Source organism: Methylorubrum sp. B1-46 (assembly GCF_021117295.1).
Taxonomy (GTDB): domain Bacteria; phylum Pseudomonadota; class Alphaproteobacteria; order Rhizobiales; family Beijerinckiaceae; genus Methylobacterium.
This window is the reverse complement of sequence record NZ_CP088247.1, coordinates 4,152,672-4,206,169: the sequence shown is the minus strand read 5'-3', so window position 1 is coordinate 4,206,169 and position 53,498 is coordinate 4,152,672. Positions and strand designations below refer to the sequence as shown.

The window sequence follows — 53,498 nt, the reverse complement described above, 5'->3', positions numbered from 1 at the left end:
GCTTCCTCGAGAGCCATCCCCTGGAGCGCCTGATGCGCGACCTCGCGACCTATCTGCGCCAGCCGGCCCCGGATTTCGCCCTGGCCGGCATGGCCGCCCATGCGCTCGCCGCTGGCGAGCCGCTCCACGCGCTTTGGCCCGATCCGGGGCTCGACGAGGGCGCCGCCCTCCCGCGCGTCGCGGAGGCTGTGGGATGAGCGGCCGGCGCACGGAGACGCTGCCGGAACGCTACTTCGCGGAGATCTACGCCTCCGATCCCGATCCCTGGCGCTTCACCTCCAGCGCCTACGAGGCCGAGAAGTACGACGCCACGCTTCGCGCCCTGCCGCGGGCGCGCTACGCGAACGCCCTGGAGGTCGGCTGCTCCATCGGCGTCTTCACCCGGGCGCTCGCCCCCCGCTGCGGGGCGCTGACCGCCCTCGACATCGCGGAGGCCGCGCTCGATGCCGCGCGGGTGCGCTGCGCCAAATATCCGCATGTCGGCTTCCTCCGCGGCGCGGTGCCGGAGGTCTGGCCGGAGGGCCGGTTCGACCTCATCGTCTTCGGCGAGATGCTCTACTTCCTGAGCCCGGCGGATCTGGCCCGCCTCGTCGCGCGGGTGGAGGCGAGCCTGGAGCCGGGAGGCGAGTGTGTCCTCGTGCACTGGCTCGGCGAGACGGATTATCCGCTCTCCGGCGACGCGGCGGCGGAGGGCTTCATCGCGGGCGCGGCCCGGTTCTGCCGGGTGCTGCCCGGCTTGCGCACGGAGGCCTACCGCCTCGACGTGCTGCGTCGGGCGGACAGGCCATGACGACGGCGATGACGGCGCGTGCGGAAGAAAAAGCCGTCCGGCGCCACCCGCTCTGGGTGCGCCTGACCCACTGGATCAATGCCGGTGCCTTCGGGGCGCTTCTCGTCAGCGGGTTTGCCATCCTGCTCGCCCTGCCTCGGCTGTTCTGGGGCGAGACCGGCGCCAATGGCGCCCCGGCCTGGATCGTCCTGCCGTTGCCGGTGAACCTCGAACAGACCGGCTGGGGCCGCAACCTCCACTTCCTGGCCGCCTGGATCTTCGTGCTCAACGGCGCGCTCTATCTCCTTCTCGCGCTGGCGAGCGGGCACCTCCTGCGCCGCCTGGCGCCCGACCGCGACCAGCTCCACCCCCGGCACGTCGCCGCCGACATCCGCGCGCACCTGCATCTCAAGGGGCCGGGCGTGGCGCGCCGCTACAACGTGCTCCAGAAACTCGCCTATCTCGCCGTCATCCTCGTGCTGGCGCCGGTGATGCTGCTCTCGGGGCTGACCATGTCGCCCGGCGTCACGGCGGCCTATCCGGAGCTGTTCACCCTGTTCGGCGGCCGGCAATCGGCGCGCACGATCCACTTCCTGTCGGCGGCCCTGTTCGTCGGCTTCCTCCTCATCCACGTCTGGCAGGTGCTCGCCAACGGGCCGCTCGACCTGATGCGGGGCATGATCACCGGGCGCGCCGCCCGGCCGGAATCCGGACCGGCGATGCCGGAGGAGCACCCGCGATGAGCGATCTCACCCGCCGCAGGCTGATGCTCGGTTCCTCGGCACTCGGGCTCGGCGGCCTGCTCGGCGGCTGCGAACTGATCGAGAACGGCCCGCGCCGCTCGGGCCTTTACGGCCTGAGCGACACCCTGACGCTCGCCACCCAGCGCTTCCTGCTGCGTGACCAGCCGCTGGTGCGGGAATTCGGGCCGGAGGCGATCTCGGCGGTGTTTCCCACCATCAACACCACCGATCCCGACAACCTGGACTACCGGCGCTCGAAGGCGATCGGATTCTCCGACTGGCGCCTGCCGGTGAGCGGCCTCGTGGAGCGGCCCGCCGCCTTCACACTGGCCGAACTGAGGGCGATGCCGGCCCGCACGCAGGTGACGCTGCACGCGTGCGAGCAGGGCTGGTCGGCGATCGGCGGCTGGACCGGGGTGATGCTCTCGCATGTGCTGGCGAGCGTCGGGTTGAAGCGCGAGGCGCGCTTCATCGTGATCCGCACGGTGGACGGCTGGTGGGACACCTACGACCTGTTCGACGCCCTGCACCCGCAGACGATTCTGGCCTACGGCATGAACGGCGGCGATCTGCCCGTGGCCCACGGCGCGCCGGTCCGCCTGCGGGTGGAGCGCCAGCTCGGCTACAAGTCGCTGAAATACCTCGCCAGCATCGAGGCCACCGATCGGGTCAACGGGCTCGGCCAGGGCCGGGGCAGCATGGTCTCGGAACTGGGGTTTTCCTGGTACGCGGGGATTTGACGCGGCTTCCGTCTGATCGGTTCGGTTCAACCCCCACAACCATCATTCCGGGGCGCCGAAGGCGAACCCGGAATCCATGACTGGGCACGGTGCGATTGCTCAGCGCGCATCACGGGTGGATCCCGGGTTCCGCTCCGCGGCCCCGGGATGACGGCAGGAGGCGGCACCGAAGAGATCGGACGGAAACGATGCGCCGGCCTCCGAGCAATCCGCTTGGCCCCAGCCTCACCCGATCAGCGGCGTGCAGACCGTCCGCCCCTGCCCCGGCAGCGGCACCACCGCAACCTCGACCCCGTAGAGCAGTCGGAGATGCTCCGGCGTCACCGTCCCTGTGGGCGGCCCCAGCGCGACGAGGCGCCCGCCATGCAGCAGCGCGACCCGGTCGGCGCAGAGGAAGGCGTGGCCGGGATCGTGGGTCGAGAGCACCACGGCGATCCCGGCTTCCGACAGGCGCCGCACCTGGGCCAGCACCCGCGCCTGATTGCCGAAATCGAGGCTCGCGGTCGGCTCGTCCATCACCAGGAGCCGCGGCTCGCCGGCGAGTGCCCGGGCGATCAGCGCGAGCTGGCGCTCGCCGCCGCTGATCTCGGTGTAGATCCGCTCCGCCAGATGGCCGATGCCCAACGTCGCCAGCGTCCGCTCGGCCGCGGCGCGGTCGGCCGGGCCGGGGCTGGCGAAGGCGGGAAGCCGGCTCGCGCGGCCCATCAGCACCACCTCGCGCACGGTGAAGGGGAAGAAGGCGGCGTGCGCCTGCGGCACGTAGGCGATTTTTTTTGCCACTTCGCGACGTGGCAACTCCGATAGGTCGGTGCCGTCCAGCTGGACGCTCCCGGCGAGCGGACGCAGCAGGCCGAGCATCGTCTTGAACAGCGTGGTCTTGCCGCCGCCATTGGGCCCGAGCAGGCAGAGCGCCTCCCCCTCTCCCACGGTCAGACTGACCCCGGAGCCGACCGCGCGGGCGCCGTAGCCGAAGACGAGATCCCGAACCTCCAGGATCATGCCCAGCCCCGCTTTCCCGCGGCCAGCAGCCAGAGGAAGAACGGCGCACCGACGAGCGCCGTGAGGATGCCGAGCGGCACCTCGATCGTGGCCAGGGTGCGAGCCATCAGGTCGACCGCGGTGAGGTAGCCCGCGCCGAGCAGCATCGAGGCCGGCAGCAGGCGGCGGAAATCCGGCCCCACCAGAAGCCGGGCGACGTGCGGTACGATCAGCCCGATCCAGCCGATCACCCCCGTCACCGAGACCGCGGCGGCGGTCACCAGCGTCGCGCCCGCCACCAGGAGCGGGCGCAGCCGGCGCGTCTCGAGCCCCAGCGCGCGGGCCTCCTCGTCACCGAGGCTCATCAGGTTCACGCGCCAGCGCAGCAGCACCAGGGGCGTGAGCCCGAGCACCATTGCCGGCAGGATCGCGGCGATGTCGCCCACCGTGACGGAGGCGAGGCTGCCGAGCAACCAGAAGGTGATGGCGGGCAGTTGGTTGTAGGGGTCGGCGAGCACCTTGAGCAGCGAGATCCCGGCGCCGAGCAAGGCCCCCACGGCAACGCCCGCCAGCACCAGCGTCAGCACCGGATCGTGCCGCCGCACCGCCAGCCCGACGCCGTAGACGGCGCCGACCGCAGCGAGCCCGCCGGCGAAGGCGAGCCCCTGGATTGCCGCCACCGGCAGGGCGAGCACGATGCCGAGCACCGCGCCGAGGCTCGCGCCGGCCGAGACTCCGAGAATGTCGGGCGAGACGAGGGGATTGCGAAACAGCCCCTGATAGGTCGCCCCCGCCGCCGCGAGCCCGGCTCCGACCACGAGCGCTCCGAACACCCGTGGCAGGCGCACGTTCAGCACCACGGTCTGCGCGGCGGGGTCGAGCGAGGCGGTTTGGCCGAAGAGCTTGGCGACGAGCACCCAAGAAACGTCGGCGAGCGGCACGGGGTAGCGGCCGATCCCGAGCGAAACCAGCACGAGGAGGATCAGCGCGGCCGGCGCCAGGATCGCCAGTGGCAGGAGGCGCCGCCGTGCGGAGGGGGGCGATACGACGGGGCTCGCGGCCTCGCTCACCGGGTCGGCCCCGGCCCGGCGGCGTCGCGCAGGAGACGGTCGAGCTGCGCGGGCGTGAGATCGACCCGGTAGAACTGCCGGTAGAAGTCGCGCACGGCATCGCCCAGCGTCTGCGAAAACTGCTCGGGGAAGAACAGCCCGGCGAGCCAGCGCAGGCCGATCAGGCGGTTGACCCCCGGCGGCGCATCGACCCAGCCGAAGGGCAGCGTCGGGATGGCGTGGACGCGGCCCTCGCGCACCGCCTTCAGCCCGTTCCAGAGCGGATCGGCGGCGGCGAGCTTCGGGAAATCGGGATCGAGGGCGATGATGATGTCCGGGTTCCAGACCAGCACCTGCTCGGGCGACACCGCGGCGAGCCCGCCCGCGCCGGGGCCGGCGACGTTGCGTCCGCCCGCCGCCTCGATGATCTCGGTGTTGATCGAGCCGGACAGGCCCGTCTCCAGCCCGCGGGGGCCGCGGCCGTAATAGACGCGCGGGCGCTTCTCCTCCGGCACCGCGGCCACCGCCTCGGCCACGGTCTTCAGGATCTTCTCCGCCTCCGCGGCCAGCGCCTCGCCGGCCTCGGGCGTGCCGATGAGCCGGCCCAACGTCCGGTAGGTCTCGGGCGTCGCGGTGAAGCTCCCGTCGAGCAGCAGGTAGGGAATGCCGGTCTGCGCCTGAACCCGGTCGGCCAGCGAGGCGTAGGTCGCCGCCGTGCTGCCGACATCGACGATGAGGTCGGGCTTGAGCGCCAGAACCGCCTCGACATTGGCGCTGCCGCCCCGCCCCGTCAGCCGCCCGGTGGCGGGCAGGTCGCGCAGCGCGGGGCTCAGGAATTCGCGCTCCTCCGGGCTCGGCGCACGCGGCCAGCCGATCATCTTGTCGGGCGCCAGGGTGGAGAGCAGCACCGCCGCAGGCGGCCCGGCGGCGAGGACCCGGATCACCCGCTCCGGCACCTCGACCCGGCGCCCGGCGGCGTCGGTGAAGGGCCGGGCCGCCGCGAGGCAAGGCCACAGGAGGACTGGCCATAGACAGGCGAGCGCGAGAAGGCAGCGGAGCAGCGGCATCGGGGCAAGGCGTCTCCCGTGGTCGGACACTAGCTATAGAGCATCGTCCCGAAAGGTGGGGCCGACTTGTCTGAAAAGACGATGCGGGACCATGCTCGATCGCGTTCGCGCCCGAACCGCGCCGGCCCTCTCGGGTTGGCCGAGCACCCCTATCCCCAACGATCCTCCGCGAGCTTGCCCCGAACGATGCCTGATCCGGCCGTCAGCCACCGCCATATCGACCTCCGGGGTCTGCGCCTGCACGTCGCCGAGGCGGGGCCGGCGGACGGGCCGCCGACGATCCTGCTTCACGGCTTTCCCGAATTCTGGTTCGGCTGGCGGCACCAGATCGCTCCGCTCGCAGGAAGCGGCCTTCGCCTCCTGATCCCCGACCAGCGCGGCTACGGCCTGAGCGACCGGCCCAAGGGAATCGCGGCCTACCATCTCGACCGGCTCGCTCAGGACGTGATCGCGCTCGCCGATGCCTGCGGGCTCGCGCGCTTCAACCTCGTCGGGCACGATTGGGGCGGGCTGGTCGCGTTCTGGGTGGCAAGCTTCCACCCTGAGCGGGTCGAGCGGCTCGCCGCGCTGAACGCCTGCCATCCGGGCGTGTTCGGCCCCTATCTCCGGCGCCATCCGGGGCAGGCCCTGCGCAGCGCCTATGCCGGCTTCTTCCAGCTTCCCCTGCTGCCCGAGCGGCTGCTGAGCGCGCGCCGGGGGCATCTCCTGCGGGCGCTGATGCGCGGTTCGAGCCGGGCCGGCACCTTCAGCGAGGCCGATCTCGACCGCTACGCACGGGAATGGCTGCGCCCCGGCGCGGTCACCGCGATGCTGAACTGGTACCGGGCGCTGGCCCGCCTGCCCCGCGAGCGCCACCCGCCGAAGATCGCCGCGCCGACGCTGATCCTGTGGGGTGAGCGCGATCAGGCGCTCCAGACCGGGCTCGCCGAGGCGAGCCTGGCTCTGTGCGAGCAGGGCCGCCTGGAGCGTTTTCCGCAGGCGACCCACTGGGTGCAGCACGACGCGCCGGACGCGGTCAACGCGGCGCTGATCGCGTTTTTGCGGTCGTCTTGAACGGACGAGTGCCGGGGCTCTGCCCCGGCACCCCGCCAAAGGGATGATCCCTTTGGATTTCCGATCCTGCGGAAGAGGCCGTCAGCGACCGCTCATGCCGGCGCCGCCGCGCGAGCCGGACTCCATCCCGCCGCGCTGCTCACCGCCGCGGTTGCCGCCCGTGCTGCCCATGCCGCCGCCCTGCTCGGAGGCGTTGCGGACGCCGCCGCGTTCGTTGCCCTCGCCGCGCATGCCGACATTGCGCATGCCCTCGCCGCCTCGGCCCTGCTCCATCGAACGGCCGCCGCGCTCGGTGCCGCGGGTCTGATCGGAGGCGCGCATCTCATTGCGCATCTCGTTGCGCTCGCTGCCGCGGGTCTCGCTGCTACGGCTGCGCAGGTCGGTCCGGGTCTCGGAGCCACGGACTTCGCTGCGCTCGCGGAAGCCCGCGTTGACCGTTCCGCCGCGCCGCTCGGTGGTCGAGACGGTGGTGGAGAGGCGGCGGTACTCGGGCGAGCCGTAGAGGACGCGCTGGCCGCGGATCGTCACGTAGCGGCGGCTCTCGCCGACGCTGACGAGGCGGCGATATTCCGGCGAGCCGTAGATCACCCGCTGGCCGCGGATGGTGACGTAGCGGCGCGGACCGGTGCTGCGGCGCTCGGTGACGATCAGACGGCGGTATTCGGGCGAGCCGTACACGACGCGCCGACCGCCGATGAACACGTAGCGGCCCTCGCGGTGAAAGCCGCCATCGACGGTGGTGGAGCGCACATCGGTCCGGCTGTTGACACGCGTGCGGTCGTGCGTGCGATCCTGGATCCGGTCGGTCCGCTCGGCGCGGGTGCGGCTGTCGCGGATGGTGTCGCTGCGCTCGGCACTGTCGCGGCCGGCCCGGCCATCCATGTTGCGCTCCGAACCGCGCTCGCCGCGCGCCATGTCGCCGCGCGCCGCCTCGCCCCGGCCGGCTGCGCTGCGATCCTGATCGCCCCGCGCGGCACTGCGCTCGGCACCCATGGCACCTCCGCCGCCGCGCGCCTCGCTCCCTCTGGCGTCCATGCCGCCGCGTGCGCCGCCCGACATTCCGGGTTGTCCGCCGGCCTGCTCGGTGCCGCCCCGCATACCGCCGCGCTCGGCTCCCCCGGTGGCCGCGCTCTGAGCGTAGACTGACGTGCTCATCAGCAGCGCGGCAAGACCCATGGCAATCGTCTTCATGGCGTTCCCTCCGAAACTTGAGACGCCTCAAAACGTCACAAGTGTCGAAAGGGTTCTGAGAAAAATGCGCGAACGGAAACTGCCCGATCCGGCGCACTGTTCTTGATGTATGTGAACGAGCTTGGCTGTAGAGACCGGAAGAGGGCTCGGGCGATGCCTTTTGTTCTTGCCAAAAGGGTGCTGCGCGAGACCGTTTCGCTCTTTGGTTGCCGCAGAACTGACAAGGTATCCCTACGTCGTTCAGCATCGAACGACGCGTTCTGCCGCTGGCCCAACCCGAGACGAGTGTCTGCGAAGGTTCGAGCCTCAACCGCTACGGAGTTGCCCGGCTTGCCAGCAGCAAGCTCTTCTCGCAACCCGAACGCATGCCGCCCGAGGGCCGACTCATGATATGCTGAATGTGCCGAATTTAGGCCGGCTCACCCGCCAACCCTTTGCCACCATAGCGCTTTCCACGTCGGGAAAACTTGGTGGAGCTGAGGGGACCGTTACCCCGGTCGGAGCTAAGCCATTGAACTGGAAAAATACTCTTTCCCCTCCGTGACTTGTCGGGAGATGGCTTGGGAGGGCCATGGGATTTATGGATCCTTGGGCCTCGTCCTACCACCGCCAGGGGTTCCCCGCCTCGGATGGGGATCAGCGGCCTTCGCCGCCAGATCCCGCGGTCATGCTCGACCCGGTCCGTCGTGGTTCCATCCAGCTCGGATGCCGGAGCGGCGACGCTTCGAGAGCCCCACCCCGGAACAACGCATCGACGTGTTCGTGTGTAGGGACAGCCTCGCCCTCGTGCGAAGCGCCGCACGGGTCAAGGGAGCGGCCTTCGCCGGCGTGCCTGTTCTGCCTTGGAGCATGCGCGTTCGCGGTCCGTGATACGGCAGGGGTCCGTTCGACGCGTTTCACCGCCCCGGCCTGATCGGACCGTTCTTGGGTTGCGACAGCGCCGTCGTTCGTCCGCCTGAGGAGGGTGGCAGACCGCGAAGCCTGCCGACCGTCCTCGATCCCGGGCGCGTGCAGGTCATGCCGCCTCCGTCGTCCCCGGCGAGAACCGCAAGCCCATGTGCCGATGGCCCGTGTGACCCCGGGTCGGCAATGCCACGCCGCTCGCCCGCGACTACGGGTGAAGCCGAACGCGAAGGCCGGTTCAGGATGCCTGGCTCATCGCGCCGCGTCCGTCGCCGTAAATGAGCCAAGCTTGCTCGGCCTGGACGCGGTCGAGGAACCGGAGGGCCACGGTTCTGGTGGGAACGCCCTTGGTGCCCTGGCTGATGAGCATGAGCCGGCCTTCGCCCTTGGCCAGCATCTTGCCGACGCCACCGGGAGAGGATGGGTCCGACCAGACCGCGTGCACCACGTCGGCCCGGAGGAAAAGGTCTTCCACGGTCACCTTTCCGTCCCTCACGAGATCGCCGTTTCGGTTCGCCTCATCGACAAGGCGGCGCATCTCGGTCGTGTTCGCACGCAGCAAGGCCGCGACTTCAGGAGAGGGTTGCGCAGTTCCTGGCAAGGTGGTGGACCCGTCGCCGAAGGCATCGTTCAACGCCTCCGCCATGAAGCGGTCGATGCATGGAACCGCGGTCACCTTCCCCTTGAGGCGGCCGGACTTCTCCATACGCCGGCCCACGCGCTTCCCCTTGACGAGGATCACGTGCGGGACGCCCGATCCCTCCCCGTCCGGGAACACGGCCCAGGCACAGTCAGCCGACCCGACGAGCGAGCGCATGTATTCCATGCGTTCCCGAACGGGTAAGGCGTTCAACGCCTGAGCGTGCTTGTTGGCCATTCCGGTTAGCTGTGCCAGGAGCCGCTGGTCCATGTATCCCCCCAAGTTGCGAACAGGGTGCACGGAACAAGACTCGCAGTCGTGAACGCCCAGGCTACCCGCGCCGCAAAAACGATGGCGTGGTTGAGAGCGCGTAACCGGACTCGGACCCTGTGGGCGCTGCTGCATACCCGCGTCGGCACGGTCGCGAGGCTTCCGGAGAAACCCACATCCATATCCCGGTGTATGAGGCGCCCCTCGGCGCGTGATGCGTCCTGCCAAAAGGGAGCAAAGCACCGGCATGACGGTCCGGTCGTGTCATCGGCCCTGCATCTCGCTGGGCATGAAGTGACATGAGCTCGCTCTCGCCGACGCGCATCGGTCCTAGCTGCGCGCCGGGCGGTGGCCATCGTTTCTTATCTACGGTATAATTATTCGCCCACGACTAGCACGGCGACCGGCTTGGGGACCGGGGCGGAGCCGGTTGGCAGCAGCACGACGCGTTAGTGTTGGATCAAGGTACTCGCCCCATCATCGACACTGCAGCGGACCGACGATTGACTGTCTGAGGTGCCCGGCATCCCGCTTGGCAGGAGTGAAGCGTCGCCGCGCTGGGCTCCGCATGGAGTACGTCTTGGCCCGCACGCCCGACCCGAAGAAGGCTTACCTGGAATTGCACGGCGGTACGTGGCGGGTCACGGTCTCGGTTCCGGTACCGGTGCGGCGCGCCCTCGGGGCCACGAAGCTCGTGCACAATCTCGGCACGGACAGCCTCAGGGAGGCGAACGTGCTCAAGAGGAAGCACGTGGAGCGCTTCAAGCGGCGGATCGCGGAGGCCATGGAGGCGGTGGGGCGCCCCGGCGTGGACGACATGAAGATCGCCGTTGAGTTCTCGAAGGTCGCCGAGGAACTCAAGCGGAACGGCAGTGCCGAGGATTGGCAGGAGTTTCAGGAGGCGGTCTACGAGCGCCATGCGGAGATCCGCTGGAAGGACGCGCGTTGGGTCAGGGTCGAAGATCCCGAGGAAGGTCCGAACGAGGTCGAGGAGGCGCTTCCCGAGCAGACCGAGAAGGCCATGCTCTTCTCGGCGATCTCGCACGGTCGGGCGACTCCCGTCGACCTGATGCACGAGGACTACCGCAAGCAGCTCTTCGTCAAGGACCGGACCCGGGCGGACGACGCCCGCGCGCTGCGTTTCCTGCAGGAATGGTGCAAGCGCGAGCGCATCCCGGCCACGCTTCAGGAGATCGACGTGAGGCGCGCGCACGCCTTCGCCGACGCGCTGGTCGAGATGACCGGCCTCCACCACGTGACGCTCAACAAGTACATCGGCCGGCTCTCCGGCTACTGGCAGTGGATGGTGCCGAGGACGGCGGCCGTGTCGGGCAACGTGTTCGCCAACGTCCGCCTCAAGGGCCCGAAGGAGAAGCACGACCAGAAGGAGAGGCCCTTCAAGGACAGTGAACTCGCGGACCTGCTCCGCGGGCCCGCCCCGCCGAAGCTGCGAGACCTGATGCTGATCGGGGCGCTGACCGGGGCGCGGCTCGACGCCATCGTCGACCTGAAGGTCCGCGACACGGCGTACAATTGCTTCCTGTTCAAGCCTCAGAAGCAGGAGGCGTCGGCCCGCTACGTCCCGATCCATGCCGACCTGGCGGAACTCGTCGCCCGGCGAACGGCCGGCAAGCAGCCCGAGGACGACCTTTTTCCGGAATGGCCCCCCGTCAAGAAGGCCGACTCGATGCGCGAGCGCAGCTTCAAGGCCTCGAACCGGTTCACGGAATACCGCCGAAGCGTCGGGGTCGACGAGGTGGTGCCCGGCAAGCGGCGGTCCCTGGTGAATTTCCACTCCTTCCGGCGCTGGTTCAGCAGCCGCATGGAGCAGGCCGGGGTGCCGGGCGAGATGATTTCCGCGATCGTCGGGCACAAGCGCAGCAGCATCACCCTGGACGTATACAGCGAGGGGCCGCACATGCGCGCGGCGCGTCGAGCCATCGCCAAGCTCAAGTTGCCCCCGCTGGACGGCAGCCCGATCCGCGATGAGATGACCCTCAGGCCGCGGGCGCATCCCAGGTAGGGCGCGGTTTCGACGGGCGGTCGGGCGCATCCGGCATCCGCACGGGCAGCCGTCCGCGCGACCGGCTTGCTCCGTCCCCCCCAGGAACCGTTACGGGCAGCGGGTCTCGCCTCGCCCATCGGCGTCGCCCTCGCGTGATGGCCTCGTCCCGGGAGCAAGCGCCTGGGCGTCGCGAGCCACGCGACGTGACCCAAGGTCATTTGTCTGCATCCTGGAGGTTTGCGGTAACCTTCATGACGGCTTCGGGTCGGCTCCGCGCCACCGCCACCTTGTCGCAGGTATTATACTGATGGTATAAATAAGCGTCGCAGGGGGCGAGGTTCGAGCGTGCACTGACGGAGGTGGCAATGGTCGTGGGGTTCTTTTCTGACGATGGTTCCGCTCTTTACGCCGCGCTGTTGGCCAGCTGCGGGCTCGCGTGCGTAGGACGGTTCATGACCGTCATCGACGGACACGAGATCGGGCGGCCGACCTGCGGTCCATCCATGGAGGACGCGGCGGCATCCCGGGCGGACATGTCCGCGATGCTCGCGCGGGCCGCGGCCGGCGGCCAAGCCGACGTCGGCTTCGTCGCCCCGCTCGGCTTCCTGCATGAGGGCGGCGTCTGGACCCACCTCGACGTGGCCGTGGTCTCCGGAGGGGACCCCCTGCAAGCCAGGCGCGCTAGGCGGTCCGCCGGTCACGCTGCCGGCGGAGAGCTCGCGTCCGGCGCGAAGCGTCGGGACGCATCCGATCGCTGCGCGCGGCGCCCGTGGCTCCTGACGTTCGGGGCGGGGCGGCCTCATGGGCCTGCCGCATCGCCCAAGCATGGCCTGCAGGGACGCGGCACCGAAGCCGCCGCGAGGACGCTGCCGGTCCGGGTGCCTTTGCCCGGCCGATCCGTGAAGGCCGCCATGGACCGCGGGCTTCCGACGCTTGAGACCCTACGCATCGGGATCCTGCTGGCGGCGACCTTTGAGGTCGCCGCTGCGGTTCCCGACGCGGCCGCTGTCGAACTCGCGACGATGTCCGACCTGATGTCCCCGGCATCCCATCCGGCTGACCAAGCCCTGGCCGGACGCCTGTCCGATCTGGCGGATCGGCTGGACGACATCGAACGGGCGCTGGGTACGCCGGCATCGCCGGCCGCCTCCAACAGGCGGGATCGGGGCATGCGGAGGATTGCCAGGTCCTGTCGCGACGCCGTCCCGGAACTGCCGGCGGCATCCTGGCCGACGGGCAGCGCATCCGCTGCCGGACCTCGATAGCCGGAATCGCTTCCCGCTACGCGACCGTGCGTCGACACCTGACCCGCCGATCCGGTCTCAAGAAACGCTCCGCCCCTGCCCGATCCGGTTCCGGTAGGGGCGCGAGCCGGCCACGCTGCGTCGGGCGCCCGCTGCGCCCCGCCCAAAGTGGCATCCGAATGGGACAACCAAGTGGGCGCGATGGGCGTCAAGGCCGACGCTCGGATGCCACGCGCGCAGGGTATCGGGTCAGCGCAACCTCATACCCGGCCTCGAAGTCGCGAAACCGCACCCCCGCGGGGCTCGCTCGCAGCGCCCGCTTAGACTCAGTCTCGGTGTTCAAAGGCGGTCCATCTCGACAAGTGCGACATCAAGTGCGCCTGCGTGGGCGGGTCGAGCAAGGTCCCGCTCGGCTTCGTCCCGCTCACCGAGAACGTGATGATGGTCGTTATGGCCTTCTGGATGCTGGCGATGCACCGTTGAGTGTCTTGCGCACCACCCTGGGAACCACCTGCCCCGCGCGAGAACCGGGGCGTAGACCTCAAGCCGGGTCGAGTTCGTTGACCAGCGTCGAGAGGTAGAGGGCGATCCGCCGGCTCGCCGCCGGGTCGGGGGCCGCGACCGAAAAGCCCACGTCGAGGATGTCGTCGCCGTAACGCCTCATCACCGACTCGGCCATCAGCGCGACCTCGCGCTCCGCCTGCGCCGTCAGGACCCGACGTCCGTCGCGGGTCGCCAACCGCACCTCGAAGCGCCGCGTGGACGTCAACGGTTTGCTCCCCTCGGGCGAGGCCGCCCGTCAGCGCGCCCGACGATGAGGTCAAGCAATGAACGGCCTCCGGAAACCTATCCGAAAACGCTCCCGTGACATGGCCGAGACCTCGCCAGGGGACAAGCGGGGCAGGAATCCCCGGTGCCTAAATTCGGGTTCATACCGGAACGAGGGGGAGGCCGTGTTCGTCCCAGCTAGGGCTTCCCGGCTGCCCGAAGGCGTGCGGGACCTCACCCAATGCAGCGTTCCCAAGGTTCCCGATGACCCGTCCGATCCACGCCCTGGCGGCCATGCTCCTCCTGGCCTCGACCGTGCTCACACCAGCCCTGGCACGCGAGGCCGCCCCAGCCTCAACCCCCGCCAAGGCGGTCGCCCCCTCCGCCGCACAGATCCTGGCGCGCATGCAGGTCGCCCAGGAAACCACCGCGACCCAGCCCGCGGGTTCACAGGGCCCTAGCAACAAGACCGAGGGCGTTCGCCAGTCCTCGCAGACCCAGGTGACAAGCCGCCAGCCCCTCGGGGCATTCCCGACGAACGAGGTCAGCCGCCAGCCGGTCATCGACCTCGGTGCCGGCGAGGAGGGCATGAAGAAGGACGTCGCCGCCCTTCAGCAGACCCTGACCGAGTTGCAGCAACTCCAGTTGCAGACCAAGCAGGCGCACTGGAACGCATCGGGCACCCTGTACTACCCGCTGCACCTCCTGCTGCAGGAGCACTACGAGGGCCTGTCGAAGTACGCCGACACCATCGCCGAGCGCCTCCTCGCGGTCGGCGTCTCGGCCGACGGGCGCGCGAACACCATCGTGAAGACTTCCGGCGTGCCGGAGATTCCCGGCGGCTTCCTCGACGATGCGCAGATCCTCGTGTGGTTCACCAACGCCTACAAGCGCGTCGGCGAGGAGGTGCACGCGGCCATCAAGACGACCGAGGACGTCGACCCCACCACGTCGAACCTGCTGCAGGAGGTCGAGCACGGGATCGCCAAGTACCAGTGGCAGATGCGGGCGCAGCTCCAGCGGACGCACACCGACCCGAACACCGGCTGGGACCTCAACGACAACAAGCCGGTCGACCTGCAGGGCCAGCAGGCTCCGGCCCAAACACCCGCCAAGCCCTGACGACAGCCAACCCCGCGCCGTCAGGCGCGGGGTTTCCCCTTGACCCGCGATCAGTTTATATTAATTCCAAACTAGAGATGCGCCCCCGGGATCGAACGACGCCTCAGCCTCCCCTCACGCCCGGCCAGCGAGCCATGTTGCTCCGGCTCGACCGGGAGGGACCGCTCGTCTCGCCCAAGCCCTGGGAGATGCGCACGGTCCGGTCCCTGAGGGAACGCGGGTTGATCCGCCCGCGGCTGTCGAGCCGGGACCCGGAGGGTCTCTGGTTCATCAGCGCCAAGGGCAGGCGAGCCATAGCCCCGGCGGGTCCAGCCGTCGGCGACCGTCATCCCCCGGCAGCATCACCGGCGTAGGCAGGATCTCGACCATGAATGCACCCGACGATACGACACGGCCGACGGCGAGATACGACGGCGGCACCATCGCGCTGCATTGGTTGACCGCGGCGCTCGTGCTCGGCCTATGGCTGGTCGGGACGTTCCTCGAAGACCTTGTCCCAAAGAGTGCCCTGCGCTCCGGCATCTGGTCGGCCCATTTCGACCTGGGCTTCGTCCTCACCGGCCTCGTCGTAGCCTTCCTCATCTGGCGGCGGGCCCGGGGCCGCGACCTGCCGGTCGATGACCCTGGGCCCCTTCATCGCCTGGCGAAGGCGACCCACGCCGCGCTCTACGTCCTGCTGCTGGTCATCGTCGGCCTCGGCATCGCCAACGCCTTCGTGCGCGGTGTCTCCCTCGGCCCGGTCAGCCTGCCGCAGATCGGCGACCCGGAGTGGCGGCGGCCCCTGACTCACTGGCACGGGTTGGCCGCCAACGTGCTGATGGTCCTGGCCCTGTTCCACGCGGTCGCCGCCCTCGTGCACCACTACCTCTGGCACGACGCCGTCCTGCGCCGCATGCTGCCCCGGGGATCCTGACGCCCATGCGACCCGTCCACCAGGAGCGGCACCTGATCGACCGCATCGGCTGGCTGCGAGCCGCCGTCCTCGGCGCAAATGACGGCCTCGTCTCCACCGCGAGCCTGATCGTGGGTGTGGCAGCCTCGTCCGCCAACACGGGTGAAATCCTCGTCGCCGGCAGCGCGGGCCTCGTGGCAGGCGCGATGTCGATGGCGGCCGGCGAGTACGTCTCGGTGAGTTCCCAGGCCGACACCGAGCAGGCCGACCTCGCCCGCGAGCAGCGCGAGCTCGGCGACGACCCGGCCGCCGAGTGGGAGGAACTCGCGCGGATCTACGTCGACCGGGGCCTCGACCATGCGCTCGCCTTGCAGGTCGCGGAACAACTGATGGCCAAGGATGCGCTCGGCGCCCATGCCCGGGACGAGCTCGGCATCTCCGAGGTCACGACGGCTCGGCCGGTCCAGGCGGCGCTGACCTCGGCGGCGACCTTCTCGGCCGGCGCGGCCTTACCCCTGGCGACGGCGGCGCTCTCGCCCGGCAACATCGCGGTCTATACGGTGTCGGGGGCCTCGCTGGTATTCCTGGCGGTGCTTGGGGGACTCGGCGCCAAGGCGGGCGGCGCCCCCATCGCCCGGGCGACGGCGCGGGTGACCTTCTGGGGCGTACTGGCCATGGCCGTCACGGCAGGAATCGGGAGCCTGGTCGGCAAGGCCGTCTGACTACCGCTGCGGATCGTGGCAGTGCATCTTCGGCGGCGCGGTCGCGCAATCGATGGAGCACGTCTGGTCGGGCCGGCAGAACCACTGCAGGGCGCCGGTCTTCAGACACGAGCCGGAACAGTGCCGGTGGGCCGCGTTCGTTGGTTCGACGAAGGACGCCGGCGCGTCCGGTGACGCCGCAGGTTGCTGGGCGAACGCTGCAGGCACGACCGCGAGTTGAACCAGCAGGAACCAACGCAAACGTCTCGCCATCGCAGTCTCCTCGAAAAGCGGCAGGCACACGCCGCATGTCTGCGACGACGATGCAGTGTGTAGTCGAGCTGCATTTAGCAACTGAAGATGTGAATGAAATTGACTAAAATCAATTTCATCGAATGCCGGCACCGACAATAGCGAGTGGCGGCAAGCACTTCAATGCTCATGTTGGAGAAGTGCTTGCCTGGCCTTGGGCAAGCCGGAACTGCTTTACCGCAGGTGGTGTTTCCGGCGGCGCTTCCGTCCGCGCTTTTCCCGGGGCGGGCCGCGCCATTCAAGGGAGGTTCCCGTCGATGGACAAGCCAGTCGCTGCCTGATCGGGGCCGTCAACCTGCTCGCGGCCGCCGACCCAGCACAGGCCGCGATGCCTGCCCAGACCGTGCTAACCGCGGCCATGCGTGCCGAGAGCTACGCCGACCTGCCCAAGCCCATCCCCGACGCTGTGGCGCTCCTAAAGGAGCCGGACGAGGTCGCGGCGAAGGCCAAACCGCTACTTGCCGCCTCTTAGGGCGAGGCCACGGTACAGCAGGCGCAATACTACTATCATCGCCACCATCACCATCACTGCTGCGACATGCCGTACGGGTACAGAGCCTGATGCGGCGGGGTGGATGGTTCCGCACCCCGCCCAGCCTTACCGCTGGCTCTTGGCGGCGCCTAGGATGCGCCGGTAGGTTCCGCCGAACACGGTGTGGGTCGCCGAGGTCCACTGCGAGTCCGCCGCCAGCGTCTCGCGGCTGGGGTAGATGCGTCGCGATTGGAGTTCGCGCTCGGCGCCTCCTCTTCGTTCATCGCCATGAGCTCGAAATCGGCCTCAACCGAGACGACGGACACCTGCATGAACGGCTCGTCCTTCCGGAAGATATGCCTGCGGCCTTCGTCCGGGGCCTTGAACACCATGAAGTACATCGTCGGCCCCCAGTGCCGGATGAGTGCCGGCATTGCGACCGGCACTGTTCCGGTCCAGTCGGTGTAGAAGCGTGGGTGGATCTCGGTCCTGATCACCTAATTCTCCTCGACCCTTAGGTCGATGAGGATCCGATAGGCGTAGTAGGCCTCGCCGAAGCTCCAGAGCGGCGGCCTTTGCGGTCCCGGTCCGCCGGGCTCGGCGAAATTCCCTCAAAGACCAGTCTTGCGGCCCTGGTGCTCACGCCCAATTCGGCGTCGTAGGCGTAGAACAGCTCGATCCCGCCTTTGACCGCTTCCAAGAGCGGGATGCAGTGCCAGGCATAATCCTGCGAGCCTTCTGTGCGGGGCTCCGGATCGCCCGCCCAACCGGGAATTTTCAAGCGCGTCCGCCGGGGCGGCAGCCCCGGCTCGATCAGCCTGACCTTCACCTGTCGCATTCTCGACCGTCCCTTCGATGTCGCCCTGGAAGATAGGAGGTCAGAGGAACGGTTCGGCGCGAAGCAACACCATGTGATCGCCCAGTCAGGTCGCTGCGGGGCGTAGCAGTACGTTGGCGACGCCCTGGGTGTGATCCGCGTCTTACTCGACGGTGACGGATTTTGATCTAGGCCGATCCCGCTCCAAGTGCGAAAGAGCGGCCCCAAAATCTCTGCGCCTGCCGACGTGATTACTGGGACTTGTCGGCGATGACCCTCGGGCCCGCCTCCTAGACTTCAGCAATTGTCTCCTTGGCTTTAGCATCAAAGGCCCCCTTGGGCTTGACGTTTCCGGCCCAGGATACCTTCGATCCGCTCCCGTCCTTCTACACTATGAGCATGGACTTATAGCTCTACACAGGCAGCGGGCGGGAGATTATCGTGCATGTGTAGTCTATCTTCTTGTCGCCGCGGAACTGTTCTTCCTCCATGATGGTGTCACTGCCCTTCATCGACAATGTTCACTCCTGCCTGCCGCCTTTCTAAGACAGCACCCACTTCTCGATGACGAGGTGCCAGTTGCCGATGCCGCAAAACCCGCCAACCATCTTCCAGACCGCTTCGGGCGATGCAGGCACCATCACGCTCTTCGTCACTTCAATCGCAAGGGCAGGCGTGACGACGACCATGGCCAGCGCCACGGCGGGGACGGCGATTCCGAGCATTCATCGGTTCCTGTAAAACCTTGAGCGCGTCGTGTGCGCCGAGGAACCAGCTACTGCGCGACCGAAGGCGGACTACGCCAAACGCGGATGTGTGAACGGTGCACTCGATGTACCCCTGAGGCAGTCTCGCGACCAACCAATGGCTAGCCTTCGGCGACCCGGCGCGATCAAACGCGGAGATAGCTCCAACCTGCCTCCTGAAGTGCCACGAGACGGACTGCACCAGCCGAAACGATGCCGACGTGTGGCAGTAATTCCAGAGGGTGCCCCTCTGCCTTCTCCATGGCTTTGATGGTGTTGCCGCAGGCCGAGAGTACGATTCCCGGCACGCTCTCGGTGATGGAGTGGATCCTCGACGTCACGGGCGATGTGTCGGCCCGCAGCATGTGCAGACCCGGCCCATAGGCAACGATCTCGACCTCAAGCTCCTCGGCCTGATTGCTGTATTCGCGTGCGAGATTGACCGCGTTGTTGAGGGCGAGGTCGAACACGCCGTTCTCGCGAGAACTGACCTGCAGTGCGACCCGATGGGTCTTGGGGTCAGCCGATTGGGTCGCCGAGGCCCTGCTCGCCACGAGCCAAGCCATCAGCGCGGCCAGTCCGGACACGCCCCTACGCGACAGCATCATCGTGTCCACTCCGTTCGCGAACGGTCCTGTTCCGACAGGAATATTCCTGCGAAATCGTGTCGTCAGGTTTGTACGAAGCGATAACTCGCACCAACGCGCTCGACACGTCCGACGCCTGAGCTCGGGAGGTGAAAGCCGACAAGCGTCATCCGCTCATTCGCCAAGCGGTCCAGCAGGGTGAGGCGGGTACGCGCCGCGAGGTCACGGTCGAGATCGCTTCCGAAGGCCCAGGCGGGGCGGCGGAACGACACAACCGCGTGGCTCAAGGCATCCCCGCCGATCAGTACCTGCTCCCGACCGGCTTCGACAAGGACGGAGGCGTGACCGGGCGTATGCCCCGGCGTCGCGACGTAGGTGAGGCCGGGAGCGATGCTTTCGCCGGGCTTACGGCGCTCCACCTTCGCCTCAAGGCGTCGCAGGGTCCGTCGCGAGCCTACGGAGAGGCCCTTAAGCCAATCCGGTACGCGGGTCTCGACATCCTCGCGGGTCCAGAAATCCCATTCCGCGGCCGGCACGACGTAGCGGGCATTGGGAAACCGTTCGCTGTCGTCGAAATCATCGACCGCGCCCCAGAGATGATCGGGATGGGCGTGCGTGAACACCACCTGGGTGATCGCCTCACGTGAGATGTTCCGGCTCTCCAGCGTCTCGCCGAGCTTGCCGGCCGTGGGCTGGAACGAGTTGCCCGAGCCGGCATCGATCAGAATGACTTCCGAGCCGATCCGAACGAGGCTCGGGTTCGTCGGAATCGGGGTGGCCTCCGCGGGCTGACCCTCGGCCTTAAAGACGGCTTCAACTTCCGCGCGCGGCGTGTCGGGCAGCATGAAGGCGAGGGAGGAGGACAGCGTGCCGTCGCTCGCCGTCTCCACGGAGGCGGCGCCGACCCTGAGCGCCGCTGTCTGGTTCGCCGAAGCGCGGCGGACGGGCCACGCGCCCGCGAAGCCCGCTGCGAGGCCACCCAAGAACAACCGCCTGTCGCAGCGCGTTCCCGCGGAGTTGGGACGGCTCGTCATTGGACCGGCGGGGCCTTCTTCGCGGGTTCGGCAGCCTTGTCTGGCGTCACGTCGAGGATGCGAGCGCGGCTCGTGATGGACGCTTCCTTCGGCAGGCAGTTCGTCATGCAGGGCTTGGCCGTCCAGAACTCCTTCTCCGCCGTCTCGCGGTCGTCCATGAAGAAGTTTTTCTCGTTAGGCAGGCGGATGCTGGCGAGGTTCTTCTCGTTCAGCTCGAAGTCCTGATCCTTCAGAATGTCGTTGAGATAGAGGAGATAGGCGGTGACCGAGTATGTCTCGTCCGGCGTGAGGGTCTGTGCCGCGCCGAACGGCATTGCCCGGTGAATGAAATCGAAGACGGTCGAGGCGTAGGGCCAGTAGGACCCGATGGTCTTAACCGGACTGTCGGACTTCAACGTGCCGGACCCACCGGCGAGCTCCGGCCACCGTCCCGCGCCCTCGCCGAACTCGCCATGGCAGCTGGCGCAGCGCTCCTGGAAGACCGTCTCGCCGAGCGCCGCGGTTCCCTTGCCGACAGGAAGCCCCTGGCCGTCCGGCCGCACGTCAATGTCCCAGCCCTTGATCTCCTCCGGCGTCGCGACGCGGCCGATGTTCAGACGCTCCGCCGCCACCGGCGTGGCCGCGAGGAGGACGGTCGCAAGGGCGGCCGAAAGACGGTTACGCGACCTCGACATTCTCGATCTCCCCGCTGGGCAGCACGTGCCAGGTCTGGATGCCGTTGTTGTGGTAGATCGAGTTCAGGCCGCGGTGTTGGCGCAGGGCCGCCTTGGTCGGCTGGACGTAGCCGGTCTCGTCCATGGCGCGGGACTGGATCAGCAGCGGATCGCCGTTCCAGTCGAACTCATAATAGAAACGCGTCAGCGCCTTATCGAGGACCGGCCCGTCGAGCCGCGCGGCCCGCCAGTTGCGGCCGCCATCGAGCGAGACGTCCACGCCCTTGATCGCGCCCCGCCCCGACCACGCCAAGCCCGAAAGCACGGTGAAGCCCTTACCGTGGATGGGCGCCTGCGGACTCGGATTGGTGATGACGGACTTCGCGTCCATGGCCCAGGTGAAGCGCCGCGCCTGACCGTCCGGCATGAGTGCCGTGTACTTCGACGTCTCCTCGCGGGTGTGCCAGGGCTCGTCGCCGACCTTGATCCGGCGCAGCCACTTCACCCACATGTTGCCTTGCCATCCCGGCAGGACGAGGCGGAGCGGATAGCCGTGCTCGGGATAGAGCGCCTCTCCGTTCATGGCGTAGGCGACGATGGCGTCGTCGAACGCTTTCTCGATCGGCACGGAGCGGGTCATCGCCGCGGCGTCGGCGCCCTCCGGCAACAGCCACTTGGCGTTGGTCTTGAGACCGGCTTCTTCGAGCAAGCGCTTGAGCGGGACGCCCGTGTACATGACGCAGTGGATCATGCCGTGGGTGAACTGACAGCCGTTGAGCTGCGCGCCCTTCCACTCCATGCCGGAATTGGCCGCGCATTCGAGGAACGCGATCCGGTTGACGCGGGGGAAGCGCTTGATGTCCTCCAGCGTCAGCATCAGCGGCTTCTCGACGAGGCCGTGGATCATCAACCGATGCTCGGACGGATCGATCTCGGCGATGCCGCCATGGTGGCGCTCGAAGCCCAGGCCGTTCGGGGTGATGATTCCCTCCAGCTGGTGCAGCGGCGTGAAGCTGACCGAACTCTGGCGCGAGGCGGTCAGCCATTCGACGTCGCGGCGGATCACGTCCACCTCGAACTTCGACGGGCGGCCGTAGGGCCGGCTGACGACACCCTCACCGAGCGACTGCGACCATTCCGGTACGCTCGGCGGAAGGTTCTTCGCGTCCGGCGCGGCGGCTGCGCGGCCCGCAAAAGCCCCCGTGCCGACCGCTCCGCCGAGGGCGAGGCCGGTGCGCAGGAAGGATCTTCGAGAGGTTGGCCCGGACGGATCGGGGCGCGGCTTCGGTTCAGACATCGGCCTCTCCGAACTGTTTCAAGTATAGCAATGTGTGAATATATTGGAGACGACTAGGCGCCACGGACGGTGACCTGCGCGGGCGTCGGGTTCACCGTTCCCTTGGCCTTGATGTGCGAGGAGACGACGTCCCAGATCGGCGGGCCGTCGGTGCCCTCGTTGACGCTCGCCCATCCTGCCACGGTGTAGCTGGTGCCAGCCTCGATGGGTTTGCCGGTGCGCAGGAGGGTGAGGTCTGAGATGCGGCTGCCGGCCGGGCGAGCGACGTCGATGGCGTAGGACACGCCGCCCACCCGCACCATGTCGCCACCTTGCTGGTAGTACGGATCGGCGTTGAAGAGGTTGTCGGCCACGTCCTCCAGCACCTCCTTCAGCCGGGCGCCGGTCATCGGCATCCGATAAGCCGCCGGGTAGGTGATGGCGGTGGCGTTGTAGACGTCCTCGCGGGTTATCGACTGGCCGGGCAGGAGGGTCGTGCCCCAGCGGAAGCCGGGCGAGAGGGCAATCTCAGCCTCTCGCTCGGACAGGAGCGCATCGCAGATCATGTCGTCGAGCGTGCCGTTGAAGTTGCCCCGCCGGTAGAGCAGGGCCTCGGTCCGGCCGAGTTCCTCCTTCAGCATCGCCTCGTGGGGCGCACGGATCGACCGGATCTTGGCCGCCATCGTCTTCTCTGGGGCGATGATATCGGAGAAGATCGGGATGAGCTTCGAACGGTAGCCCTTCACGGCCCCGTCCCGCACGTCGAGGTCGACGCGGGTGAGGAACTTGCCGTGGCTGCCCGAGGCGATGAGTAGGGTGTTGCCGACCTTTACCGCCTGAGGCAGCGCGTCGTGCGTGTGTCCGGTGAGTACGACGTCGATTCCCTTCACCCGCGAGGCGAGCTTGCGGTCCACGTCGAAGCCGTTGTGGGAGAGCAGCACGACGAGGTCGGCGCCCTCCTTCCGGGCCTTGTCGACGCTCGCTTGCACGTCCTCCTCGCGGATGCCGAAGGACCAGCCGGGGATCATCCAGCGAGGGTTGGCGATGGGCGTGTAGGGAAAGGCCTGCCCGATCACCGCGACCTTCGCGCCGCCGCGCTCGAACATCTTCGTGGCCTCGAAGGCCGGCTCGTTCCATTCGGCGTCGCGAACGTTCTGGCCCAGGAACGGGCAGCCGAGCCCGTCCACGATCTCCTTAACCCGTTCGGTGCCGAGGGTGAACTCCCAGTGGCCCGTCATGGCGTCGGGCTTCAGCAGCGCCATGCAGTCGACCATGTCCTGGCCCTTGCTCACCATCGAGGTGTAGCTGTTCTGCCAAGTGTCGCCGCCGTCCAGGAACAGCACCTTGTCGCCTCGCTCGGCGCGGATCGCGTCGAGCACCGTGGCGATCCGGTCGAGGCCGCCCATCCGGCCATAGCTGCGGGCCAGCGCGACGTAGTCCTCCGGCGTGAGCGCATAGGCCAGCGGCGAGCCGCCGGGGATGCCGTAGAGGTCGAGGTAGGCGCGTCCGGTGACGTGGGGGACCTGACCGCGCGCCTCGCCCATCCCGAGGTTGGTCGAGGGCTCGCGGAACAGCACGGGCCGCAACTGCGCGTGGATGTCGGTGAGATGGACCAGGGTGACGTTGCCCATCGGCTCGAAGGCCAGGAGGTCGTCCTGGGTCAGGCGCTGCTGGGCGAAGGCGCGGGTCCAGCCCGTCGGCACCAGGGCCGCGGTGGCGGCGGCGATCTGCAGGAAGTCGCGGCGTGAGGTCATGGCAGGATCAGGCCCTCAGTTGCGCACGGCGGGCGTCTCGACCGGAAGGCCGAGGCCGCGCCACGCGACGTAGGTCTCCAGGGCGAGGAACTCGTCGGAGAGCGGCTTGAACGGCGTGGCCCGGACGTCCTGCATGCAACCTTCCATGCGCTCGTGGAGCGGCACCAGCCGCTGGTCGCGCAGGCGGTAGACGGGGAATCCGTTGCTCTGCCCCTGGCTGAGGAAGTCGGCCCGGAGATACTTGCCGTGGTTCTTCTCGTGGCAGCTCGCGCAAGCGAGATCGAGTTGGCCGTTCCGCTGGTAGTAGAGCGATTGTCCTCGCTCGAACCAGGGCGTCATGGGCCCGTCCACCTTCACGGCGACCGGCATCCCGCGGGACTGGTTACGGACGTAGGTGGTCATGGCCGTAAGTTCGGACGAGCCGAAGGCCCAGGGCTCGGCTTTCAGGGCGCCGCTGCGGCAGATGTTGATCCGCTGCTCCAGATTGACCGGCTTGCCGAGCTTCTCGTTCCACTTCGGATAGGCCGCCGCGACGCCCTTCATCGAGGTCGATGCCTCGTTGTGGCAGCTCGCACAGGACTTTCCCGCCGCGCCATCGACCTTCGACCAGAGTTCCTCTCCCTGCTCCACGGCGAGGAAGCCCGGATTGTTGAAGTCGTCGGCCTGCATGTCCTGCGTTTCCTTGGAGCGGAAATACAGGCCGGAGACAACTTCATCAAACGGGGAATTCGGGTTCTGGACCTTGAGGCCGTGCGCCTGCCAGGCCGGACGCTCGGACCCTTCCTTAGCGGCGGGCGCGGAGGGCATGTCCTGCGCATGGGGTGCGACGGCCAGCGCGACGAGCGCGAGCGCGGTGACGGCAAAGGGAATGGGGCGGACCATTGCGAGGGCTCCGGCGCGGCGGGGGAGGCGCTCCGGGGCAATCGGCCCCGGGCGCGCGTCAGGCGACCTTGATCTGCTCGGTGGCCTGGGTCTTCGACCCGTCGTCATCGATCCAAGTGAAGGTCAGCGTGCCGGTTTCCTCGGGTCTGATCTTGAACTGGAAGTAGGGGTTGGCGGAGACCGCGCTCTCTATGTCGGCGCTGAAGATCGTCTTGCCATTCAGGTCGCAGGTGAACTTATTCAGGATCTTGCGCGGGATCGTCTTCCCGTCCTTGTCCTTGCGCTGGCCGGATTCCATCGTGTGTGAGACGAGCGTCTTCACCTCGATGATGTCTCCCTTTGCGACATCCTTCTTGTCCAGTTTGATCCGCGGCTTCACGTCGGCCATGTGGTCCTCCCGTCCTCGTTCGATGCTGTTGCGTGTGGGTTAGCCGCCGCAGCCGCCGATGGTGACCTTCACCTGGCGGACGTCGCTGAAGACCGAGCCGTCGTTCATGCGGGCGACCGCGATGACGTTCTGCGTCTCGGCAAGACGGATGCGCGTGTTCGCCTCGGCGACGCTCGACGGCGTGAAGTGGAAGCTGATGACGCCGGGGTTCGGATTGCCCTCGGCAACGATCATCACCTCCTCGACATAGCTCTCCGGCGTCATCGGCACGTCGACGCTCACCGTCATCGGTACGGTGTTGCCGTTCTCGGCGATCTCGGGGAGTTCGAGCTTGACCTTGCCCCTCACGGGCTCCTTGCCGCGGGTGAAGGCCTTGATGGCCTCATCGGTCGCAGGCTTCGCGGCCAGGGCCGGTCCAGCGCGGAAGGCGAAGGCGGTTGCCACGACGGCTCCGGTGCCGAAGGCCAGGGCTTGGCGGCGGTTCAATGCGGGGATCTTGGCAGAGGTCATGGGAAGCGGCTCCTTCAGCCCGCGAGATCACTTCAGGGTCGTGAGGTAGGCGACGACGTCCTCGACCTGCTGCGCGGTCAGGATCGGCTTGCCCTGGAACTCGGGACGCACGCGATGAAGGCCCTCGATCCGGTAGAAGGCAGGCATCACGGTCGCCTCGGTGAAGACGTGCTTCGGGTTGACGACGATCATGCGCAGATGCGCCGCGTCCCACCGTTCGGCGACGCCGTCGAGGGAGGGTCCGATCTCGCCGTGAAAGGACTCGGTGCTCAGCGAAGAGACCTGATGGCAGCCGAGGCAGTTGCCCTGGCGGCGGTTCACCACGACCTTGGCGCCGGCCGCCGCATTCCCCGGCTTGTCGGTAAGCGGCTCGGGGATCGCGTCGCTGCCGTCGACGGCCACGACCTTGAACGGTGCAAGCCCGGTTGAAGCCGTCTCGGCTCCGGCGGCGGTCGCGAGGACGCAAAGTCCTGCGAGCGCAAAGGCTGTGATCGGCCTACGCATCTGGCGTTTCCTCGGTGCGCCGTCATTGCGGCGGGTGCGGTCGTTTCGAACCGCACGCACTGCCGATGGGCGAACCAATCGACATATGCGAATATTTGCAAGTTTGACGCTTATCGCTTTCGAGTCAAGCGTTAATCAGGAGGCCACCGATCATCGCGGCCGAACTGTTAGCCCCGCCGCGCCGCCTCCGGGGAGCGCAGGTAGTCCTGCAGGTTCGTACGCTCGTAGGCTCGCTCGGCCACGAAGGCGAAGGTTCGCCGGAACTCCTCAGGCGCGACATAACCCCGAAGGCGCAGGACCTCGCGCTGCTGAGGCGGCTTGTCCGCGAGCGTCGATTCTTCCGCCGGGAAAAACTGTATGCTCGGCGTGGAGTAGATCCCGTATTTCTCCGCGAAGCCCTTTTCGGAAAGGGTCTGCCCGTCAAAATCGGTGACTTCGCGCGAACCGATGAAGTTCAACTGCAGGATATCGAAACGCTCGCGGATATACGTGCTCGTCGCCCGATCCGCGAAGTTCACGAGGTGGATCTGCTTGCAGTAGGGACAGCCCTTCAACTCCCAAAGGACGGCAAGACGTTTGCCGTGGTCCCGGGCCGCCCTCAGATCGTCCGACAGGTCGAGGAAGCTTTCGAGGAACCAGGGCTCCCGGTAGAGACCGTCATCGCCCTGGATCGCCTGGGCCATGGCTTTGGAAGGCAGGCCAAGCGCGAGGGCACCCGCAAGGAACCGGCGCCGGGTCGACATGACGTCCCCTCCAAATATTCTTGTTCGTGCATGTGTAGTGCGAATTTCCCGCATCTGGCAATCCGTTGCCCCTGATACCCGCTGCTGCTGTGGCTTTGAGAGGAGGCGAGGTGAAGGGGCGATTGAGTCCGCTGTTCCGGGGCCAATCACAATCCCGGCGGCCACGTCGCTTCCACTCGAACACATTCGATTTTTGCTATATCAAAGTGATGGTCTTGAGCTTGGGAAGGTCGATGCGGGAAACGAGGCGGGCAGTCATGGCGGGGGCTTGGGGGGGCGCCCTATGGCCTTGCTCCGTCGAGGCCGCCGAAATGGTCAAATTCGAGCGGCGCGGCTGCCCGTGGTGCAAGGTGTGGGACAAGGAGATCGGGCCGATCTATCCGAAGACGGATATCGGGAAGCGGGCGCCGTTGCGCCGTGTCGATCTCGACGCAGGCATCCCTCCCGGACTCACGCTCAAGCGCCCGATCCTCTACACACCGACATTCGTCCTCATCGAAGGCGGCGCCGAGGTCGACCGGATCGAGGGCTATCCGGGCGAGGAGTTTTTCTGGGGGCGGGCCGAGCGGTTGCTGAAACAGCTACCGGCTTCCCCGTGACGGGTTTTAGACGGCAAGGAAAAGGGTGAGATGATGCCGTTGCAGCAAGCGCAGCCGGTGACGAGCGCCGAGGCCCCGGGCAGCCTCGACCTGGAACTGTTGCTGGCCAATGCACGTGATGCCAGCGAGCTGCTGAAGGCTCTCGGCCACGAGGCGCGCCTTGTTATCCTTTGCCTGTTGGTCGAGGGCGAGCGCTCAGTCTCGGAACTGGAGCAACTGCTGAACCTGCGCCAGCCCGCCGTGTCCCAGCAGTTGGCGCGGTTGCGGGCCGACGATCTCGTCGAGGCCCGCCGCGACGGCAAGAACATCTACTATGCGCTGGCCCGGCCCGAGGTTCGCGAAATCATCGCTGCCTTGCACCGCGCCTTCTGCAACGGACGTACGCCGTAACCTTTGAAGCCCCTCACGTATGTCGGTCTACGAGAAAGTAGAGACCCGCTCGGGCTCCGACGAGGATCGCGCCGAGGGCGAGCATCGAGCCGACCGACAGCGTCGAGAGACCGCTCAACCCCTGGCCGATGGTGCAGCCGAGGGCAGTGACGCCGCCCGTGCCCATTAGGAACGCGCCGAGAAGGTGGCGCTTCACCTCCCGGGCATCGTCGGGCGCTTCCCAATAGAATTCGCCCGCTTGGCGTGCCGACGCGAAAGATCCGACCAGGACGCCGAAGACCGAGGCCACGCCGAAATCGATCTTCGTGCCGCTCGCGAGCATGGCGTAGAGCAACGTATCGCCGACAGGTCGAGCGAAGCTGAAGGAGCCGACCGCCTGGGTCTCGAACTCGTCGAAGCCCGCGCTTCCGTTGGCCCACCATCCGGCGACGATCACACATCCGATCACGATAGCGCCGACCAGCAGCCGCTTCGTCTCCCGGAAGGCGCCGCTCGTGAGCGCCGCGATACAGAAGCCGACGCCTACCACGACGCTCACGACAATGCGGCCCGCCTGATCGAGCCGCAGGAGAGCGCCGAGGCGCTGGCTTCCGAGATCGACGCTTAACGGCTCAGTAATCGTCACGCGCATGAGCGCCGTCACGCCGCTGATTGCCATATAGGCTGAGAGGCCGAGCACAAGCAGGACGAGGAGGGCTCGTAGGTCTCCCCCGCCGAGCCGAATGAGAGCCCCAAAGCTACAGGTCCCTACGAGCGCCATCCCAAAGCCGAACATCGCCCCGCCGAGGATCATCGCGCCCCATTCCAAGCGCGGCCCCGTGTAGATCGACCGGGAGAGGTCGAGACCGGCAGCGGCTTCCAAAAGTTGGGTGCCGAGGATGGCGATGCCAATCGCCAGCAGCCAAGCACGCGCGCGGCGGGTGTCACGCGCGTAGACGGCATCCTCGATGGCGCCGAGCGTGCAGAAGCGACCCCGCCGTGCGACCGTGCCGAGCAGTGCTCCAAGGGCGAGGCCGAGCGCCGCCCGGAGAAGGTAAGCAGGCAGCGTGTCCAACATCAGCCTAGATTCGTTCACCCTTGAAAGGCCTTGTCAAACGGCCGTGTGAGAATCGTAGCGTCCCGTGACGCACAGCGACGGAACAGTCTGCGTCAGGCTGGCGACAAGTTGGCTCCGTGCGCGGCTCACCCGGCTCTTGACGGTCCCTACCTGGCAGCCGAGGCGGGCTGCCGCCTCTTCGTAGGTGAAGCCTTCGGCCCCCACGAGCAGCAGCGCCTGGCGTTGCGGGAGCGGCAGCGTCCCGATGAGGTTCATCACGGCCCCGAGCGCCACGACGTGGTCCTGGTCCGGTGCCGCCGTAAGCGTCGCGGCGTGCGCGCCCTCGGCGTCCTCGACCTCGCGCCTGGCCTTGCGCATCTCGGTGTAGAACTGGTTGCGCAGGATCGTGAAGCTCCAGGCCGTGAAGTTGGTGCCGGGCACGAACTTCTCCCGGTTGGCCCATGCCCGGACCATCATCTCCTGCACGAGGTCGTCGGCGCGGGCCGCATTCGCGCAGAGGGACATCGCGAACGTCCGAAGCATCGGCAGCGCCCGGAGGAGATCGTCGCGGAACGTGACCCCGAGACGCTCGCCGGATGCGACCAGCGACGCCTCGAACCGCTCGACGAGGAGCGAGAGCCTCTCCGGGATGGCCGCGTGCTCGGCAACCGAGAAGTAATCCCGCAACGGACCCGTAAGATGGGCAGCGATGCCCGCCTTGGAGCAATCGCCGCTGGGCAAAGCCGTTGGATCGGCGGCATGCGGGGTGTCGGTCACGGTCGGATGCCTTTTCGAGTGAGGGTAAGGTGCGACGACCGCACGATGCATTCGTTGTGATGCGGAACCCCGAGCTTGACCGCCCGAACGGTCCTCAGGCGGGGTCGACCGAGGCCCCCGCCTTGACCAGTGCCGGAAAGCCCCCGGCAACGTGGGCGACCGGTCCGAGGCCCATGTCGTTGAGCACCTTGGCGGCCAGGGCCGACCGGTTGCCGGAGGCGCAGTAGAGTACCAGGCGCCTACCGCCGCCGAGCTCGGCCTTGTGGGTCGGGCTCTCCGGGTCGGCCTGGAACTCCAGGAAGCCGCGGGGCACATGGACCGCGCCGGCGATCCTGCCGGTCTTGGCCAATTCCTCGCCTTCGCGCACGTCGACGAGCATCGTGTCGGGCTGGCCGAGGCGTGCGAGCGCCTCCTCGGCCGACAGGGTCTCAACCTCGCGGTTGGCTTCCGCCACCAAATCCTTCGCGCTTCTCATGGTCATGGCTTCCTCCGTCACTCGCCCCAGGCCGCGCCGTCGAGGGCGTCCAGCGGGATCTTCAGGTAACGCTTGCCGTTCGCCTCGGGCTCGGGCAGGCGGCCGCCTCGGATGTTCACCTGCAGGGAATGCAGGATGAGCTTGGGCATCGGCAGTTCGCGGTCGCGTGCCTCGCGCATGCGGACGAACGCCTCCTCGGTCGGGGCCTCGACGAGGTGCGGGTTCTCGGCCCGCTGCTGGGCGACCGTGCTCTCCCAGGCCGCCTCGCGCCCGCCCGGGCGGTAATCGTGCCCAGTGAACAGCCGTGTCTCGTCCGGCAGGGCCATGATGCGCTGGATGCTGCGCCAGAGCGCGTGCGCGCTGCCGCCTGGGAAGTCGGCCCGCGCCGAGCCGCTGTCGGGCATGAACAGCGTGTCGTGGATGAAGGCGGCGTCGCCGATCCGGTAGGCGATGGAGGCCATGGTGTGGCCGGGCGTGAACATCACCTCGACGTCGAGGTCGCCGATCCGGAAGCGCTCGCCGTCGGCGAAGAGCCGCGACCACTGCGAACCGTCCGTCCGGAACGTGTCGGGCAGGTTGTAGAGCCCCTTCCAAAGCCGCTGCACGTCGACGACCTTCTCGCCGATGGCGGTCGGGACGCCGGTCTTGTCGTGCAGGTAGCCGGCCGCCGAAAAGTGGTCGGCGTGCGGATGGGTGTCGAGGATCCACTCCAGCTCGTAGCCCTCGCGCTCGATGTGGGCGAGCAGGGCATCGGCGGAGCGGGTCGCGGTCGCGCCGGACTTCGGATCGAAGTCGAGCACCGGGTCGATGATGGCGCAGCGCTTCGTCCCGGGATCGGCGACGACGTACTGGATGCTGCCGGTCGGCTCGTCATGGAAGCCGGTCACGATGGGACGCCCGCGCAGGGCTGCGATGGTCTGGTCCGACATGAAACGCCTCCTTTTTCGGGTTCAGGTGTTGGCGCCGAGGAGCGGCAGGGCTCCGCGGGCGACGACGTACAGGCCGACCAGGATGACGAGGCCGGCGAAGGTGACGGTCAGGGCTCGCTTGCGCCCGGCGAGCCTCTGGCCGAGGCGCGTGCCGGCGAGGCCGCCGAGCACGCCTCCCAGGATGAACAGGCCGGCCAACGGCCAGTCGATCAGGCCGGAGGCGGCGTAGCTCGCGGCGGTCGCCGCCCCGAAGGCGCTGACCGCGACCAGCGAGGTGCCGATGGCCATCGGCAGCGGCATCGACGTCGCCAGCATCAGGCCCGGCACGATGAGGAATCCCCCGCCGATGCCGAAGAAGCCGGAGAACAGGCCGACCGCGAACCCGATGCCGAGCAGCCAGGGCAGGAGTACCGGGGCGTTGGCCTTCGTCAGGCGCACCTCGGGGTCGCCGTCACCGCGCCGCTTGCGCAGCATCAGGCCCCCGACCACGAGCATCACGACACCGAACAGGGCCAGGAGGCTCTGCCCGTCGACCGCCTTCGCAGCGACCGAGCCGGCCAGCGCGCCGAGGACGCCGGCGACCGAGAATGCCGCCGCGCAGCGCCACTTCACGTTCCCCGCCCGCCATTGCGGGACGAGGTTGCCGGCCGCGCTGACCGACACCGCCAGGGCGCTGGTGCCGATCGCCACGTGTGGCGAGGACACGCCGACGACGTAGGTCAGGAGCGGGACCGCCAGGATCGAGCCGCCCCCGCCGACGAGACCGAGGATCAGGCCGACGACCCCGCCCGAGCCGGCCGCGAGGCCGGATGTCAGCAGGCCGGGCGTCATGCGTCGGCTCCCTGGACCGCCGGCTTCGGGGCTGCCGCCGGAAGAAGGTGAAACGCCAGCATCCCGACGACCATGGCGACGACGAAGGTCACAGCTTGCGCCGGTGCGACCGTCAGCAGGGTGAGGGCGGGCCCCGGGCACAGGCCGGCGAGGCCCCAGCCGAGACCGAACACCGCGGCGCCGGCGATCAGGCGCGGGTCGAGGTCGCGCCGGGTCGGGATCTCAAGCCGGGAGGCGAGCAACGGCCGCCCACGGCGCCGCGCCACGAAATAGCCCGTCGCCGAGACCGCGACGGCGCCAGCCATCACGAAGGCGAGGCTCGGGTCCCAGCGCCCGGTCACGTCGAGGAAGGCGAGAACCTTGGCCGGATCAGCCATGCCGGAGACGAGGAGGCCGAGGCCGAACAGGAGACCGACGGCGAAGGCGGAGGCGGTCTTGGCCATGGCTCAGGCTCCGACGAGATGGCGCACGACGAGGACGGTCAGGATGGCGACGGCCATGAAGGTGCCGGTGGCGACCACGGAGCGGGGCGAGCCACGGCCGATGCCGCAGACACCGTGGCCGCTCGTGCAGCCGGCACCGAGGCGCGATCCGAACCCGACCAGCAGACCGGCGACCACGAGCAGCGGGAACGAGGCATCCACCGTCAGCGGCGGCAGGCTGCCACCCAGGCCGGCGTAGGCGAACGGCGCCAGGACGAGTCCTGCCACGAAGGCGGCGCGCCAGCCCGTCTCGCGAGATGGCGGGGTTAGGAGGCCGCCGAGAATGCCGCTGATGCCGGCGATCCGTCCGTTGAGGAGCAGGAACAGGGCCGCGGAGGTGCCGATCAAGGCACCGCCGGCGAGGGCGCTGACAGGCGTGAAGCCGTCCATGGTGGTCGCTCCCAAACGGTGGTCCGGGGGATGCCCGGCGGGGCGCAAGGGACGTCCTCCCCTGCCAAACCAGAACATTAGATAACTCTTATTTAGCATCATCTAATGGAATGGCAAGCGTGAAACCGACGGCCTGGATTGGGACGCGCAGAGGGGGTGCGGTGGCGCACGGGCGCCTTCGCCTTTGGGCGGACGCCATCGTTGGCGTGGCATCGATGCCGACGGGAGGCTCGCCGTCTCCCGTTCGACCAACTCAGGGATGGATGTAGGCGAACCCCATGCCCTGCAGCCGCGCCAGTTCGGCGACACCGCTCGGCACCACTTCGTCCTCGGTGACGCCGTAGAGCGTGTTGCGGTCGATCTTCCGCTCGCGCAGGGTATGGCCGCAGACGAGGAACCGAACGCCCATCCCCTTGAGGGCATCGATACGGGCGGCGAGCTCCCTGTCGCTCGCGGCCGACTGGAAGAGCCCGACCCCGTCGCCGTGGCTCACCACGCGGATCTCAACGTGGGTCTTGCCCACGGTCTCGACGTGGTTGCGCAGATTGCCGAGCAGGCGCTTGAAGTAGGCGGCTCCGTCGGGGCCGCCGTCGTTGTGGTAGACCACCTTCTGGTCGGCGTAGTACCCGGCCGGCGCTTCCGGGCCGGCATGGGCGGCCCCTACGCCCAGGGTCGCAAGCACGACCGCGATCATCAGGCTCCTAAAGACCGTCATCGTCCGCCTCCCCGTCATAGGCCGGAGGCTCGGGTGCTTCCGACGCGCTGCGCGATAGGTTGTCGAGCCCCGCATGATCGAGGCCGTCGTCCGGCTTCGGTCCGGAGGATGCGCCGTTCCCGAGGCTGCCCGTCGTCTCCGGCGCTTTTGGCCGTGCGGCGTGGACGGTGCCTCGGGACCCGAGCACCACCACCTTCGTGCCGGTGGGGACGCGCCGGTGCAGGTCGATCACGTCCTGGTTCAGCATGCGGATGCATCCCGAGGACACCGCCTCGCCGATGCTCGATGGTTCCGTCGTGCCGTGGATACGGTACAGCGTGTCCTTGCCGTCCTTGAACAGGTAGAGCGCCCTGGCGCCGAGCGGGTTCCTGTCGCCGCCCGGCATGCCGCCGGCCCAGCGCCCGTTCCGCTCCGGATCACGCCGGAGCATGTCGGGCGTCGGCGTCCAGCGCGGCCAGGACGCCTTGCGGGCAACGGTCGCCTCGCCGGTGAACTCGAATCCGGCCTTGCCCACCCCGACCGCGTAGCGCATCGCCTTGCCGCCCTCCATGACGAGGAAGAGGAAGCGTTTGTATGGATCGACGACGAGGGTGCCGGGCAGCTCCTTTGACGGGTAGTCGACCAACTGGCGGACGTTGCGAGCCTTGAGGTCGCGCGGGTCGACCGCCTCGACCGGGAAGGGTTCGTCCGTGACGGCGGCGTACCGGCGCAAGACCTCCGGGGTGATCTGCGGCCGGGCTTCCGCGACGGGGGCCGGAGCCCCCTGCGAGGTCGAGCAGGCGCCGAGCGCCGAGGCGAGCGCGATCAACGTCGTAAGGCGGAGGGGCCGCGGCATCACGAGCGACCCCGCGCTCGGGCCTGGGCGACTGCCTGCCTGAAGCCGTCGTAATCGAGCGCCGCCGCGACCTTGAGTTGGCCAATCAGGAAGACCGGCGTTCCCTGGAGCCCCAGGGCGTCCGCCTGGTCGAGGTTGCGCTGGAGCAGGGCCGCGATCTCGGCCTGGTGCGCCTTCCGGTCCTCTTCCAGGCGGGCGACGTCGACGCCCGAGGCGGCCACCGCCTCCAGCATCCGCTCCTTCGGGATCTTGCGGCCCGGAATCCCCATGAGCGCGCGGTGCACTTCGTCGTAGCGGCCCTGGTACTTCGCCGCGAGGGCGAGTTGGGCGCCGTAGACGGAGGCGTCGCCGAGGATCGGCCAGTCCTTGTGGACGAGGCGGATGCGCCCGTCCGCCTTCACCAGACGGATGAGGTCGGGCTCGGCCTTCTTGCAGAAGGGGCAGTTGTAATCGAGGAAGGCGACGATGGTCAGGTCGCCCTTCGGGTTGCCCGAGACCGGCACCTCCGGGTCGTTGAGGATGGCGTTGGGGTCGACGCCCTGGGCGAAGGCCTCCTCGATGGGGGGCGCCAGCGACAACAGGGCAGGCGCGAGCGCGACGGCGGGCATAAGGGCGAGCAGGGTCCTGCGGTCCATGGTGGTCTCCGTGAAACTTGGTTTGTCGAAAAGGGGGGCTCAGGCGCCGACGAGGGCGAGGCGGCGCTTCAGGTCCTCGACCGTGAGTTCGCCCTCGGTGCGGGCCTCGCGGACCTCGCCGCCGTCGGGGCGCATCAGGATGAGGGTCGGCGGTCCGACCACCTCGAAGCGCCGCATCAGGGCGCGGGTGGCGTCGTCGTCGCGGGTGACGTCGGCGCGGATGACCGAGACGGCCCTCAGCCTCGCCCGGATGCCGGGGTCAGCCAGGACCGTCCGTTCGTTGGTCTTGCAGACGCTGCACCAGTCGGCGGCGAACTCGACGAGCACCGGCTTGCCCGCGGCACGGGCCGCCGCGAGGGCGGCCTCGAAAGCCGGGACGGAGGAGACAGACCGGCTCTCCTCGACGTGAACCGCTCGCGACGGGCCGAAGCCTGCGAGCGGCCGGAGCGGGTCGGTCCCGCCGCCCGCGGCGCCGACGACGAGGGCGCAGCCGTAGGTCACGGCAACGATACCGGCGACCTTGCTTAGCCGGCCCGCGGCACCCGCCCTGAGGACGTCGAACGCCCCGACGAACACGCCGACGCCGATCGCCAGCGCGCCCCAGAGCACGAGGGAGACCTCGGACGGCACGAGGCGCGAAACCATGGTGATGGCCAACGCGAGGAAGACTACGCCGAAGGCCTGCTTGGCCGCGACCAGCCAAGGGCCTGACTTCGGCAGGATACCCGCCCCGAACGTCCCGAATGCGATCAGCGGCAGGCCCATGCCGAGGCCGAGCGCGAACAGGGCGGCGGCGCCGCGCGCCACGTCGCCGGTCTGGGCGACATAGAGGAGGGCCGCGGCGAGTGGCGGCGTCACGCAGGGCCCGACGATCAGGGCGGAGGTGAAGCCCATGACAGCGGCGGCGCCGAGCGCGCCAAGCTTGCCTCCGTTCAGGCGTGACAGCCGGCCGGCGACGCCGGACGGCAGCGCCAGGTCGAACACGCCGAACATCGACAGGGCCAGGGCGGCGAAGGCTGCGGCGAGCAGTCCAAGCGCGGCGGGAGTCTGGAGTGCGTTTTGAAGGTTGCGCCCGGACCATGCCGCCGCCACGCCGAGCGTCCCGTAGGCCAGCGCCATCGCGATCACGTATGTGCCGGAGAGTACGAAACCTCGTCCGGCCGAGAGCCGCTCCCCGGACCGGGCCAGCATGCCGGCCAGCACCGGGACCATCGGGAGCAGGCACGGGGTGAAGGCCAGGAGCAGGCCGAGCCCGAGGAAGGTCGCCAGGACGCCCGCGAGATGGCCCGAGAGCAGGCCGCTCGCGGGCTCGGCCTGCGCGTCCGTGGCCGGCGTCGCGGCGGTCGCGGTCGCCTGCGGACCTAGCGCGGGGACCTCGATGACCTTGTTGATCGGCGGGTAGCAGATGCCCTTCTCGGCACAGCCCTGATAGGTGACGCGCACCTCGCGCACCCCCGCGAGAGCCGCACCCGGCACGATGGCCTCCGTCGCGCCGTGATAGACTTCCGTCGGCCCGAAGTTGGGGTCATCCTTGGTCTCGCCGAGCTGGGTGCTGACAGGAAGCTCCCTGCCGCTCGCGTCGGTGGCGGCGATCTTGTCACGGTAGAGGTAGGTGCCGGGGGCGATGGTCCATCGCAGGCGCAGCGAGAGGTCTGGGTCGCGAGCCGCATCGACGGTGAAGGGCGTCGGCCGCGCACCGGGCTCGCGGCACTGCCCCGGTGACCACAGCGAGGAGCCGGTCCAGAGCAGGGCAGCGAGGATAAGGTGGGTGAAAACGTTCGGCATGGGCAGGGTCCGGGATCGGATCGGCCCGCCGCGGGTCGGAAACGCAGCTTAAGCCAGGCTTAAGCGGGGCCCGGAGGATGGGGGCCGTAAAGGGAGACACGCATGCGCATCCTCGTCGTCGAGGACGACACCATCCTGTCGGACGGTCTCAGGGCTGGTTTGGGCCTGGGCGGGGCGACGGTCGATTGCGTCGCAACCTGCGCCGACGCCGAGGCGGCGCTCGCCACGAGCGCGTTCTCGGCCATCGTGCTCGACCTGATGCTGCCCGACGGCTCCGGCCTCGACGTGTTGCGGGGGCTTCGCCGCCGGAACGACCGGACGCCGGTCGTCCTGCTGACGGCCCGGGACGCCGTGACCGACCGGATCGCCGGGCTCGACGATGGCGCCGACGACTACCTCGGCAAGCCCTTCGACCTCGACGAGCTCTCCGCCCGCATCCGTGCCGTCGTCCGGAGGGCCTCGGGTCGGGCCGCCGCGCTCCTGGAGCACGGCGGAATTCGGCTCGACCCCGGCAGCCTTGCCGTCACCGTCGACGGTGTGCCGGTCGCCGTCTCCCGGCGCGAGGTCATGGTTCTGGCGGCCCTCATGGAACGACCTAACGTGCTTCGCTCCAAGGTCGAACTGGAGGAGCGGCTCTACGGCTGGCAGGAGGAGGTCGAGAGCAACGCGGTCGAGGTCCACGTGCACAACCTGCGTGCCAAGATCGGCAAGCACGCCATCGAGACGGTCCGAGGTCTCGGATACCGGATGAGGGCACTCGCATGAGGTCGCTACGCGTCAGGCTTTTCGCCATCCTCGTCCTCGCCACCGGCCTGATCTGGCTCAGCGCGGTCGCCTGGATCTATCTCGGCTCGAAGCGCGAGGTGGAGCAGGTCCTCGACAACCGCCTGCAGGAAGCCGCCCGCATGGTCAGTTCCCTGGTGGGTGCGGTTGGGAGCGCTGGCCCGGACGGGGCACCCCGAACCTTCCCGGCCCCGACGGCCTACGAGCGGCAGCTTTCTTGCCAGATCTGGTCGCTCGACGGGCGCATGGTAGCGCGGTCGACCGGGGCCCCGGAGCGCCGCCTGACCGACGCGCCGGCCGGCTTCTCGCAGCGCGAGGTCGACGGCGAGACCTGGCGGGTGTTCACCGTGGAGGATGCCGAGAGAGGTGTGCGGGTCATGGTGGGTGATCGTCTTGGCCTCCGCGAGCGCCTCGTCACTGACCTCATCATGGGCCTGGTCACACCCGCCATCCTGATGGTTCCGTTGCTCGGCATGCTGATCTGGGCGAGCCTCGGTCGGGGCTTGCGTCCCTTGCGGCTGATGGCGCGGGACCTCGCGGGTCGCGGCGCCGACGACATGAGTGCGATCGACACAAATCGGACGCCGGCGGAGGTGCGTCCCCTGGCAGACGCCCTGAACGGGCTGTTCCTCAAGGTCGAATCGGCCCGCCGGCACGAACGGGAAGTGACGGCCTTCGCCGCGCATGAACTGCGAACACCGCTCGCCGGCCTCAAGGTCCAGGCCCAGGTCGCCATGGCCGCCACCGACCCGGACGTGGCGAAGGCGGCGCTGAGACAGATCCTTGCGGCCGTCGACCGGACCACGCGCCTCGTCCGCCAGTTGCTCGACGCCGCCCAGCTCGATGCCGCAGGGGAGGCGCCCTCCCTGGCGGAGGTCGACGTCGGCGCACTGGTGACGGAGACCGTGGAGGGGATGCGGACGCCTCCCGGGGTCCGGACCCAAATCGATCCGGGGCTACGGGGCTACACGCTGCTGGCCGACCCGGAAGGCCTGCGCCTCGCAGTCCGAAATCTGCACGAGAACGCCGTGCAGCACATGGTGACCGGCACGGTGGCTTGGGGCGCGCGGCCGCATGGCGAGGGCATCGTCGTTCGCGACGAGGGACCGGGCATTCCGGAGGAGGAACTGCCCCACGTCACGACACGGTTCTTCCGTGGGCGACACAAGAGCGAGACGGGTAGCGGTCTCGGCCTCGCCATCGCCGAGATGGCGTCCCGCCGGAGTGGCCTGAGCCTGCGGCTGCGCAACCGGACGGATCGCCCGGGGCTTGAGGCGGAGATCCTCCCGGGCTGAGACCGGTCAGCCGAGCTCCGGGCAGAAGATGTCCTTGAGGGTCGCCAGCACCCGCGCGGCCCTGGGGTCCTCAAGGCGGTAGTGGATCGTCTGGCTCTCGCGCCGGAACGCGACCAACCCATCCTCGCGCAGCTTGGCGAGGTGCTGCGACAGGGCCGATTGGCTGAGCTCGACCTCCCCGGCGAGGCTGGTCACGTCCATCTCGCCGCGGGCGACCAGCAGGCACAGGATGAGCAACCGCTTCTCGTTGGCGAGGAGGCGGAGCAGGCGGGCCGCGTCGGCGGCCTTGTCCTGCAGGCGCATCAGGTCGGTCGGAGTCGCTACGTCCATCGGTCCGTATCCCAGAATGTCAGCCTTATCTTATTTAGGCGATCCTAATATAAAATCAGGGGCTGTGCTCCTTCTTTGCCCACTCCGCGGCTTCGCCCAGGAGGTCATCAAAGGCTTTTCCTGGTGCCGCCTTGCTGCCATCGTCCCCGAGGTAATCGGGCGCAGGCGCGGAAGGAGTGATCTGCGTCGGTCGCAAAGGCCAAGGGCCGCCATTGTATTGGCGGCCCCCTTTTGCTCTGGATTGCTCCGGTGCGGTACTAAGGGGTGGGAAAGCGGAGATATTGCGTCGGCCATTTGATTGGCCCCCCCGAGGTGGTCCAAGTTCAAAGTTAGTGCAGGGTCGGTCTCTCCTCCATGGGTAGCGTGGCTGGCGGAGCCGGTCTGGTGAGCGCAGCCGGCCAAGCGGTGAAGGCGGGCATGAACACCTCTGGGGCCGGCGGTCGATAGCCAAGCGAGGCGTGCGGACGCACGCCGTTGTAGTGTCGCCGCCAACTCTCGATCACGATCTGCGCCTCCTTGAGCGTGTAGAAGATTTCGCCGTTCAGAAGTTCATCTCTCAAACGAGCGTTGAAGCTCTCGACGTAGCCGTTCTCCCACGGCGAGCCCGGTGCGATGTAGGCTGTTTGGGTGCCGACGCCGGTGATCCAGGCCCGCACCGACTTGGCGACGAACTCCGGACCATTGTCTGAGCGGATGTGGCCGGGCACGCCGCGCAGGATGAACAGGTCGGACAGCACGTCGATGACGTCCGCCGCCTTGAGCTTGCGCGCGACGCGGATCGCCAGGCACTCGCGAGTGAACTCATCGACCACGTTGAGCATCCGGAACTTGCGCCCCTCGTGCGTGCGTGCCTCGACGAAGTCGTAAGACCAGACGTGATCACGGTGCTCCGCCCGCAATCGCAGGCACGAGCCGGCGCCGCCCCAGATGCGGCCGCGCTTGGGCTGTTTGGCCGGGACCTTCAGGCCTTCGCGCCGCCAGATGCGTTCGACGCGCTTGTCGTTGACCAGCCAGCCGGCCGCCTTCAGCAAGGCGCTGATCTTCCGATAGCCGTAGCGGCCGTACCGCTCCGCCAACGCAACGAGATCGGCTGTCAGAGTGGCCTCGTCATCTCTGCCCCGCGGCACCTTGCGCTGCGTCGAGCGGTGCTGTCCGAGCGCCCGGCAGGCCCGGCGCTCGGACACCTTCATCGTCTGAACGATGTGCTCGACACACGCACGTCGGCGCGCGGGGCTCAGAAGTTTCCCCGAGCCGCCTCCTGCAGGATCAGCTTGTCGAGCGTCAGGTCGGCAATTGCCTTGCGCAGCCGCTGGTTTTCGACTTCCAGCTCCTTCATCCGGCGTACCTGATCCGTCTTCAGGCCTCCGAACTCACGCCGCCAGCGATAGTACGTCACCTCGCTCACGCCGATCGAGCGGATCGCGTCCGCCACGCTCTGTCCCTGCGAGACCAGCACGTCCGCCTGCCGCAGCTTGGCAACAATCTCCTCGGGCTTGGGTCGCTTTGCCATCTCGTCCGTCCTCCTGGCACAAAAGCCATACTTCAGGGCGGACCACTTCAATGGGGGCTGGCCAATAGGCGGCGGCAAAACGGGTCGACATGAATAGGAATCCTCGCGTCGGGAAGTCCGGACGGCGCCGATAGCGGGCGCATTCCGGGCGTCGCGCGCCTCAGGCGCGCCCTACTTCACGCGAGGGTTCGTGGGGGCTCGGGCAGGGCCTCGGGGTCGACGCCTGAACGGGCATCGACGTCGTGCGGGATCAGCACGACGTTCCCAGACAGGGGCCTGGAAAGCGACGCGGCGCCGGCGACGACGCCGGACGGGCAGCATACCATCGTCCCGCAGCATGAGCCCCTGCAGCCGACAGGGCAGCATCTCCCACCGGCATCGTCAGCCTGCAGCGAAGACAGCGGCTCGGCTGCCGGGGATTGTCCGTCGAGCGCAAGCCGGGTTTCGGCAGGGCCACCGACGATGCGGGACGGGAGGGTAATCGGCCTCGTCGCGACGGGAGGCGCTGCGTTCGCCTGAGTCGTTGATTGATGACGACCGTGGTGGGCATGGCCGTCGTGGGCTTGGACGGCAGACGGCGCGACGTAGGCGATGATCGCGAGGATCACCACCGCCGTCAGGCGCATGATTTGCCGGTCGAGGCTCATGAGGTCTGGCTTACACCGATTTCGGTGGCGGGACCATGTCCGCATGTGAAACGAAAATGGGGGGATGAAGGTTTGGTTGCCGCTGCGGCATTTCAAGCTGCCGCGAGCAGCGGCTCAGCCGGATCCGCGGCCACGGACACGAGATCGGCCCGCAAATTGATCCCGACTTGAGCGCACGGCTCGATGGCTTGGATGGTGCAGGTGATGGGCTTGGTGCAGCCGCCGCATCCGATCTTGTAACGGAACAGGACGCGCTTTCTTTGATGACGTGCCGCGGGTAGTGGGGCTTCCCGATTTGGGAGGGTCGGGGCGTGATGGTTGTTCTTGTGCGAACAAACCAAAATCGCGCATAAGAACCTCGATGGGTGTCGGCGGTTGGCATAGGCGTTGTGCCGTGTTGCAGGAGTGGTGCGCATTCGGTGCCCGCGCGCTCTTGCTTGCCCTGGCCATGTTCATCGTTTCGACCGTTGCGGGCTCCGGCGACGATCTTGCTGATCATGGCGGCCGCTACCAAAACGCAATCGGTGTGGGGACGCTAGTCACGCCCATGCCCACCGAGGCCGGCAATCCGGGTTTGGCCTGCCGCCTCCTTTGTGGCTGCCATCAGGTGGCCCCTCTCCAAGTCTCCTCCCACGTCACGCCGTCGACGGAGTTCGCCGGCCTGGGCTTTTCCTGGGTGGCCGAGGTTCCGACCTCCGTCACTCCCGACCGACTGGCGAGACCGCCCCGCGCGTAAGGTGACGCCGCGCTCCCAAGAGCGCGTTCGCCCGGCCCACATCTCGGCGCCGGTTCGTCCATCACCTGATCCAACGGGAACGACCGTGACCGCCCAAGCAGGCCGTCCGGCGTCCTTGTCGAGCGGCCCCCATGCGCCTCCTCCTGTTCGCGGTCCTCCTGGCCACCGGCATCGCCATAGGCGCAGCCGTCCCCGCCGTCGCCCGCTTCGTCAGGGACAATCTGGCCGCCGCCGGGCTGCCGAAAGACCTGTTCACCATCACCGTGCCACCCATCACCGCCAACCACGAACCCTCGAAGGCTGGGACGCCGCCCGACGGAGATGACGACGTCAAGAAGCCGGGAACCCCCAAGGCCACGAACGGCCACGAGATCGGGAAGCACGGGTACGAGCCGGGCGAGGAGCACCCCGAGAAGGGCGCAATCCGGATGGGACCCGAGGAGGTGGCGGCGCTCAACATCTCGGTCGTGAAAGTCGAGGGCGGCACGCTCGCCCGGCACCTCCTGGTACCCGGCGCCATCACCCCCGACACCGACCGGATCGCGCGCGTCCCGGCCCGGGTCGTGGGTACCGTCACGGAGATGCGCAAGCGCCTCGGCGACCGGGTTGCCAAGGACGAGATCGTCGCCGTCCTCGAAAGCCGTGACGTCGCCGACGCCAAGAGCGAGTACCTCATCGCCTCGGTACGCGCCGAGCTGGAGAAGACCAACTTCGACCGGCAGCAGGCGCTCTGGGACAAGCGCATCTCGTCGGAGCAGGTCTACCTGCGGACCAGGGCAACCTACACGGAAGCCACCTTGCGCGTCGACCTCGCCAGCCAGAAGCTGTCCGCCCTCGGGCTGAGCGCGACCGATGTCGCAGCCGCACAGAAACGAGAAGGTGCCACCCTGAACCAATCCACCCTGCGCCGGTACGAGCTCCGCTCGTCGCTCGCCGGCCGGGTCGTCGAGCGCAAGGTCGAGGTCGGGACGACGGTCGGCGGCAAGGGCGACCCCGCCGACATCTACACCGTCGCCGACCTCTCGACCGTATGGATCGAGCTGTCGGTGCCGACACACGAGCTCGCCATGGTTCGGGAGGGCGCACCCGTAGCTGTCACCCATGCCCATGAGGCCGGCGGCCGCCATGCCGACGGCAAGGTCGTCTTCGTCAGCCCGTTCTTGAACCCGGACACCCGCTCGGCGCGGGTCATCGTCGCCCTGCCGAACCCTGACCTTGCATGGCGCCCCGGCGCCTTCGTCACTGCCGGGGTGGAGATCGCGAACGACGCGGTCGAGGTGCACGTCCCGAAGGCCGCCCTGCAGACGGTCGGGGGCGAGCGCGTCGTTTTCGTGCGCACTGAGGAGGGCTTCGAGAAGCGGGAGGTCGAGCTCGGACGCTCGGACGACGATTCCTACGAGGTCGTCTCCGGACTGAAGTCGGGCGCCACCATCGCGGTTGCCAACTCCTTCATCCTCAAGGCCGAGCTCCGCAAATCCGAAGCGGGCGACGACTGAGGGCGACCGGACCTGATCTCCCGTATCCTCGCCTTCCCCGTTCGACAGGGCTGGCTCGACTTCGTGCCCGATATCAACAGCAACCAGGTGCTGTTCAACACCGTCGCGCCCACGCTCTCGCCCTTCGATATCGAGAAGCAGGTGACCTGACCGGTCGAGACCACGCTCGCCGGCATCAAGGGTTCGGAATACATCCGTTTGCGTTCGCGTAACGACTTCTCCCAGGTCACGGCGGTCTTCGCCGACGAGGTCAAGGTCTACTTCGCCCGCCGCCAGTTGGTGGAGCGCCTAGGCGAGGCGCGCGAGGGGCGGCCGTCCGAATTCCAGCCTCATATGGGGCCGATCATGACCGGCCTCGACGAGATATTCATGTGGACCGTGCGCTACACGGCGCCCGACGCGTGGAAGGCGTCGTGTTTAGGCGAACCGGGCTGGCAATCGGACGACAGATACCTGACACCTGAGGGACTGGGGCTGAGGACGGAGCTGGAGAAGGCCGCCTACCTGCGGACCTTCCAGGAATGGATCGTCCGGCCGCAGATCAAGACCGTGCCGGGCGTGGCCAGGGTCGAGGGCAAGATGTTCGAGCCGATGGCGCCGACCGTCATCATCGCGCTCGTTGCCGCCTTCGTCCTGTCGCTGACCTTCGTGCCGGCGCTGATCGCCATCCTGAAGGACGCCATGACCGCGCTTGTTGCCCTCGCTCGGGTTCGTCCCGGTGACGCTGGCGGCGGGGACCGGCACGGAGGTCCAGAAGCCGCTCGCGACCGTGTTCATCCGCGGCTTGATCAGCGCCACCATGCTGACCCTGGTCGTACTTCCGGCCCTCTATGCGCGCTTCGGCGGCGCCCGCGCCACGGCGCCGGTCAGCCATGACGAGGACGACGGTGGCGCCGCTCTGTTCCGGCAGGTCGCCGAACAGTATCCGTGAGCACCACGCGAACCAGCGGCAGTCCTATCAGGATCGCGGACCTCGCATTGCAAGCTTGACAGACTTCAAGAGCAACGAGACCACTCAGAAATGACGACCTTCCTCGCCTATGCGGGCGCGGCCCTCGCCGAAATCGTTGGATGCTTCGCGTTCTGGGCCTGGCTGCGCCTGGACAGATCACCCCTCTGGTTGCTCCCCGGCATGGCATCGCTTGCGCTCTTCGCCTACCTGCTTACCTTAGTCGAGAGCGAGGCGGCAGGCAGGGCTTATGCGGCCTACGGAGGCATCTACATCGTGGCGGCCATCCTCTGGCTATGGGGTGCGGAAGGCTACCGTCCGGACCGATGGGACGTTACGGGCGGTGCGATCTGCCTCGTCGGCATGACGGTGATCCTGTTCGGCCCACGCCCCTGAGGCCCTCGCGGCGATGCGCGCGGCTTACCCAGGATAGTGCCGAATCTTGTTCTTCAACAAGGGTCGGCTCACGCTCGTGGCAGCCTGCAGTCGCATGCTCAACAGCACGCCTGCGGAGGACCATGCCTCAACCGATCCGCCCAAGCACGGGGAAGGCCTCCACGAGGAGGGAAGCCACGGCGCTCATGCGGTCGGTCACCATCAGCAGCCCCATCGCCACCATCACGCCCCCGCCGACGAGCTGAAGCGCACGACCGAACCAGCGTAGGGTCCGAAGGCGCGCGACGAAGCCTGACAGGAAAAGGGCCGCCGCCACGAACGGCACGCCAAGCCCGAGCGAGTAGACGGTGAGCAGGGCGACGCCCTTGCCCGCGGCCGAGGAGGCCGTGACTGCCAGGATGGCACCGAGGACGGGACCGATGCATGGGGTCCATCCGAAGGCGAAGGCCGTTCCGAGGAGATAGGCGGCGACGGGCCCCTGACCCGGCGGATCGCCGTGCCAGCGCAGCTCACGCTGCAGCCAGGCGGGCCGCAGCAGACCGGCCGTGAACAGGCCGAACAGGATCACCAGCAAGCCCGAGGCGAGGTTCAGCGCCTCGCGATGGGCGAGCAGGGCGAAGCCGAGCGCGCTCGCCCCCGCGCCGAACGCGACGAAGACGGTCGTGAACCCGAGCACGAAGCAAAGGCTCAGGCCGAGCGTGCGCAGGCTGTCGCGCTCGCCGGCGGCCGACTGCCCCGCGACGTACGACACGTAGCCCGGAACGAGGGGCAGCACGCAGGGCGATAGGAACGACACGGCGCCGGCCGCGAAGGCCGCCAGGAAGCCCACGCTTGAGGCGTCGATGGCCATCGGTTCAGCCCCGGCGGAATGATGGACGCAGGATCGTCACTCCTGACCGGCCCCGGCCGCGGCGAAGATCTTGAGAAGGCGTTGGCGCTCCGCCTCGGTCCCGCCGGGCCCCGCCGGCTTGAGCGCCGCCGCACCCCGGACCGGCTCCCGCTTGCCGGCGAGAGCAACCGGGCCCGCGGCCGGCACGGCGACCTCACGCGGCCCTGCGGCCAGAGCCTCGGGGCGGCTCACCTCGCCGAGACCGCCTCCGGCCGCGACCATGGTCTCTCGGAACGACCGGTGCTGGCCGCCGTCCTCGTACACCAGCCGGACGGCGGGCGTCCCGCTCGCCACGAGGGCGGCGACCTGCCGCTCGTCATCCGCCTGCCTCCGCGCGACCGCGCCAGCGGTGGCCTCGTCGCCGGCATCGAACACGTATCGGCCATCGGCGACGCCGACGCCCTGCTCGGCCCCCGTGACCTCGAACCGGTCGGACCCCTCCTTGAGGTTCCTCCAGAACGCGATGTTCGGGTCCTGGCGATGCCGGGCCAAGTTCTCCGGCGTCATGCGGAACGGGTAGGACTGGAACTGGACGGCGCGCTGGCCGCCCGCGAAGGCCTCCCGCACCACGGCATAGAGTTCCGAGATCACCTCGTCCGTCATCGCGAAGCAGCCCCGCGACGAGCACGAGCCGTGCACCATCAGGTGCGCGCCGGTGCGTCCCAGGGAGCGGTCGTACTCGTTCGGGTACCCGAGATTGAACGAGAGATAGAGGCTCGAATTCGGGTTCATGGACGCGGGCGTCACCGCGTAGAAGCCCTCCGGCGCCTGCCGGTCCCCCTCCCGGGTCTTGGGCCCCAGCTGACCCGACCAGCGGCACATCGCGTAGGTCTTCAGGAGGGCGTACTTGCCGTCCGTGCCGCGCTTCCAGAGCTCGATCTCGGACTCCTTCTTGTAGGCCCGCATCAGGATCGGATCCGCCGGCGAGACACCCTTGGCCGACATCAGGGCCAGGGTCGCCGGCGGGATCGGCGCGAGGTGGCGCGTCGAGGCCGCGTACTGGCCGTCCTGGCAGGCGGACAGCGCCAGGAGGAGGGCCAGACCGAGCGTTGTCGTCTTCAGCATGTCGGCCTCGCCGAGGTCGGCCTCCGAGCCTGGGCTCGAAGGGTTGATGACAGGTTGCCGTGGCTGCGGTTCGGCGGAAGCGGGCCGCTTACGGGATCGGATCCCCGGCGCTGCGATGCCTCCGCCGCAGGGGAAGTCCGTCGAGGAGCAGCAGCACCACGCCTGTCGAGATCCAGACGTCCGCCAAATTGAAGGTGAACCAGCGGATGCCGCCGGTGTGCAGGTCGAGGTAGTCCGTGACGACGCCGTCCATGAGCCGGTCGACGAAGTTGCCGGCGGCCCCGCCCGCTATCGCGGCGAGCCCGAGGCGTTCGAGCCCGCCGCCCGCGGCCAGGGCCCAGCCGGCCACGAGGCAGGTGAGCGTGCCCTGGATGGCGAGGAGCAGTGCCAGGGAGGACGGGTCGTGCGCCGGGAACAGGCTGAAGCTGATGCCGTAGTTGAATGACAGGCTCAGGTCGACGAAGGGCAGTGCGCCCCTGACGGCGCCTTCCTCCAGCCACGCCTCGGCCACCGCCTTGGCGACGAGGTCTATGGCCGCGGCGGCCCCCGCCACCCCGGCCACGGTCGCCGCCCGGCCGGCCCACCCTGACAGGGAGATCATCAGGCCCTCAGGAGACGGAGCGCGTTGGCCGTCACCAGGACGGTCGCGCCGGTGTCGGCCAGGATGGCCGGCCAGAGGCCGGTGATGCCTGCGACGGTCGTCATTAGGAACACGGCCTTCAGGCCGAGGGCGATCGCGACGTTCTGGCGGATATTGCCCAGGGTCGCCCGAGAGAGGGAGACCAGCGCCGCCACGTCGCCCACCCGGTCGTTCAGCACCGCCGCGTCCGCCGTTTCCAGGGCCGCGTCGGTGCCGCCGCCCATCGCGATGCCGACGCTGGCGGCGGCGAGCGCCGGCGCGTCGTTAATGCCGTCGCCGACCATCGCCACCGGAGCCGCCGCCTTCAGGGCCGCGATCTCGGCGAGCTTGTCCTGGGGCAGGAGCTCGGCCTTCACGTCGAGCCCGAGTTCGGACGCGACCGCCTCGCCCGTGCGCCGGTTGTCGCCGGTCAGCATCACGCTGCGGACGCCGAGCTTCCGCAGGGCCGAGATGCCGGCCGCCGCGTCGGCGCGGGGCTCGTCCCGGACCGAGATGGCGCCCAAGGCCTCGGCGCCGCGGACGACGATGACCACCGTCTTGCCGCCGGCTTCCAGGTCCGCGACCGCGCGCTCGGCCTCGGGGCCGAGCCGCGCGCTCTCGGCGGCGTGGCGTGGGGAGGCGACGAGCACCGTCTGACCCATCACCGTGGCCGACACCGCCTTGCCGGGGATGGCGCGGGCGTCCCGCGTCGGGCGCAGCGGCACCCCGTCCGCGCTCGCCCGGTCGAGGATGGCCCGGGCGATGGGGTGGCCGCTTCCGCTCTCGACCGCGGCAGCCAACCCGAGAAGCGAGCGCTCCGACGCGTCCGGGGCGAAGACCAGGATGTCCGAGACCCGCGGCCGTCCGGCGGTCAGCGTCCCGGTCTTGTCGAACGCGACCGTGTGCACCCGCCCGATGACCTCCAGTGCGGCGCCGCCCTTGACGAGCAGCCCGCGTCGCGCACCGGCGGCCAGTCCGGAGGCGATGGCCGCGGGGGTCGAGAGCACCAGCGCGCAGGGGCAGGCGATGAGGAGGAGCGCCAGGCCCCGGTAGATCCAGGTGCCCCAATCGGCGCCGAGCAGCGGCGGCACGACCGCAACGGCGGCCGCGAACGCGAACGCGATGGGCGTGTAGACCGCGCTGAACCGGTCGATGAAGCGCGCCGTGGGCGACTTCGACGCCTGCGCCTCCTCGACGAGGTGCAGGATGCGGGCGACTGTGTTGTCGGCCGCCGTCTTTGTGACCCGGACCTGGAGCGCGCCATCGGCGTTGACGCTGCCGGCGTAGACCGGGTCGCCGACCTCCTTGGGCTTCGGGACCGATTCGCCAGTGATGGGGGACTCGTCCAGGCTCGACGCGCCGTCGGTGATCACCCCGTCGGCAGGCACACGGTCGCCCGGCCTCACGACCACGACTTGCCCGATGGCCAGCGACGCAGCGGCCACCTCGCGGATGGTGCCATTGGCCTCGTCGACGAGGCGGGCGGTCTTCGGCACCAGGGCGGCGAGCGCCTTGATGCCGGCACGCGCCCGGCCCGCCGCCACGACCTCCAGCATCTCGCCGACCGTGAAGAGCAGCACGACGATGGCGGCCTCCTCGGCGGCGTGGATGGCGAGCGCCCCCGCGGTGGCGACCGACATCAGCATCTCGATGGAGAAGGGCGTGCCGGCCAACGCCGCCACGGCCGCGCGGCGGCCGTAATAGGCGAGCCCGACGAGCGCCCCTGGCCAGTAGGCGTACTCGCCCGCCAGGCCCGGCGCGATCCGCTCGACCAGGAAGCCGGCGGCGAACAGGGCGCCGATCAGGATGCCCAGCCGCGCCTTCCGGCTCCGCCAGAGCGGCGGCTCAGGCTCCTCCGCGGTCCCGGCGGGCGGGGCGCCGCCCGAGGCTTGGGCCATGGCTAAGTCCGCGGCCGTGGGGAGCAGCGCGACGCCGTAGCCCAGGCGCTCGATACGCCCCTCCAATTCGGTCCTCGGCGTCGCAGCCTCATCGAGCGCGAGGTCGAGGACTTGGCTGCCGTAGTTCACGCGCACGTCCGCGACGCCCGGCAGCCGGGAGACGGCGGTCTCGATCTTCCCGGCGCAGGTCGGGCAGTCCATGCCCTTGACCCTGTAGCGCAGGGCCTGCGGACCGTTCGTGGGGAAGGATGTGCGGTCCGCGCCGGCGGCCTGGCTCATGGTGCGCTCCGTTCGCCGGGCTCCTGGTCCGGACTGGGAAGGCCCCCTACATGCACCCTGTAGTCACTACAGGGTCAAGGCCGTGCGGAGCGCTTCTTCCATGACCATCGGCAGCCTCGCGGAGGCCACGCAGACCCGTGTCGAAACGGTCCGGTGGTACGAGAAGGTCGGGTTGCTGCCCCCGCCGGCGCGGTCGAGCGGCAACTACCGGCTCTACGGGCCCGAACACCTGCGCCGGCTGAGCTTCATCCGCCGCGGTCGCGCCCTCGGCTTCACCGTGGAGCAGATCCGGGACCTGCTCGCCTTGGCGGACGACCGGGATCGCTCCTGCGGCGAGGTCGACACCATCGCCCGCGCCCATCTCGCCCACGTGGAGCGCAAGCTGGCCGACCTGACCCGGCTCGCCTCGGAACTCCGCGAGGTCATCGGCCAGTGCGGCTGCGGGTCGGTCTCCGACTGCCGCATCATCGAGGCGCTATCGCCGTTGGGTGAACCCGCGTGAGCGATCTGGGCGCGGGGGTCAGCGAGCGACGTAGGGCATCATCAGCACTCGGCTCTCGAACAGCCCCTTGGCCGCGAACCCGCAGCACGCGACGGCGAGGACAGCGACCGTGATCGCGACGAAGGCTCGGCGCGCGGCGGTCCGGACGTGCGGCCTGATGCGACGGCGGCGGCCCGCGTTCCTCTGGCCCCAGGAATGGCGTTCCACGCGAACCGCCCCGTTCCGCCCGACGAGCATCGCAGGCTTGCCACCGCGACCTTAAGAGGCCCGGGGATAACATGCCGGCGGCCAAAGCCCGAAGGGCCGGCGCGGTCAACTCGCGAGAGACAAAAAGACAGTACTACGCGAGGCGAACTCAGGATAGAACAGCCTCGGAAACCAAGAAGCCCACAGGTTGGAACCTGTGGGCTTCACACGGGCCGGAACCCATGGGTTGCTGACGGCGCACCGTTCAGCGTTGACGGATCGGATATGAGTGCATGGAGCTGGATAGTCAAGCGGGAAAATCCAGGATCCGGGCTGCACTCTACATCGATGGCTTCAATTTGTATCATTCCGTCAATGATTTAGGAGAGCCCTTTCTGAAGTGGTGCAACTTCTGGAAGCTGGGGGAGTCGATCATCTCGCGCCAGTCGGAGGAGCTCGTTCGCGTCGTGTTCTGCACGGCCTATTACCCGGGCGATCACAGCAAGAAAATCCGCCACGAGCGCCTGGTCCGCGCCCTCAAACTGGTCGGCGTTGAGACCGTCCTCGGCCACTTCAGCCATGAAGACGCCAAGTGCCGGGACTGTGGCTCCACTTGGCAGAAGCCGACCGAGAAGGCGACGGACATCAATCTCGCGCTTAGCGTCTATGACGACGCAGTACAGGACGTCATGGATACTGCATATCTCCTGACCGCCGATACGGACCAGGCGGCGACAGCCAAGCTGTTCGCCAAGCGCTTTCCCGGCAAGAAGCTCGTCAGCGTCAGCCCCCCGGGCCGGACCCACTCGCAGCACATCCTGTCGCACACCCCGCACAAGATCGCGCTTAACCGGGAGCATATCGAGAGGGCGCTGTTCCCGGGGCTCGTCACCGCGGAGGGGCAGGCCTCCGTCATGCGCCCGCACGAGTACGACCCGCCGGCCGGCTACGTGATGTGGGACCAGCGTCCGAAGCCCGCGCCCAAGTCGGGGGCGAAGGCGGCCGCGCCGGCGGCGGCGATGCCCGAGCGCTGAATCCGCCGTGGCCTCAGGTTAGTTCCCCGCCGCGGTACCGCGCGAACGTCGACCGACCGTCCTTCCCAAACAGGACGACGTCGTAGGTATCAGGCTGCATGTCCTCGACCTCCATGCCGGGCGAACCGACCGGCATGCCTGGCACGGCCAGACCCATTCCCTCGGGTCGCTCCGCGAGGAGCCGCTTGATCGCCCCGGCCGGGACGTGCCCCTCGATCACGTAGCCGCCGACCTGGGCGGTGTGGCAGGAGGCAAGCTCGCGAGGCACCCCCAGGCGGATCTTGAGCGGGTTCACCGGGCCCTCGGTCACGGTGACGGTGAAGCCGGCCTCGCGCAGGTGGGTGACCCATCTCTCGCAGCAGCCGCAGCTCGGGTCCTTGGTCACCGCGACCATCGGCGGCCCCTCCGCCAAGGCGCCCCGTCCAAGCATCAGCCCCACCGCCAAACCCACGAGCACGGTACGTCTGGATGGCATCGCATCGCTCCTCATCGTCATCTACCGTTCGCTCTCACTCGGCCGCCTGCGGCAGCCGCATCGCCTCACCATCCGTCCCCTCGCGGACCGCGCCGGCCGGGGGCAGGCCCCGCCCCTTCACCAGGGCGTAGACCGCCGGGATGACCACCAGGGTCAGCACGGTCGAGGAGACCATCCCGCCGATCATCGGCACCGCGATGCGCTGCATGACCTCGGAGCCTGAACCGGTACTCCAGAGGATGGGCAGCAGGCCCGCCATGATGGCGACGACCGTCATCATCTTGGGCCGGACCCGCTCGACCGCGCCGACCATGATGGCCCGGCGCAGGTCCGGGCGCGCGAGCGGGCGTCCCTCGCGCTCGCACTGGGCGCGGACCTCGTCGAGGGCGTGGTCGAGGTAGACCAGCATGATCACCCCGGTCTCGGCAGCGACGCCAGCCAGGGCGATGAAGCCGACCGCCACAGCGACCGACAGGTTGAAGCCCATCCACCAGAGCAGCCACACCCCGCCGACCAGGGCAAAAGGCAGCGACAGCATCACGATGAGTGTCTCGGTCAGGCGCCGGAAGTTCAGGTAGAGCAGCAGGAACACGATCAGCAGCGTCAGCGGCACCACGACCGCGAGGCGCGCCTCCGCACGCTCCAGGTACTCGTACTGTCCGCTCCACTGCAGGGTCGTGCCCTGGGGAAGCCGCACCGCGTCTGCCACCGCCTTGCGCGCCTCGGCGACGTAGCCGCCGAGGTCTCGCCCGGCGATGTCGACGAAGAGGTAGACCGCGAGATGCCCGTTCTCGGTGCGGATCGAGGTCGGCCCTCGGGTGAGCTCGACCTTCGCCACCTCACCGAGCGGCACCGTGCCGCCGGTCGGCAGCGGCACCTGGACCTCTGTCGCGATGGCCCTTGGGTCCGAGCGGAAGGCGCGCGGGTAGCGCACATTGACGGTGTAGCGCTCGCGGCCCTCGACCGTGTTCGTCACGGACTGCCCACCCAGGGCCGTCGCGACGACGTCCTGCACGTCCCCGACCATCAGGCCGTAGCGCCCGAGCGCTTCGCGGTCCGGCGTGATGTCGAGGAAGTAGCCCCCGATGACCCGCTCGGCATAGGCGCTCGACGTGCCCGGCACGGCCCGCACCACCGTCTCCACCTGGCGGGCGACCCCCTCCATCGCCCTGAGGTTGGTGCCCAGCACCTTCACGCCCACCGGGGTGCGGATGCCCGTCGAGAGCATGTCGATGCGCGCGCGGATCGGCTGCGTCCAGGCATTCGACACACCCGGGAACTGCAGGGCCGCGTCCATCTCCGCCTTGAGGCTCGCGAGCGTCACGCCCGGGCGCCACTCCGCCTTCGGCTTCAAGGCGATGACCGTCTCGAACATCTCCATCGGCGCGGGGTCGGTGGCCGTGTTGGCGCGCCCAGCCTTGCCGTAGACCGAGGCCACCTCGGGGAAGCTCTTGATGATGCGGTCCTGGGTGGCGAGGAGCTCGCCGGCCTTGGTCACCGAGATGCCCGGCAGGGTCGTCGGCATGTAGAGCAGCGTGCCTTCGTCGAGCTCCGGCATGAACTCGGATCCGAGTTGCCGGGCCGGCCAAGCGGTCGCGGCCAGTACGCCGACGGCGAGCAGGATGGTGAGGAGTCGGGCTCGCAGAACGCCGGCGATGAGAGGCAGGTACAGCCAGATGAGGAGCCGGTTCAGCGGGTTGCGGTGCTCCGGGACGAT

The 53,498-nt window shown here is 68.5% G+C and carries 58 protein-coding genes and 3 pseudogenes (2 of these 61 cut by a window edge); 21 read left to right on the top strand and 40 right to left on the bottom strand.

What is annotated here, in order from left to right; all coding sequences use genetic code 11:
* The 4 genes in view from LPC10_RS19655 to LPC10_RS19640 are tightly spaced (each overlapping or abutting the next) and all read left to right on the top strand, a layout consistent with a single transcriptional unit that may run on beyond the window.
* Nucleotides 1-197 carry the final stretch of an acyl-CoA dehydrogenase family protein gene (locus LPC10_RS19655; RefSeq protein ID WP_231343959.1) on the top strand. Its footprint begins 973 nt before the window's first position, so the window shows 197 of its 1,170 coding nt (coding positions 974-1,170); its start codon lies beyond the left edge, outside the window; it ends in the stop codon at nt 195-197.
* A complete protein-coding gene (locus tag LPC10_RS19650) occupies nt 194-790 on the top strand; it encodes an SAM-dependent methyltransferase (RefSeq protein ID WP_231343958.1) in 597 nt (198 codons plus the stop codon). The genes LPC10_RS19655 and LPC10_RS19650 overlap by 4 nt, the downstream gene beginning before the upstream one ends.
* Nucleotides 787-1,512 (top strand): cytochrome b/b6 domain-containing protein, encoded by a 726-nt coding sequence (locus LPC10_RS19645; protein ID WP_231343957.1) that lies wholly within the window; start codon nt 787-789, stop codon nt 1,510-1,512. The genes LPC10_RS19650 and LPC10_RS19645 overlap by 4 nt, the downstream gene beginning before the upstream one ends.
* The gene (locus LPC10_RS19640; protein WP_231343956.1) at nt 1,509-2,252 is read left to right on the top strand and encodes a molybdopterin-dependent oxidoreductase; all 744 of its coding nucleotides are present in this window, start codon (nt 1,509-1,511) and stop codon (nt 2,250-2,252) included. The genes LPC10_RS19645 and LPC10_RS19640 overlap by 4 nt, the downstream gene beginning before the upstream one ends.
* 225 nt (nt 2,253-2,477) lie before the next feature.
* Here the strand turns inward: LPC10_RS19640 and LPC10_RS19635 are convergent, their stop codons facing one another.
* The 3 genes from LPC10_RS19635 to LPC10_RS19625 are packed head-to-tail and all read right to left on the bottom strand — an operon-like array spanning nt 2,478 to nt 5,346.
* Nucleotides 2,478-3,251 (bottom strand): ABC transporter ATP-binding protein, encoded by a 774-nt coding sequence (locus LPC10_RS19635; RefSeq protein WP_231343955.1) that lies wholly within the window; start codon nt 3,249-3,251, stop codon nt 2,478-2,480.
* A complete protein-coding gene (locus tag LPC10_RS19630) occupies nt 3,248-4,300 on the bottom strand; it encodes an iron ABC transporter permease (protein ID WP_231343954.1) in 1,053 nt (350 codons plus the stop codon). The genes LPC10_RS19635 and LPC10_RS19630 overlap by 4 nt, the downstream gene beginning before the upstream one ends.
* Nucleotides 4,297-5,346, bottom strand: a complete 1,050-nt coding sequence (locus LPC10_RS19625) for an iron ABC transporter substrate-binding protein (RefSeq protein WP_231343953.1) — start codon at nt 5,344-5,346, stop codon at nt 4,297-4,299. The genes LPC10_RS19630 and LPC10_RS19625 overlap by 4 nt, the downstream gene beginning before the upstream one ends.
* Before the next feature lie 186 nt (nt 5,347-5,532).
* Between LPC10_RS19625 and LPC10_RS19620 the strand changes: the two genes are divergently transcribed.
* Nucleotides 5,533-6,399, top strand: coding sequence for an alpha/beta fold hydrolase (locus LPC10_RS19620; protein WP_231343952.1), 867 nt, complete (start codon nt 5,533-5,535; stop codon nt 6,397-6,399).
* Nucleotides 6,400-6,480: 81 nt separating this feature from the next.
* On the opposite strand, the gene LPC10_RS19615 is transcribed toward LPC10_RS19620, so the two are convergent.
* Together LPC10_RS19615 and LPC10_RS19610 are read right to left on the bottom strand one after the other, a co-directional pair.
* On the bottom strand, nt 6,481-7,590 hold the full coding sequence (locus LPC10_RS19615; RefSeq protein ID WP_231343951.1) for a hypothetical protein: 1,110 nt from the start codon (nt 7,588-7,590) through the stop codon (nt 6,481-6,483).
* 1,141 nt (nt 7,591-8,731) lie between these two features.
* On the bottom strand, nt 8,732-9,403 hold the full coding sequence (locus LPC10_RS19610) for a hypothetical protein (RefSeq protein ID WP_012455900.1): 672 nt from the start codon (nt 9,401-9,403) through the stop codon (nt 8,732-8,734).
* A gap of 568 nt (nt 9,404-9,971) precedes the next feature.
* Here LPC10_RS19610 and LPC10_RS19605 point away from each other — a divergent pair.
* The 3 genes and pseudogenes from LPC10_RS19605 to LPC10_RS19595 all read left to right on the top strand — a co-directional run.
* Nucleotides 9,972-11,426: a tyrosine-type recombinase/integrase gene (locus LPC10_RS19605; RefSeq protein WP_017484323.1), complete on the top strand. Its 1,455-nt coding sequence runs from the start codon at nt 9,972-9,974 to the stop codon at nt 11,424-11,426.
* 434 nt (nt 11,427-11,860) lie between these two features.
* Nucleotides 11,861-12,673, top strand: a complete 813-nt coding sequence (locus LPC10_RS19600) for a hypothetical protein (protein ID WP_231343950.1) — start codon at nt 11,861-11,863, stop codon at nt 12,671-12,673.
* A gap of 321 nt (nt 12,674-12,994) precedes the next feature.
* A pseudogene (locus tag LPC10_RS19595) lies at nt 12,995-13,135 on the top strand (glutaredoxin); the annotation flags it as partial.
* Between the two features lie 58 nt (nt 13,136-13,193).
* Here LPC10_RS19595 and LPC10_RS19590 read toward each other — a convergent pair.
* The gene (locus LPC10_RS19590) at nt 13,194-13,421 is read right to left on the bottom strand and encodes a hypothetical protein (RefSeq protein WP_012455897.1); all 228 of its coding nucleotides are present in this window, start codon (nt 13,419-13,421) and stop codon (nt 13,194-13,196) included.
* A gap of 263 nt (nt 13,422-13,684) precedes the next feature.
* Between LPC10_RS19590 and LPC10_RS19585 the strand changes: the two genes are divergently transcribed.
* The 3 genes from LPC10_RS19585 to LPC10_RS19575 all read left to right on the top strand — a co-directional run bounded on the left by LPC10_RS19585 (nt 13,685) and on the right by LPC10_RS19575 (nt 16,156).
* Complete coding sequence (locus LPC10_RS19585; RefSeq protein ID WP_012455896.1) at nt 13,685-14,542, top strand: DNA starvation/stationary phase protection protein; 858 nt, start codon at nt 13,685-13,687, stop codon at nt 14,540-14,542.
* 367 nt (nt 14,543-14,909) lie between these two features.
* Nucleotides 14,910-15,455, top strand: coding sequence for a cytochrome b (locus LPC10_RS19580; protein ID WP_012455895.1), 546 nt, complete (start codon nt 14,910-14,912; stop codon nt 15,453-15,455).
* Nucleotides 15,456-15,460: 5 nt separating this feature from the next.
* The gene (locus LPC10_RS19575; protein WP_012455894.1) at nt 15,461-16,156 is read left to right on the top strand and encodes a VIT family protein; all 696 of its coding nucleotides are present in this window, start codon (nt 15,461-15,463) and stop codon (nt 16,154-16,156) included.
* Here LPC10_RS19575 and LPC10_RS19570 read toward each other — a convergent pair whose 3' ends face one another.
* The gene (locus tag LPC10_RS19570; protein ID WP_012455893.1) at nt 16,157-16,408 is read right to left on the bottom strand and encodes a hypothetical protein; all 252 of its coding nucleotides are present in this window, start codon (nt 16,406-16,408) and stop codon (nt 16,157-16,159) included. It abuts the gene before it with no gap.
* A 367-nt stretch (nt 16,409-16,775) separates the two neighbouring features.
* On the opposite strand from LPC10_RS19570, the gene LPC10_RS19565 reads away from it, so the two are divergent.
* Nucleotides 16,776-16,919 carry a hypothetical protein gene (locus tag LPC10_RS19565; RefSeq protein WP_017484325.1) on the top strand — a complete coding sequence of 48 codons (144 nt, stop codon included), beginning with the start codon at nt 16,776-16,778 and terminating at the stop codon, nt 16,917-16,919.
* Between the two features lie 126 nt (nt 16,920-17,045).
* On the opposite strand, the pseudogene LPC10_RS19560 reads toward LPC10_RS19565, so the two are convergent.
* The 12 genes and pseudogenes from LPC10_RS19560 to LPC10_RS19505 form a co-directional block, all read right to left on the bottom strand.
* A pseudogene (locus tag LPC10_RS19560) lies at nt 17,046-17,757 on the bottom strand (hypothetical protein).
* 521 nt (nt 17,758-18,278) lie between these two features.
* Nucleotides 18,279-18,461: a hypothetical protein gene (locus tag LPC10_RS19555; protein ID WP_017484328.1), complete on the bottom strand. Its 183-nt coding sequence runs from the start codon at nt 18,459-18,461 to the stop codon at nt 18,279-18,281.
* Between the two features lie 167 nt (nt 18,462-18,628).
* A complete protein-coding gene (locus LPC10_RS19550) occupies nt 18,629-19,090 on the bottom strand; it encodes a hypothetical protein (protein WP_003597852.1) in 462 nt (153 codons plus the stop codon).
* A gap of 62 nt (nt 19,091-19,152) precedes the next feature.
* Nucleotides 19,153-20,103, bottom strand: a complete 951-nt coding sequence (locus LPC10_RS19545) for an MBL fold metallo-hydrolase (protein ID WP_012455892.1) — start codon at nt 20,101-20,103, stop codon at nt 19,153-19,155.
* A complete protein-coding gene (locus LPC10_RS19540) occupies nt 20,100-20,777 on the bottom strand; it encodes a c-type cytochrome (protein ID WP_012455891.1) in 678 nt (225 codons plus the stop codon). The genes LPC10_RS19545 and LPC10_RS19540 overlap by 4 nt, the downstream gene beginning before the upstream one ends.
* On the bottom strand, nt 20,761-22,053 hold the full coding sequence (soxC, locus tag LPC10_RS19535) for a sulfite dehydrogenase (protein ID WP_003597857.1): 1,293 nt from the start codon (nt 22,051-22,053) through the stop codon (nt 20,761-20,763). The genes LPC10_RS19540 and soxC overlap by 17 nt, the downstream gene beginning before the upstream one ends.
* A gap of 53 nt (nt 22,054-22,106) precedes the next feature.
* A complete protein-coding gene (soxB, locus tag LPC10_RS19530) occupies nt 22,107-23,786 on the bottom strand; it encodes a thiosulfohydrolase SoxB (RefSeq protein WP_003597858.1) in 1,680 nt (559 codons plus the stop codon).
* 15 nt (nt 23,787-23,801) lie between these two features.
* On the bottom strand, nt 23,802-24,668 hold the full coding sequence (soxA, locus tag LPC10_RS19525) for a sulfur oxidation c-type cytochrome SoxA (protein ID WP_003597860.1): 867 nt from the start codon (nt 24,666-24,668) through the stop codon (nt 23,802-23,804).
* A 58-nt stretch (nt 24,669-24,726) separates the two neighbouring features.
* On the bottom strand, nt 24,727-25,056 hold the full coding sequence (gene soxZ, locus LPC10_RS19520) for a thiosulfate oxidation carrier complex protein SoxZ (RefSeq protein ID WP_003597861.1): 330 nt from the start codon (nt 25,054-25,056) through the stop codon (nt 24,727-24,729).
* 39 nt (nt 25,057-25,095) lie between these two features.
* The gene (gene soxY / locus LPC10_RS19515) at nt 25,096-25,566 is read right to left on the bottom strand and encodes a thiosulfate oxidation carrier protein SoxY (protein ID WP_003597863.1); all 471 of its coding nucleotides are present in this window, start codon (nt 25,564-25,566) and stop codon (nt 25,096-25,098) included.
* A gap of 27 nt (nt 25,567-25,593) precedes the next feature.
* Nucleotides 25,594-26,070 (bottom strand): sulfur oxidation c-type cytochrome SoxX, encoded by a 477-nt coding sequence (gene soxX / locus LPC10_RS19510; RefSeq protein WP_003597865.1) that lies wholly within the window; start codon nt 26,068-26,070, stop codon nt 25,594-25,596.
* Between the two features lie 167 nt (nt 26,071-26,237).
* Nucleotides 26,238-26,813 carry a thioredoxin family protein gene (locus LPC10_RS19505; protein WP_003597867.1) on the bottom strand — a complete coding sequence of 192 codons (576 nt, stop codon included), beginning with the start codon at nt 26,811-26,813 and terminating at the stop codon, nt 26,238-26,240.
* A 350-nt stretch (nt 26,814-27,163) separates the two neighbouring features.
* Between LPC10_RS19505 and LPC10_RS19500 the strand changes: the two genes are divergently transcribed.
* Both LPC10_RS19500 and LPC10_RS19495 read left to right on the top strand, forming a co-directional pair.
* Nucleotides 27,164-27,412 carry a thioredoxin family protein gene (locus tag LPC10_RS19500; RefSeq protein ID WP_231343948.1) on the top strand — a complete coding sequence of 83 codons (249 nt, stop codon included), beginning with the start codon at nt 27,164-27,166 and terminating at the stop codon, nt 27,410-27,412.
* A gap of 33 nt (nt 27,413-27,445) precedes the next feature.
* The gene (locus tag LPC10_RS19495) at nt 27,446-27,802 is read left to right on the top strand and encodes a helix-turn-helix transcriptional regulator (protein WP_026105494.1); all 357 of its coding nucleotides are present in this window, start codon (nt 27,446-27,448) and stop codon (nt 27,800-27,802) included.
* 13 nt (nt 27,803-27,815) lie between these two features.
* Here the strand turns inward: LPC10_RS19495 and LPC10_RS19490 are convergent, their stop codons facing one another.
* The 11 genes from LPC10_RS19490 to dsbD form a co-directional block, all read right to left on the bottom strand.
* Nucleotides 27,816-28,859 carry a YeeE/YedE family protein gene (locus LPC10_RS19490; protein WP_012455889.1) on the bottom strand — a complete coding sequence of 348 codons (1,044 nt, stop codon included), beginning with the start codon at nt 28,857-28,859 and terminating at the stop codon, nt 27,816-27,818.
* A 33-nt stretch (nt 28,860-28,892) separates the two neighbouring features.
* The gene (locus LPC10_RS19485; protein WP_003597872.1) at nt 28,893-29,615 is read right to left on the bottom strand and encodes a sigma-70 family RNA polymerase sigma factor; all 723 of its coding nucleotides are present in this window, start codon (nt 29,613-29,615) and stop codon (nt 28,893-28,895) included.
* Between the two features lie 94 nt (nt 29,616-29,709).
* Nucleotides 29,710-30,096 carry a rhodanese-like domain-containing protein gene (locus LPC10_RS19480; RefSeq protein ID WP_003597873.1) on the bottom strand — a complete coding sequence of 129 codons (387 nt, stop codon included), beginning with the start codon at nt 30,094-30,096 and terminating at the stop codon, nt 29,710-29,712.
* 11 nt (nt 30,097-30,107) lie between these two features.
* Entirely contained in the window at nt 30,108-31,019 is a 912-nt protein-coding gene (locus LPC10_RS19475; RefSeq protein WP_231343947.1) for an MBL fold metallo-hydrolase, read from the bottom strand.
* 21 nt (nt 31,020-31,040) lie between these two features.
* On the bottom strand, nt 31,041-31,850 hold the full coding sequence (locus LPC10_RS19470) for a sulfite exporter TauE/SafE family protein (protein ID WP_003597009.1): 810 nt from the start codon (nt 31,848-31,850) through the stop codon (nt 31,041-31,043).
* Nucleotides 31,847-32,293 (bottom strand): YeeE/YedE family protein, encoded by a 447-nt coding sequence (locus tag LPC10_RS19465; protein WP_003597007.1) that lies wholly within the window; start codon nt 32,291-32,293, stop codon nt 31,847-31,849. Before LPC10_RS19465 ends, LPC10_RS19470 begins: the two co-directional genes overlap by 4 nt.
* Before the next feature lie 3 nt (nt 32,294-32,296).
* Nucleotides 32,297-32,722 carry a YeeE/YedE family protein gene (locus tag LPC10_RS19460; RefSeq protein ID WP_003597005.1) on the bottom strand — a complete coding sequence of 142 codons (426 nt, stop codon included), beginning with the start codon at nt 32,720-32,722 and terminating at the stop codon, nt 32,297-32,299.
* A gap of 253 nt (nt 32,723-32,975) precedes the next feature.
* Nucleotides 32,976-33,437 (bottom strand): DsrE family protein, encoded by a 462-nt coding sequence (locus tag LPC10_RS19455; RefSeq protein ID WP_003597002.1) that lies wholly within the window; start codon nt 33,435-33,437, stop codon nt 32,976-32,978.
* Entirely contained in the window at nt 33,424-34,272 is an 849-nt protein-coding gene (locus tag LPC10_RS19450; protein WP_003597001.1) for a L,D-transpeptidase, read from the bottom strand. The genes LPC10_RS19455 and LPC10_RS19450 overlap by 14 nt, the downstream gene beginning before the upstream one ends.
* Nucleotides 34,272-34,907, bottom strand: a complete 636-nt coding sequence (locus LPC10_RS19445) for a DsbA family protein (protein ID WP_003596999.1) — start codon at nt 34,905-34,907, stop codon at nt 34,272-34,274. The genes LPC10_RS19450 and LPC10_RS19445 overlap by 1 nt, the downstream gene beginning before the upstream one ends.
* Nucleotides 34,908-34,946: 39 nt before the next feature.
* The gene (gene dsbD, locus LPC10_RS19440; RefSeq protein ID WP_003596998.1) at nt 34,947-36,692 is read right to left on the bottom strand and encodes a protein-disulfide reductase DsbD; all 1,746 of its coding nucleotides are present in this window, start codon (nt 36,690-36,692) and stop codon (nt 34,947-34,949) included.
* 102 nt (nt 36,693-36,794) lie between these two features.
* Between dsbD and LPC10_RS19435 the strand changes: the two genes are divergently transcribed.
* Both LPC10_RS19435 and LPC10_RS19430 read left to right on the top strand, forming a co-directional pair.
* Nucleotides 36,795-37,457: a response regulator gene (locus LPC10_RS19435; RefSeq protein ID WP_003596996.1), complete on the top strand. Its 663-nt coding sequence runs from the start codon at nt 36,795-36,797 to the stop codon at nt 37,455-37,457.
* Nucleotides 37,454-38,770 (top strand): ATP-binding protein, encoded by a 1,317-nt coding sequence (locus tag LPC10_RS19430; RefSeq protein ID WP_003596994.1) that lies wholly within the window; start codon nt 37,454-37,456, stop codon nt 38,768-38,770. Before LPC10_RS19435 ends, LPC10_RS19430 begins: the two co-directional genes overlap by 4 nt.
* A 6-nt stretch (nt 38,771-38,776) precedes the next feature.
* On the opposite strand, the gene LPC10_RS19425 is transcribed toward LPC10_RS19430, so the two are convergent.
* From LPC10_RS19425 to LPC10_RS19415, 3 genes are all read right to left on the bottom strand, one after another.
* Nucleotides 38,777-39,100, bottom strand: a complete 324-nt coding sequence (locus LPC10_RS19425; RefSeq protein ID WP_003596992.1) for a helix-turn-helix transcriptional regulator — start codon at nt 39,098-39,100, stop codon at nt 38,777-38,779.
* 329 nt (nt 39,101-39,429) lie between these two features.
* Nucleotides 39,430-40,610, bottom strand: a protein-coding gene (locus LPC10_RS19420) for an IS3 family transposase (protein WP_085987088.1) whose coding sequence is annotated in 2 segments (ribosomal slippage) — nt 39,430-40,349 and nt 40,349-40,610 — 1,182 coding nt in all. Because the reading frame shifts where the segments join, the coding sequence is not laid out codon by codon here.
* A gap of 176 nt (nt 40,611-40,786) precedes the next feature.
* Nucleotides 40,787-41,257 carry a hypothetical protein gene (locus LPC10_RS19415; protein WP_017484333.1) on the bottom strand — a complete coding sequence of 157 codons (471 nt, stop codon included), beginning with the start codon at nt 41,255-41,257 and terminating at the stop codon, nt 40,787-40,789.
* 867 nt (nt 41,258-42,124) lie between these two features.
* On the opposite strand from LPC10_RS19415, the gene LPC10_RS19410 reads away from it, so the two are divergent.
* From LPC10_RS19410 to LPC10_RS19400, 3 genes and pseudogenes are all read left to right on the top strand, one after another.
* Nucleotides 42,125-43,489, top strand: a complete 1,365-nt coding sequence (locus LPC10_RS19410; RefSeq protein ID WP_003596971.1) for an efflux RND transporter periplasmic adaptor subunit — start codon at nt 42,125-42,127, stop codon at nt 43,487-43,489.
* A gap of 12 nt (nt 43,490-43,501) precedes the next feature.
* Nucleotides 43,502-44,420 (top strand): annotated as a pseudogene (locus LPC10_RS25725) (efflux RND transporter permease subunit).
* 90 nt (nt 44,421-44,510) lie between these two features.
* On the top strand, nt 44,511-44,834 hold the full coding sequence (locus LPC10_RS19400; protein WP_003596966.1) for a YnfA family protein: 324 nt from the start codon (nt 44,511-44,513) through the stop codon (nt 44,832-44,834).
* Between the two features lie 127 nt (nt 44,835-44,961).
* Here LPC10_RS19400 and LPC10_RS19395 read toward each other — a convergent pair whose 3' ends face one another.
* The 4 genes from LPC10_RS19395 to LPC10_RS19380 form a co-directional block, all read right to left on the bottom strand.
* On the bottom strand, nt 44,962-45,684 hold the full coding sequence (locus tag LPC10_RS19395) for a cytochrome c biogenesis CcdA family protein (RefSeq protein WP_003596964.1): 723 nt from the start codon (nt 45,682-45,684) through the stop codon (nt 44,962-44,964).
* A 36-nt stretch (nt 45,685-45,720) separates the two neighbouring features.
* The gene (locus LPC10_RS19390; protein ID WP_017484336.1) at nt 45,721-46,788 is read right to left on the bottom strand and encodes a murein L,D-transpeptidase family protein; all 1,068 of its coding nucleotides are present in this window, start codon (nt 46,786-46,788) and stop codon (nt 45,721-45,723) included.
* 88 nt (nt 46,789-46,876) lie between these two features.
* The gene (lspA, locus tag LPC10_RS19385) at nt 46,877-47,389 is read right to left on the bottom strand and encodes a signal peptidase II (RefSeq protein WP_012455883.1); all 513 of its coding nucleotides are present in this window, start codon (nt 47,387-47,389) and stop codon (nt 46,877-46,879) included.
* The gene (locus LPC10_RS19380; protein ID WP_012455882.1) at nt 47,389-49,584 is read right to left on the bottom strand and encodes a heavy metal translocating P-type ATPase; all 2,196 of its coding nucleotides are present in this window, start codon (nt 49,582-49,584) and stop codon (nt 47,389-47,391) included. Before LPC10_RS19380 ends, lspA begins: the two co-directional genes overlap by 1 nt.
* A gap of 100 nt (nt 49,585-49,684) precedes the next feature.
* Between LPC10_RS19380 and LPC10_RS19375 the strand changes: the two genes are divergently transcribed.
* Nucleotides 49,685-50,086, top strand: coding sequence for a helix-turn-helix domain-containing protein (locus LPC10_RS19375; protein WP_003602894.1), 402 nt, complete (start codon nt 49,685-49,687; stop codon nt 50,084-50,086).
* Between the two features lie 18 nt (nt 50,087-50,104).
* Here the strand turns inward: LPC10_RS19375 and LPC10_RS19370 are convergent, their stop codons facing one another.
* A complete protein-coding gene (locus LPC10_RS19370; RefSeq protein ID WP_231343946.1) occupies nt 50,105-50,293 on the bottom strand; it encodes a hypothetical protein in 189 nt (62 codons plus the stop codon).
* 272 nt (nt 50,294-50,565) lie between these two features.
* Between LPC10_RS19370 and LPC10_RS19365 the strand changes: the two genes are divergently transcribed.
* Complete coding sequence (locus tag LPC10_RS19365; RefSeq protein ID WP_003602898.1) at nt 50,566-51,306, top strand: NYN domain-containing protein; 741 nt, start codon at nt 50,566-50,568, stop codon at nt 51,304-51,306.
* A gap of 13 nt (nt 51,307-51,319) precedes the next feature.
* Here the strand turns inward: LPC10_RS19365 and LPC10_RS19360 are convergent, their stop codons facing one another.
* Nucleotides 51,320-51,796, bottom strand: coding sequence for a DUF411 domain-containing protein (locus LPC10_RS19360; RefSeq protein WP_026105495.1), 477 nt, complete (start codon nt 51,794-51,796; stop codon nt 51,320-51,322).
* Between the two features lie 19 nt (nt 51,797-51,815).
* Nucleotides 51,816-53,498, bottom strand: partial view of an efflux RND transporter permease subunit gene (locus LPC10_RS19355; protein ID WP_003602902.1) — the 3' portion only. The gene runs 1,491 nt beyond the window's last position; 1,683 of the gene's 3,174 nt are visible here — the last part of the coding sequence; its start codon lies beyond the right edge, outside the window — the gene reads right to left on this strand; the stop codon is at nt 51,816-51,818.

Bases quoted from the DNA above. Each gene is read 5' to 3' on its own strand.
- soxY (WP_003597863.1), bottom strand. From the start codon at position 25,566: ATGACCTCTGCCAAGATCCCCGCATTGAACCGCCGCCAAGCCCTGGCC.
- LPC10_RS19425 (WP_003596992.1), bottom strand. From the start codon at position 39,100: ATGGACGTAGCGACTCCGACCGACCTGATGCGCCTGCAGGACAAGGCC.
- LPC10_RS19365 (WP_003602898.1), top strand. From the start codon at position 50,566: ATGGAGCTGGATAGTCAAGCGGGAAAATCCAGGATCCGGGCTGCACTC.
- LPC10_RS19460 (WP_003597005.1), bottom strand. From the start codon at position 32,722: ATGGACGGCTTCACGCCTGTCAGCGCCCTCGCCGGCGGTGCCTTGATC.
- LPC10_RS19555 (WP_017484328.1), bottom strand. From the start codon at position 18,461: ATGCTCGGAATCGCCGTCCCCGCCGTGGCGCTGGCCATGGTCGTCGTC.
- LPC10_RS19375 (WP_003602894.1), top strand. From the start codon at position 49,685: ATGACCATCGGCAGCCTCGCGGAGGCCACGCAGACCCGTGTCGAAACG.
- LPC10_RS19575 (WP_012455894.1), top strand. From the start codon at position 15,461: ATGCGACCCGTCCACCAGGAGCGGCACCTGATCGACCGCATCGGCTGG.
- LPC10_RS19570 (WP_012455893.1), bottom strand. From the start codon at position 16,408: ATGGCGAGACGTTTGCGTTGGTTCCTGCTGGTTCAACTCGCGGTCGTG.
- LPC10_RS19495 (WP_026105494.1), top strand. From the start codon at position 27,446: ATGCCGTTGCAGCAAGCGCAGCCGGTGACGAGCGCCGAGGCCCCGGGC.
- LPC10_RS19430 (WP_003596994.1), top strand. From the start codon at position 37,454: ATGAGGTCGCTACGCGTCAGGCTTTTCGCCATCCTCGTCCTCGCCACC.
- LPC10_RS19390 (WP_017484336.1), bottom strand. From the start codon at position 46,788: ATGCTGAAGACGACAACGCTCGGTCTGGCCCTCCTCCTGGCGCTGTCC.
- LPC10_RS19580 (WP_012455895.1), top strand. From the start codon at position 14,910: ATGAATGCACCCGACGATACGACACGGCCGACGGCGAGATACGACGGC.
- LPC10_RS19400 (WP_003596966.1), top strand. From the start codon at position 44,511: ATGACGACCTTCCTCGCCTATGCGGGCGCGGCCCTCGCCGAAATCGTT.
- LPC10_RS19585 (WP_012455896.1), top strand. From the start codon at position 13,685: ATGACCCGTCCGATCCACGCCCTGGCGGCCATGCTCCTCCTGGCCTCG.
- LPC10_RS19380 (WP_012455882.1), bottom strand. From the start codon at position 49,584: ATGAGCCAGGCCGCCGGCGCGGACCGCACATCCTTCCCCACGAACGGT.
- LPC10_RS19450 (WP_003597001.1), bottom strand. From the start codon at position 34,272: ATGCCGCGGCCCCTCCGCCTTACGACGTTGATCGCGCTCGCCTCGGCG.
- LPC10_RS19455 (WP_003597002.1), bottom strand. From the start codon at position 33,437: ATGACGGTCTTTAGGAGCCTGATGATCGCGGTCGTGCTTGCGACCCTG.
- soxA (WP_003597860.1), bottom strand. From the start codon at position 24,668: ATGGTCCGCCCCATTCCCTTTGCCGTCACCGCGCTCGCGCTCGTCGCG.
- LPC10_RS19625 (WP_231343953.1), bottom strand. From the start codon at position 5,346: ATGCCGCTGCTCCGCTGCCTTCTCGCGCTCGCCTGTCTATGGCCAGTC.
- LPC10_RS19470 (WP_003597009.1), bottom strand. From the start codon at position 31,850: ATGACGCCCGGCCTGCTGACATCCGGCCTCGCGGCCGGCTCGGGCGGG.
- lspA (WP_012455883.1), bottom strand. From the start codon at position 47,389: ATGATCTCCCTGTCAGGGTGGGCCGGCCGGGCGGCGACCGTGGCCGGG.
- LPC10_RS19610 (WP_012455900.1), bottom strand. From the start codon at position 9,403: ATGGACCAGCGGCTCCTGGCACAGCTAACCGGAATGGCCAACAAGCAC.
- LPC10_RS19475 (WP_231343947.1), bottom strand. From the start codon at position 31,019: ATGTCGGACCAGACCATCGCAGCCCTGCGCGGGCGTCCCATCGTGACC.
- LPC10_RS19540 (WP_012455891.1), bottom strand. From the start codon at position 20,777: ATGTCGAGGTCGCGTAACCGTCTTTCGGCCGCCCTTGCGACCGTCCTC.
- LPC10_RS19640 (WP_231343956.1), top strand. From the start codon at position 1,509: ATGAGCGATCTCACCCGCCGCAGGCTGATGCTCGGTTCCTCGGCACTC.
- LPC10_RS19410 (WP_003596971.1), top strand. From the start codon at position 42,125: ATGCGCCTCCTCCTGTTCGCGGTCCTCCTGGCCACCGGCATCGCCATA.
- LPC10_RS19505 (WP_003597867.1), bottom strand. From the start codon at position 26,813: ATGTCGACCCGGCGCCGGTTCCTTGCGGGTGCCCTCGCGCTTGGCCTG.
- LPC10_RS19565 (WP_017484325.1), top strand. From the start codon at position 16,776: ATGCCTGCCCAGACCGTGCTAACCGCGGCCATGCGTGCCGAGAGCTAC.
- LPC10_RS19620 (WP_231343952.1), top strand. From the start codon at position 5,533: ATGCCTGATCCGGCCGTCAGCCACCGCCATATCGACCTCCGGGGTCTG.
- LPC10_RS19415 (WP_017484333.1), bottom strand. From the start codon at position 41,257: ATGAGCCTCGACCGGCAAATCATGCGCCTGACGGCGGTGGTGATCCTC.
- LPC10_RS19550 (WP_003597852.1), bottom strand. From the start codon at position 19,090: ATGATGCTGTCGCGTAGGGGCGTGTCCGGACTGGCCGCGCTGATGGCT.
- LPC10_RS19360 (WP_026105495.1), bottom strand. From the start codon at position 51,796: ATGAGGAGCGATGCGATGCCATCCAGACGTACCGTGCTCGTGGGTTTG.
- LPC10_RS19605 (WP_017484323.1), top strand. From the start codon at position 9,972: ATGGAGTACGTCTTGGCCCGCACGCCCGACCCGAAGAAGGCTTACCTG.
- soxX (WP_003597865.1), bottom strand. From the start codon at position 26,070: ATGCGTAGGCCGATCACAGCCTTTGCGCTCGCAGGACTTTGCGTCCTC.
- LPC10_RS19650 (WP_231343958.1), top strand. From the start codon at position 194: ATGAGCGGCCGGCGCACGGAGACGCTGCCGGAACGCTACTTCGCGGAG.
- LPC10_RS19395 (WP_003596964.1), bottom strand. From the start codon at position 45,684: ATGGCCATCGACGCCTCAAGCGTGGGCTTCCTGGCGGCCTTCGCGGCC.
- LPC10_RS19435 (WP_003596996.1), top strand. From the start codon at position 36,795: ATGCGCATCCTCGTCGTCGAGGACGACACCATCCTGTCGGACGGTCTC.
- LPC10_RS19445 (WP_003596999.1), bottom strand. From the start codon at position 34,907: ATGGACCGCAGGACCCTGCTCGCCCTTATGCCCGCCGTCGCGCTCGCG.
- LPC10_RS19490 (WP_012455889.1), bottom strand. From the start codon at position 28,859: ATGTTGGACACGCTGCCTGCTTACCTTCTCCGGGCGGCGCTCGGCCTC.
- LPC10_RS19545 (WP_012455892.1), bottom strand. From the start codon at position 20,103: ATGACGAGCCGTCCCAACTCCGCGGGAACGCGCTGCGACAGGCGGTTG.
- LPC10_RS19600 (WP_231343950.1), top strand. From the start codon at position 11,861: ATGACCGTCATCGACGGACACGAGATCGGGCGGCCGACCTGCGGTCCA.
- LPC10_RS19615 (WP_231343951.1), bottom strand. From the start codon at position 7,590: ATGAAGACGATTGCCATGGGTCTTGCCGCGCTGCTGATGAGCACGTCA.
- LPC10_RS19635 (WP_231343955.1), bottom strand. From the start codon at position 3,251: ATGATCCTGGAGGTTCGGGATCTCGTCTTCGGCTACGGCGCCCGCGCG.
- LPC10_RS19480 (WP_003597873.1), bottom strand. From the start codon at position 30,096: ATGACCATGAGAAGCGCGAAGGATTTGGTGGCGGAAGCCAACCGCGAG.
- dsbD (WP_003596998.1), bottom strand. From the start codon at position 36,692: ATGCCGAACGTTTTCACCCACCTTATCCTCGCTGCCCTGCTCTGGACC.
- soxC (WP_003597857.1), bottom strand. From the start codon at position 22,053: ATGTCTGAACCGAAGCCGCGCCCCGATCCGTCCGGGCCAACCTCTCGA.
- LPC10_RS19645 (WP_231343957.1), top strand. From the start codon at position 787: ATGACGACGGCGATGACGGCGCGTGCGGAAGAAAAAGCCGTCCGGCGC.
- soxZ (WP_003597861.1), bottom strand. From the start codon at position 25,056: ATGGCCGACGTGAAGCCGCGGATCAAACTGGACAAGAAGGATGTCGCA.
- soxB (WP_003597858.1), bottom strand. From the start codon at position 23,786: ATGACCTCACGCCGCGACTTCCTGCAGATCGCCGCCGCCACCGCGGCC.
- LPC10_RS19465 (WP_003597007.1), bottom strand. From the start codon at position 32,293: ATGGCCAAGACCGCCTCCGCCTTCGCCGTCGGTCTCCTGTTCGGCCTC.